The following is a 55651-nucleotide window of genomic DNA, read 5'->3' as shown; positions in this document are numbered from 1 at the left end:
CATTCACCATCAGAGCGCTGATCCTACCGACGTCCCGCGGTCCGCCGGGCTGTCGCCAGCCAGTCCGCCAAGGCTGACCCTGTCCCGTAGATCTCGGTGGGCCCTTGGACGACTCACATGGCTGCGTTCACTCCCGAGAGTGAAGTGCAGAGAAGCTACCTCGGCCTCAGGGTCAACTCCGGCATGCCGCTGGCGGACAAGCTCGCCTGCCTCAAGGTCATGGCCGAGGCCGGGGTGCTGTGGCTGCAGATCACCGGCGGCGAGCCGACCGTGGACAAGGACTTCATCGCCTCCTACCGGGCCGCGTACGCGCTCGGCATGATGATCACTGTCTCCACCAACGCCTCCCTGCTGTGGCGGCAGAACCTGCTCGACCTGTTCGCCGAGTGCCCGCCCTACCGGGTCACCGTGTCGATGTACGGTGCCACCAAGGCCAGCTACGACGAGCTGACGCAGCGCCAGGGCGCCTGGGACCTGTTCGTCCAGGGCATGAACGCCGCCCGCCGCGTCAGGCTGCCACTGCGGATGAGCGTGATCGTCACCGAGGACAACGCCCACGAAGAGCAGGCCATGATCGCGCTGTGCGAGGGCTGGGGGCTGGAGTACAACGTCTTCACCAACATGACCCCCACCATCTACGGCGGCGGCGAGGTGCTGACGGCCCAGTCCAAGGAGCACCTGCGGATGCGCAAGCCGTTCGGCGGCTGCAACGCCGGCCACACCTTCTTCCACACCGACCCGCACGGGCTGGTGTCCATCTGCAAGATCGGCCGCGACGACCAGATCAGCCTCCCCACCGAGGGGATCGGCGGCCTCGCCCGGCTCGGCGCCATCGCCGACCGCCTCATGCTTCGCACCGGTGGCTGCTCCGGCTGCCAGCTGTCCGGCACGTGCACCGTGTGCCGGCCGCTGGCCAAGCACTACCAGGAGGCGAAGGCACCACTCGGTTCCTACTGTCAGCACGGCTTCCAGAAAGCAGGGTGAAATGACCGCTGTCGCTGTCGAACTCAGCACCCGCCGTCCCCTCCCGGACGACGGCCTGCCCTACCTGACCCGGCCGATCCTGGCCCCCAGCGCGCCCGTCACCTCGATCATCCCGGTCGCCGACCTGGACGACGTGATGGACAGCGTGAAGTGCTCGTGCAACGCGGGCGACGACAACCCCCACTGACCGAACCCGGTCACTTCCGCTCAGGCCCCGACGCTTCTGCGTCGGGGCCTGAGCCCTGCCCGCCGGGCGAGTAGGGTGCGGGTATGGAGCTGTCCTGGGACCTGCTGCACCCCGTGATGTCCGTGCCCTACCTGCCGACACTCGGGCCCCTGCACCCCGACGCGCTCAGCGGCGACCTGCTCGACGCTATCGCCCAGGTCGCCGCCACCGGCGGGTTCCTCTCCCACGACAAGGACCGCCGCTGGTCCGACCGCAAGGACGAACGCCTCCTCGTCGGCGACGTCCACCAGGACGCCCGCCGCACCCTGATCCCCACCCTCACCGGCCGCGGCGTCCTGCGAGTCCACCTGTACGGCGCCCCCGAGCACCGCCCCGAGGCCATGGAGACCGCGGCCAAGCTCGCCGCCGTCCACGACGCCGCCTCGGCCCGGGTGATCTCATTCCAGGCCGCCCCGGACCCGGTCGCCGCCTCCACCCGCGTCCAGCTCCGCACCTTCGACCAGCCGGCCCTGCCGGTCGGCGGGATCGAGCACCTGGACACCCTGCCCGAACCCGTACGCGCCACCTTCGGCGCCTTCGCCGAGAAGCTGGCCGGCGAGGGCTTCGCCTTCCTGCACTCCCGGATCGACAGCGTCGGCCCCGTCCTGACCGCCATCCGCGAAGACCGGGTGGTGGGCGCCATCGGCCCCATGGAGACCATGCCCGACCCGATCGGCCGGGCCCGGCTGCTGCCGCAGTACTTCGGCGTCCTGCCCGAGTACCGCGGCCTCGGGCTCGGCCGCCGGCTGTGGCGCGCGGCCATGCACTGGGGCCACGCCAACGGTGCCGACTACCAGCTGCTGCAGACCACCGCCGGCGGCGCCTCGGACCGGCTGTGCCAGGCCGAAGGACTGACCGACCTCGGCTTCGTGTGCACCACCACGGTGTGACCCCCGCCGTTCCCGGTCGGTGTGCCGCATCAGCAGGCGGCTCCTGAACGACCGGCTCCGGACGCCGGCTCAAGCCGGGAATCCCAATCCCACCAAGATCATCGCGTGGCGGCTTTGGGTTCACCTTGGCACCTGACCGGTTCGTCGGTCCATAATCGGCGTGCGAGGTTCGGCCCCGCCCCCGTGCGGGTGGTCTTGCTGTGCGTTGCACCGAGCCGCACGGCTGGGCGAACAGCAACGCGCTCTGCTGGATGGCATGAAGGAGTCGAAGCGGCGGGGCAAACAGGCCTGGGTGACAGTGTGGTACGTCCTGGCAGTACTTGCTGGAGTCGCCCTGGCGGGCGTCGCCATGTGGGAAGTGCCCTGGTGGATCGACGACCATTACCTCAACGACAACTTGAAGCAGCCCGTGGCAACTACCGTAACCGGGGTTCGCACCGCCCTCCTGGCGATCGGAGCCGGCGGCCTGGCCGCAGTCGGCATCCTGTACACCCACCGCACCCTGCAGCACACCCGAGAGAGGGACGACGAGCAAGCGGAGCTGACCCGGGAGGGGCAGTACACCGACCGGTACACCAAGGCTGTCGGTCAGATCGCCTCTGCCAATCCGGTCGAACAACTCGGTGGCATCTACGCGCTGGAACGCATCATGCGTGACTCGGAGAAGGACCACATCACCGTGGTCGAGGTCCTCGCCGCGTTCGTTCGCGAACATGCACCGGCCCCCCTTCAGCCCCCCTCAACCCAGCACCGCTTGCGACTCGCTCGCCGGCGCCTGCGCGTCGGAACACCGGACACGACTGCGCAGCGCGGAAGCCTTACGAAGCGGGATCTCTGGGATCCGCATCATCCGGCCGAACCGGTCCAGGCTGCATTGACCGTGCTCGGCCGTCGGCCAGAGGGCCGCGACGAGCCTTTCCGCATCAACCTGGCTTGGACGGACCTACGCGGAGCAAACCTAGACGGAGCCTGTCTTGAGGGGGCGCACCTGTCCAAGGCTCACCTTGAGAAGGCAACGCTGATCAAGGCGCACCTGAAGGGGGCAAACCTGACCGACGCCCACCTGGAGTGGGCAACCATGGATGCTGCTCACCTGGAGGGCACGGACCTGACCGACGCCCACCTGGAGGATGCGACCATGCGCAGCGCCCATCTGGAGGGGGCGAACCTGACCGACGCCCGCCTTGACGGGGCGGTCATGTACGGTGCCCACCTTGAGGGCGCAAACCTGACCGACGCCTACTTGTGGGCCTATCTGTTCGGCGCCCACCTGGACGGGGCAGACCTGAACGGCACCCACCTTGAGCTAGCGCCAGACCTGACGGCTGACCAACTGGTATCCGCCCGACCCCGGCACTCTACCCATCTGGCCGAAGGAGACCTTGCCGCAAACGACGCGGTCAGGGCACGGATCACCGCCGTGGAAGAGAAAGAGGACCGCCGCGCCCCCGACTTTCGATAAGCTCATAGATAGGGCACGCCAGTCGGGCATCACGCGGTCCAGGACGAGCCGTGAAGGCGATCATCGCCGAGCTGGTCAACCACCAGCCGACCGGCCGGCAGTTCATCGTTGACCTCGCCACACGCACGGAGACACTCGCGCTGGTCGTCGAGCAGTTGCTGAACGACCTCCAGGACCAGAACGAGGTGTCCCTCCGCCGCTACTTCAACAACAGCAGCGTGCTCGAATGGGTGGGCCCGATGCATAGGCGGCGCTTGGAGCAGCACTGACCCTTGCCGTGAAGACTGCCAGGCCCAGCAGTGTCGGCCCTACGTCCCGAGGCGGCAGGTGCTCCGGCTGCGAGCTCTTCATTCAGCTACGGAACGTCATGGGCCCCCAGCGTTGAAGGAGCTATACAGACCAGTCGAACAACGACTGCTACCAGTGTGGACCCCCAGTGCGTACCGGCGGCACGCGAGCAGCGACTCCGCCAGCTGCTCCTCACCCAGGCCCTGACGCGCGGCCGCAAGGTCGCCGCCCCAGGCCGGCAGCGTCGCCAGGTAGGCCCGCCACTCGGCCTGCACGGCCATCAGCGCGCGCTGCGCCTTGAGCAGCCGGTCCGGGTACGGATCACCGGGACGAAGCAGCCGGCTCCGACGTCCGCTCCGCCGGGGGTGACCCAGCGGTCCGATACCGCACTCGTCTCGCCACGATCGGGTGAACAACCCCACCGGCCGACCTCGATACAGAGTTGGCGGGCCATAGCCTGCTCCCCAACCGGTCCACAGCAGTGAGGAGTTCGCGCCCGTGCTCGTGTTCTGCCAGCCCAGGGAGACGGATGTTCGCCCCCCGCTGAGCGACGCCGGAATCGAGCCCTACCGGGCTCCGGACTGGGTCGCCGGCAAGGCCGTCACGGCCCGCTCCGGCTATGTCCTTGCTCCGGGGGACTGTGCCGGAGCGCTGCGCCTGTCCTACCAGGAACTGTCGTGCGCGGAAGAGATCGAAGCCGCATTCCACGACCGGATGCGAGAGGAACTCAACAGGTCCGGGTTGCTGGTGGCCGAACAGATCGACGCCAGCCGCGCCTGCAACGTCGGGGTGCGGGTCAAGGGCGTCCGGGAGCTGACGAGTGCGGACACCGCGCTGCTGCTCGCCGCCCGTACCGGCCACCTTCATCAGCAGGGGACCAGGTGGACCGGCGTTGATCCTGACGCCAAACTGCGCACACGGCTGGTCCCGGACCTGATCCTGACCGGGCTGGTCGAACGAGGACCGGACGGCTTCGCCGAATTGACCGCCGCCGGCGCGGCCGTGCTCATCCCGCCAGCCGATCTGGCGGGATGACAGCTGCTCCGGTGCATCTCCCTTGGTCCAGAGGAGGGGCGAATAGTCTTGCCGGCGAGCCGCCACCAGGGCCCGGGGGTCAGCCGATGGCGGGGTAGACCGAGAGCCTGGTGCCGTCGCCGTCAGGGCTCCCGACACTCATGTAGCTGTTGACGATGAACGGGGCGAGTGTCGGGGGGCTGGGCAGATCCTGGCCGGTGACGGCGTCCAGGGCCACCGGGCCCCTTGAGGTTGTGCCGTAGACGACGCCGTGCCAGGCCGTGGTCAAGCTGGGAGCGATCCGGGTCTTGGCGTCGTCAGGCAGGCGCCACAGGGTCTTCCCGCTGGCCGTGTCGAAGGCGAAGGCGAGATCCTTGTCCCCGCAGACGGTCACCGAGCGCTCGTCGTAGGAGCAGCCGAAAGGCGTGGAGCCGCCGCTGAAGTCGAAGAGCTGCTTGCCGGTCGTGCTGTCGATGATCCAGGCGTAGCTCTTGAAGCCGACGAAGCTGCGCCCCTGGAGGGCTACCCGGTTGGGGCCGGCCGGAGTGAGGGTCGTGTCCAGCAGGTCGTAGGTCTGCTCCGCGGTCCACGCGATGCTTCCGTCTGCGATCTTCAAGGCGGACACCTGGTGCTTGGTGTACTCCGGCGAGACGAAGCCGACGACCTGGTCGCCGGTCAGCTGGACGCCGGTGAAGCCCTTCTGGGTCCAGAGGACCTTCTTTGCGGCGAGGTCCACGGCCCAGACGAGGCCGTGGTCCGTATCCCCCCGGCGATGACCACCGTCGTGCCGTGGACCCCGAGCACCGTGAGGGACTTGATGCCGGCGTAATCCGCTGGGAGGTCGATCGGGACGGTCCAGCCGTCCGAGCCCTTGGATGTGGACAGGGCGACCAGCTCGACGCCGGTGTGGTCTACGGACGTGCCCTGGCCTGGGATGACCATGCGGAGCGCGGTGAGGACCACCCGCTTGTCGCCTGCCTGGGCGAGGACCGGCGGCGAGTGGAGGTTGCCGGGGTGCGTGGCGTTCGCGATGCCGACCGCGTCGTGCCGGTACAGGGCATCGGCCTCAAGACCGACGTTGTCGGCGATGTAGTACGTGGTCCCATCGAGGAGGACGTCGGTGGCACGGGTGTCCTGCGGCAGGGGCTTGGAGGCCTTGCCCTGGGAGAACAGGGTCGGCGGGTCGTACCCCTTGAGGGTCGGCGAGGGCGTCGGGGGCGGCGCCGCGGACGACGCGGCAGCCGCCCCGCCAACCGCCGTACCTCCACCACCTACTGCTGCCCCGCTGGTGCAGCCCGTCACCAGCACGGCGGCAGCAGCCGCAGCGAGATAGGCGGGTATTCTCCGCGTCGTCATGTGTGAACCCCCCTCATCCATCCTGCAGCCATGGTCGCCCGGAGGACAAGTGATCACTCTAGCGGCTGGTTCGGACACAAGGGGTTCCGCCCTGGCATGGCGACGACGCGTCCAGCAAGAGGCCAGCCCGCCGCCCGGACCCCCGAGCGGGCAGGTGTGTCGGCCCCTCGCTGCCCCCGCGGGCGACCACGACCTTGATGTTCGGCACCCGGACCCGGCACCCGGCACCCGGACCCGGCAGCCAGCGGCAGGAGCAAGCGGGAGCCGAACGCGGCCACAAGTCTTCGCCATGCTCGCCCCCGACGAGCAGCGTCTCGCCAGCCCGCAGGCCTGGACCGGTTTGGAAGCCGAGATCGGCACCGGCCTGCCCGAGGACTGCAAGGCGGTCGTCGACGCCTACGCGCCGATGCAGATCAACGGGCGCCTTGGCTTTGTTCACGAGTTTGGGCTCTGGCTCAACTTCTGGATGCTGTTGGTGATCTTCAGCAGCTGTCGGTTTGGGTCCGGTCGATCGTCTGGCGGCAGAGGCGTGTGAAGCGGGTTGCGGGGCTGGTCCGGGTGTTGCCCGGCTGATGCTGGTGGAGGCGGATGAGATTGGTTCCGGCCGCCGTGAGCACGTGTTGGACGTGGGATTTCGCTGTGCCTCGGTAGCGGCAGTGGCGTAGGCCGTGGGCGTGCACGGTCTCGGAGACGGTGGCTTCGCAGCCGGACCTGAGGGAGTATCGCTCGCGCCAGGGCCTGGTCTGCTGGTCGCGTCGTGCCCGGTTCTGGATCTCCTGCAGAGGCTGGGGCAGGAGGAGGATGTGCCGGCCCTTGCCGTCGACGTTGCCGGTGCATTTCAAGCGGTCATCGCAGGCCCGGCAGGTGGCGCGGGGGAAGAGCACCGACATGCGCTCCTGGCCGTCGGAGAGTGTCGGCTTCCATGACGGGCTGGTCGCGCCGTTCGGGCAAGTCAACGTTCTTTCCTGCCAGTTGGGTATGAAGTCTTCCTTGTTGAACCCTGGGTGGGCGCGGGAGGTTGGGGCGAGGCGGACCGGGCCGACCAGGTCGATCCCGTGCTGGGTCTTGGCCCGGTGGATGGTGGCCGGGGTGACGTATCCGCCGTCGACCAGGTGCTCGCCGGGGCGAGACCGCGCGTTGCGAGATCGGCGTGGATCCTCTCCAGGGCGTCGATGTCCTGCTCGGGCGCCGGCGTGGTGGCGACGTGGACGATCACGTTGGGCAGGCCGTCGTCGCAGGTCTCAGTCTGGTGGTCCTTGTAGCCGACCCACTCGGCCTTGCCGGGCTTGTGGCTGAAGCGCGCCTGAGGATCGTGAGGAGAGACGATCTCCACCGACGACCAGGGGACACGTGCCGTCGCCGGATCCGGTCTGCCCTCGGCTGCCGCCCCCGAGGAAGTCGTCCGGCGGGCGGTATGGCGTCGGCTCTGCCTGTCACGGGCCTGCTTCGGCCCACGCCATCGTAGAGTGTCGTGCTCGTCGAACCAGTACTGTTGGACCCAGACCTGTCGCAGCACCTCCACCTGCGGCAGCCGCCGAAGCCTGGCTGGGGTGTCGGGAGCGGTGAGGGCCTGGAACAGCCGCATGCCGTCCTCGCCGACCCTGAGCGCGTACTGCTCTCGCTCCTTGGTCTCCCTGGGCAGCCGGTCGTAGCGCACCGGCCGGCCGTAACGTCGGGCCCACTCGTCGGCGACCAGGGCGGAGACCCATTCCTCGTCGGCGGCGGCCAGCTCCTCCAGGGCCGCGCGCAGGGTTTCCCCGACGAGCTCGATCCGGTCCAGGCGCCGAACTGCCGCCAGGACGTGCGTGGAGTCGGTCCGCTGCCGCCCGCGCCGCTTGACCAGCCCGGCCTCCGCCAGACGATCGACCATCACCGCCAGAAGCCGGTCCGCCCGATCGCCCTCGGCCATCCGGTCACGGAACCCACCGGCCCCGGCGACGATCCGGCCGGTCAGGACGGCGAGGGGCAGCGACGTCCTCGGAGCCGGGAGCCAGGCCGGCTCCGAGGACGTCCACAGCCGGGTCCGCGACGGGCGGCCGGGCCGGCCCCGGAGACCATCGAGCAGGCCCTCGACCACACCCGGCACGACGAGCGCGCCGCCGACCCGTACGCCGACGCCGGAGACGAGGCCGCCTACCGGGCGCACCGGCCCCACCGACACCGCCCGCCGACTCGCCGACCCCGCCGCACAACCCCTCTGCACCGCCCCGGACTGTGCCGGCCCGCACACCCAGAACGGCGCCGACCACCAGGCCCTCCGCGACCTCACCCGCCACCTCGACCCCGCCACGCCGCGCCAGGTCATGAACCGGCTGGAGCGCACCCGCACTGCGGCACCGAGCCCGCCCCGTCCCGCCCGTCCCGTCGTGCGCCCCAGCCGGCTCTGACGGCGCGGCGCCCGTGCTCCGGACGCGCGGTTCACCGTGCTGGTCATCCGCCCGGCCCCCGGCGGCGCTGCGCCCTGCCGGGCTGCCGGTGGTGTCGGTGGTGGGTTCCAGGGTGCGGCGGGTGACGACGTCTGACGAGATGATGCCGCGTCAGTCCGCCCGTACCCACCGTGACCTTCAGGTATCCCTCCGCCTCGACGGGGTGGCCTCCCGAGGCTGCTTTTTGACATCGCGAGGGCGGTCTCCGCCGTCTGGACGTCACCGGGAACGGATAGCCTCCGGCGGGGGCGGGTGGCTGATAGGAGTGGACGTGGACATCGAGGAGATGCTGGGCCGGCTTGGTGCGGTGATCGGGCCGCCGCCGGAGGGGGTGGTCCCGGTGCCGTGGGAGCTCGGGCCCGGGGCGCTCGGTTTCCAGCTGCCCGCGGACTTCCGGGCGTTCGCGGACCGGTACGGGATGGTCAGCATCAGCGACGAGCTGCACATCTACACACCGTCGGCAGCGCCCGGTCCCGAGACCGGGCAGCCGCTCGGCTTCGAGGGATTCCTGTACTACACGACGGAGCCCTACGGGTACTGTGCCTGGCTGGCCGAGGCCTACCGGGACGGGGACTTCGACGAGTGCCCGTATCCGCTGTTCCCGGCCGAGGGCGGCCTGTTGAACTGGGGCAACAACTACAACTCCGACCATTTCTTCTGGCTGATGCGGGGCCCGGACCCGGACCGGTGGCCGGTTGCTGCCAAGTTCCACTCGATGCGGGAGTGGGACCTGTTTGAGGGCGGCTTCCTGGAGTTCCTGCTGGCAGCGGTGACGGAACAGTATCCGTACCACGGGGACGTTGTTCCCGGCGGGATGAAGCAGGTCGGTGACGGCCGTGCCTATCGCCCTTGGGGTGACTGGTCGAAGCACCTCCGAGAGTGAGCCCACCGACATGGTCAACGGCCGGATCGAGGCGCTGCCGGGGCTCTCGGACGGTTGGAGTTTGGGGCGGGGCTGACTTCCTGCTCCGCTCATGATTGATCTCGGGCTTGGTGCGGCAAGGACTCGGTGACTCTCCGGCTGCTACGACCCAGGGCGCCCACGTTCCCCTCTCTGTCGCTGAGCGCGCCGCCTTCGCCGACCACTGAGCGCCCTGACGGTTTCTCAGGCCCGCGGGGGTGCCAACCACCGTTCTGCGCGACCCTGCTTGTCGGAGTCTCCACAGTGGCGGGCGTGCGCCAGCAATCGGGCGCGCAGCGGTTCGGGCAGATCGGCAACGTCCCGCTTCTGGCGCGGGCGAGTCTCCCAACCCACCAGATGCCGCACGGCCCCGGCGTCGTGCCGCTCCTCGGCCCGCGGGTCAGCCAGCCCGGCGAGCAGGTCGGCGATCGGCACCCTGCCGAGCAGTTCGCCAGGCACGCCCTCGTGGACGGGGTAGCCAGAGCAGCGCCCGCTGCCGGAGCCATACCAGTCGAGCAGGGCCAGCACCCGCTCCACCGGGTCGGGGAACGTCAGTTGCAGTCGGTCCGTGAGTTCCGCGAGCAATTCGGGGGAGGGACTGCCGCCGGTGCGGGAGAGGTCGAGGATCCGGTCGGCGAGCCCCTCCAGTCCGGCGGGCATCGCGGCCAGCCAGTTGCGCTTCTCTTCGGCCCCTTCCTCCGCTCGTTGCCGGTCGGCCTCGAACTGTTGCATGGGGCCGGGCATGCCGTGCCTGTCCAGCCAGGCCAGGAGCAGGCGGCCGTCGGCGAGGACGGCGTCGCTCTCCCACTGTCCCCACCTCAGTGTCGCCCCGTGGTGCAGGACGACGACTGCAAGCCGCCCACCGTCCCGGTCGAACACCTCGAAGCGGACGTCCCCGAGGCACATGCAGTGGAACCCGGGCAGCGATTCCACGGTCATGGCCGTCCTGAGCTGTGCCGACTCCGCCGGATCGGAGAGGTCCACCCGGATCTCTCCGTCCGCCCCGGACCCGCTCACCGAGCTCACCTGGACCACGTGTGCCTGCTGCAGCACGCTGTCCAGCGCTGTCGTCCCGTCCATGAACCGATCCCTCCCCGTCCGGGCCGCAGCTGCACAGCCCGCCCGATTCCACCGCGGCTCCCGACCGCCTCGCAACCCAGTTCCCCCGCGCCCGCATTTCAGCTCGCACACCGACAGGCGGATCCTTCCGGAGTGAAGGTGAAGCCGTCCGTGAACAGGGTGCCGCCGTCCCGGAAGCCCCCGACGGTCCCGCACCGGCCCACAACCCCTACTACGGCACCTGGCGCGACGCCATCATGGTCCCGCGCGAACTCGCCGGCCCGCCCGCCACCACGCCCGATGAGTCCTGCTGGCGCCTGACCTGGCTGCGCACCGGGGGCGGGCGGCGCTCGGCGCTGGTCACCGCCCAGCGCCGGCCGGGCCCCGGTCTGCCGTGGATCGTCCACGCCAGGTGGAGCGAGGACAAGGAGGCGGCCTGGGTGATCGCGGACAACGTGGCCCTGCAGCCGCTGCCGCAGAACAAGAACGAGACCGCCCAGCCGTCGCCGGACAAGGCCGGCGCGGACAGCGGAGCGGACGATGCCCGGTGACCACCGCGGCCCCGAACACCGACCCCGGAACCGAACGCCGCCTGCGGCTGGCCCATCTCCTCGACGAGACCTCGCCCGACGCCCGCTCACGCCGCGCAGCCGCCCAGACCCTTCCCGTTCTCGAACCACTCACCCCGCTCCTGCCCACCGGCGGCCTCCCGCGCGGCACCGCCGTGGAGACCGACGACGCCTCGCTGCTCCTGGCTTCCCCGTCAAGTCGGCGTGTCGTGTTTTCGCCTGGCTCGGTGGAGCTAAGTCCTGGTCGAAGGCGTCGGGGACGGGCACGGTGCGCCCGCAGCGCGTCCTGGGGGGCTTCGGTGTCCGCGTCGCGTGCGGGCAGGTCGGTCACAGTCGTCGTCATGACCGGGTGAACCCGGATATCGCCGACCGGGTTACGGCCCACCGTCGGCCCACGGGGGCCGATACCGTCACCCGAACCGCCCCGGGGTGACACACTCTCAGCCATGCGCGATGATCACCCCGGCCACCCGGCCCGCCGCCGACTGGCCCAGCCGTTCTCTCACCAGGCAGCCGCTGTCGGCCAGCCGCTCGGTGAGCGCCTCCTGCCGGTACAGCACCTGGACTCCCCTTTCACCGCCCCGGCACCGGCCGCACCCGACACCCCGCCGCAGCCCGCCCGGCCCGCCGCCCGCCGCGCCCTCGGACCCGGCGGCCTCGCCCACGCCGCAGCCGAGTAGAACCGGCCGACTGCACCGGCCCACGCACCGCACCCTGCAAAGGCCGGTGAGATCCGCCCCGCATAGCCGGTGAGTTTCGCCCGCCGAACTTCCACCGCAGACATCGCACGGGGTTGAGCCGCAAGCGGGGGAGGCCCGGGGTTCGAACGAGACGGTGCCATGATCGCGTGGCTGTCGCCGCGGGTCGAGACGAGGCCGTTGAAGCCCTTGTACATCGACTGATCGATGTCGGGAGGGGTGTCCTGGATCCAGTACTGGTGACCGCGGATGTCGACCTGGACTGTCTGGTGCCCGGTCACACCGCTACCCAGTACTGGTCGCCTTCGAGGATGCGTTCGTTCTGGACGAAGCTGGAGATGTACCCGGCCTGGGAGTTCTCCTCTGCTTCCGGGGCCCAGACGGAGCCGGAGTTCGGCGGTGCGCTGTTGGGGTTGGCCGCGCCTTCCTTCGTCGTGGCGAAGGGGTACTCGTCGCACGTGGTGCCGGCCGGCTGCGGCCCCTTGGGCGGGCATGCGGCACTGCGGTTGGCTCGCTGCGAGTTCGTGTCGCGGGTGAGAGGTTGTCCAGTGCCGAGGAGACCGTAGTGGAGACTTCCGTTGGTCTGCACGTTGCGGATGTTGGCCGCAATCGTGGGCAGGCGAGCCATGGTGTTCAGGGAAGGCTGCCCGTAGTAGGAAACGCAGCCGGCGTAGGAGCCGACCTGATCGTCGCAGCGGAAGGTGGGGCTGTACCAGTCGGGTGAGGTCCAGGTGGTGCCCCCGACGACGCTGACGGTGGCGTGGTAGTCGATCTCGTCGAGGTGCTGGGTTGTCGTGCTATCGGTGAAGGTACTGGTCCAGTTGATCACGTCACCGACCTTGACGGACGTGCCGGTGGGGAACGTGGACGAGGCAGTGCAGGTCCCGTGACAGGTCGGCGCGAAGGTCGCAGTCATCGGCGGCAGGGGGCCGCTGGCGCTGACGAACTCCCACGAGTCGGCCTCGACGAATGTGCGAGAGGTGGCGCTGTACTTGATGTACTGAGAGAGATAGGCCTCAAGCGTCGACGACTTGCCACCGGAGCTCAGCACAGTGAGATGCGTCGGCTGGTCCCTAATGCAGGCCTCCGACCGGGTGGTCTCCCACCTCTTGCCACACCACGAGGGCAGCGTCTGGGGGACGGAGGAAGGCCTTACTGCCGCGCGCGGTGCAAGGACCGTCATTGGCCGGGCCTCGGCCCGCACACCGGCTGTTCGCTCTGACCAGCAAGCGAACGGCACGAAGCGTCCGAAGGATTGAACGACGTGAGCCCAACGTCGACCGCGCTGACGACGGAGGCACCGGTCGCGTGCACAGCTCCACTGGCGGGTCCTAACAAGGCGAGTCCGAGGGTGATCACCGCAGTGCCGACCAAGAAGTTCCGGGTCGCTTTCAACACCTTCTCCAATCGCAATGACTGATTCGTCCGGTGGAACGCTTCCACCAGGTCGTGGTGCAGGTTCCGGGAGGGCACCAGTGAAGGCGAAATACCCCCGGTCACCTCCTACCGGTGCGAACGGTGTGGCTGTCGTGGACGGTTCAACACGTGCCCAGAAATTGGACTTTGACGACATGTCGGGACGCGGCGTGGGGCAGCAGCCAGCTTGCTTTCCCCGACTGCACCAACGACAGCGAGGCTGCCGCCACCCCGACCTCGCTCACACCTTGGAATCCTTTGCTACAGACGTCGCTGCTCGCCGGGGTGACCGCCTTCGCCACACCGAACTCGGTGACCCGACTCAGACGAAGAAGGACACGATGGACACCATCTTCATCGCCGCCGCACCCGGAACCACCTGGCCGCCCTCCCGCGACGACGCCGAGGAGCACCTGCTGACCCGCTTCCCGGATACGCGGACCTGGCGCAAGCACGCACCCGCCACCGGTAGGGACTACCTCGACTTCCAGGTCGAGATCGACGGCGAGATCCGCCTGGGCAGCTACTTCGAGCACCGCAACCTCGTCCTCACCGACGGGACCCCCGATGTCTGGGCCGACACCATCGCCTGGTTCCTGAACCTCCTGCCCGCCGACAGCCGGGTCGTGGCCGTAGTCGAATCCAACCCGGACAGCGTGCGAGCCATCCCCCCAGGCGCTGATGCCGAGCAGATCCGCGAGATCCTCCAGTCACTCGTCGACATTGCCTGACGGGGAGTCCTCCCCCGGACGCCGCCGGCGGCGTCCGGACTGTTCGAAGGCTTGCCGAAGCTGGCCGCCCGGTCCCGATGGATCGCGGGGAAGCTGAGACCGGCCGCGCAGGGTTGCGGCGGCGTGGCCAACGGCCGTGGCGTTCGCGCAGTACCCCGCCCGCAGCCCAGCGCGGGACGCGTGCCACCAGGCCGTGCCCGCGCACACTTGACGTTAGGTCACTCGTGGGTGGAGCGTCATGCAAAGCCACGCAACCGACTTGGCACGGGAGGGCATCATGACGCTACGGTTCGCCGGGGTGGACCCCAACACCGGCAAGGACGAGAGCCCGATGGTCTGGGTGGACGACGCGCGGAAGGAGCTCGTCGTCCAGGGCCTCAAGCCCGACGGCGAGCTCCTGACAGAGATCGGGACGACCGAGTGGGTGCCCGGCCACGCCGTCGGTACGCCCGACCACGAGAACGTGACCCGCATCCCGCTGCGTATGGCGGCGATCATCAGGAAGGCGCTCGACGATGCCGAACGTGACGGCCTTCTCTGAGCTGCTGGCCGGCGCCCGGCACTCCGCGGTGCACCTGGAGATGCGCGACTCCTACGGCATCGCCGGCGAGGCCGCCGAGTTCGAGCAGTTCCGGCGGACCGGCGTGCACCCGGACCTCGACCCCGAGGGTGAGGGCTGGTCCGGCTGGGTGTCGATGGTCCGGGCCGCCGTCGCCCGCGGTGTCGTGGTGCGCCGTGCCCGGATCGTCTCCGAGCCGGTCTCCGCGTATATCCGCTACGAGCACGCCGGCACGGTGGTGAACCTCGCGGCCGGTGAGCAGGTCCGCTGGCTGCCGCGTCGCCGGGCCTCCGACCTCGCGCTGCCCGGGAACGACTTCTGGCTGTTCGACCAGGCGGTCGTGCGTTTCAACCACTTCACCGGCGACGGGGCCTCCGGCGGGCCGGAGATGTGCGAGGACCCCGCCGTGGCCAAGCTCTGCGCGGACGCGTTCGAGGCCGTGTGGGAGCGCGCCGTCCCGCACGAGCAGTTCACCGTCTGACGCCCGGACCGGACGACCAGCCCCCGTGCCCGCCTCCCCGTCCTCCAGCGCCCAGGAAGCCCGCCTGGCCGTTGCCGCGCGGCTGCGCGAGATCATGCAGGACGCCGGCCTCCAGGGCCAGGAGCTGGCCGCCCGGTGCGGCTGGAACGGCGCCAAGACCTCCCGCATCATTAACGCCAAGACCGCGCCGTCGGACGCCGACATCCGCACCTGGTGCCGGGCCTGCGACGCCGACGACCAGGCCGAGGACCTGATCGCCGCCAACCGAGCCGTGGACTCCATGTACATCGAGTGGCGCCGCCTCACCCGCACCGGCCTGCGCCGCCTCCAGGAGTCCGCCACGCCGCTCTACGAGCGCACCCGGCACTTCCGCTCCTACTCCTCCCGCGTCGTGCCCGGCGTCCTGCAGACCGAGGCGTACGCCACCGCCCTGCTCGCCACGGTCGCCGACTTCCGCCGAACACCGGACGACGTCGCCGACGCCGTGAAGGCGCGCCTGGCCCGCTCCCGCGTCATCCGCACCGGCAACCACCGCTTCGCGATCCTGGTCGAGGAGTCCGTCCTCTACTACCGCCTCGGGACCGCCGAGACGATGGCCGAGCAACTGGACCACCTGCTAACCGCCATGGCGCTGCCGGCCGTCTCACTCGGCGTCATCCCGTTCACCGCGCAGCGCACCATGTGGCCGGTGGAGACGTTCAACATCTTCGACGACGCCGAAGCCGGTGTGGAGTTGCTGTCCGCCCAGGTGACCGTCACCACGCCCAGCGAACTCGCGCTCTACGCCCAGGCGTTCGACCGGCTCAAGGACTTCGCCGTCTACGGCGCGCAGGCCCGAGCCCTGATCGCCCGGGCCGCTGACTCCCTGGGCTGAAATTCTGCAAACGCCTGCAAACGCGTTGAGTGAGCATCCCGTTACTCCCTACCGTCGTTGATGCCGCTCGGTGCGAGGACAGACCGATCCCCCTCGGCTCCGTGGACGCCCCGGGCGGCGCCCCACCCTCCGACGCCCTGGAGTGCCGCCCATGCCCTCGAGCAGACCGAAGCTTCGACAACTTGGCGGCGACCTGGTGGTGACGGTCGGTGGCAGGACGGTGGTCCGCATCGCCCACCGCAGCATCGCCTACCGCCGGGCCCGGCTGCTGCGCCGGCTGCACCTGCTGGGGCCGCGGCGGTGAGCAGTTCCGACTTCGTTCCGCTGGAGAGACGCCGACGGGGCCTGATCATCCGCTCGTACCGCATCGCGCCCGACGGCACCCGGTCCGACGACACCGGCGTGGTCACCGTCGACCCCGACGACGTCTCCCCACACTCCCGCCACCCGGCCGCGACCTGGCCGATCTGCCCCTGCCCGATCCACGGAGGCGACCGTGCTCACTCAGGTTGACGGCATCCTCGGCCGGCGCGGCACGAGCTCGCCCATCGTGTGGTCGATGCCCGGCGCGGCACGCGGCCGTGCCGCGATCCTGGTCGGCGAGCACCGTGGGAGCGGCCAGGAGATCGCCCGGAACCCGCACCTCACCGAGGACTGGGCCGGGTTCGCCGTCCGCTCCCCGCATCTACTGGCGGCCGTCCAGGCCGTCCTCGGTCCGGACGTCGCGGTGGAGAACACGTTCCTCGTGGTGAAGTGGCCGGGGAAGGCGTTCGAGGTCCCGTGGCACCAGGACGGCATCGGCGCCCGTCTGGAGCTCCATCCCGAGCGGTCGGTGTCCACGTGGCTGGCCATCACCGACGCCACCGAGGCCAACGGGTGCCTCGAGGTCGCCCCGGGCTCCCAGCGGTTCGGCTACCTGCCGGTGGAGAAGGAGGCCGGCACCGGCGCGGAGCGCGGCCGGGCAGACCAGGCCGCTGGCTTCACCCCCGAGACCACCGTCCCCGTGCCGCTGCGCGCCGGCTGCGCTGTCCTGATGGACAGCCGCCTGGTGCACCGCTCCGGCACCAACACCAGCGACGGCGCCCGCATCGGGCTGAACGTCCGCTACACCGCGCCGGACGGCATCCTGCGGCGCGATCCCACGAGTCCCAGCGTCGTGCCGATCAGCGGCACGGGCTGGTAGTCCGCCAGGACAAGGGAGAGGAGAGCACCACCGTGACCATCCTCGACACGCTCGATGCGACGACCGCGGTGACCCGTGTGCGCGTCCTGACCGGGGAGGACGCCGACGCGGCCCGCCGCGCCGACAAGACCCCGATCGGCAAGTCCGACTGCACCTACTACTGCCCCGACGCGGCGACCGCCGAGCGGTGCATCGAGGCCCTGCGCGAGTCCGACGAGCGGCTGCGAGGCCGCCCGGAGGAGCTGATGCTCTGGGACTGGCAGTGCACCTACTGGGAGCCCGAGCCGGGCAACCCGAACGGCGGCGGCGCTGTCCTGCTCGGCGTCGCCTGGTACGACCTCGGGTTCTTCGCCGACCGGCGTGACGCCTGGTTCGGCGCGATGCACCAGCACATCTACAAGAGGCTGGGCATCCCGCTGGAGGACATCACCGTCACGCACTGGTCCCTGATCGCGTGATCTGAGACCAGGAGCACGAAGGGCCGGACTCCCGCACCACCAGGGAGCCCGGCCCCGCCGCATACCCTCAGCCGCTCACGCTCTCCAGGACCGGTTCGGCGCCGGGCAGCGGCGTGCGGGTCTTCGCCCACCACACCACCACGGCGCACCCGGCGAGGCCCACCACGGCCGTGGCGAGGCCGCCGGCTGTGAACCCCGCCCTCGGGTGGGCCGCAGCCAGCGCGGGAATCCCGGCCATCGCGAGGGTGCCCATGGTCCGGATGACCGTCTGGTCGAGTGTCAGCAGTCGCCTGCGGGCTGCTGGCGGGAACTGCGCGAGGTGCGTGGACAGCGCCACCGCCAGGAACGGCGACACCGCGCCGTACGCGGCCGACACCGCCACCAGCTCGGCGACCGTGCTCACCGACCCGGTCACCGCCATCAGCGTGCCGGACACCGTCCACGCGGCGCAGTAGAACAGCGGGAGAGAGCTCGGGAGGCGGACGTTCCCCGCGACGACGTTGCCGACGATCGACCCGGCTCCGGTGGCGGCCAGCATCACACCGTAGGTGCCCACCCCACCGCCGAGCCGCACCGCCACCAGCGCGGGCATCACGATCGACACCGCACCCGCGAAGATCGCGATCCCGTGGACGGCCAGCACCACCCCGGTCTCCGGATGCGTGCGCACCAGGGCTCGGGCCCGCGTCCGCGGGCTGGCCCCCGAGGGTGCGGTCGCGCCTGCCGGTGCCGATGCCCGGAGGCTGGTACCTGCGCCGAGCACGGCCAGGGCGACGGCGGAGAGCGCGAACGTTCCCGCGTCCAGCCAGAACAGCCCGGCCATCGGCATCACGGCCAGCAGCACACCGGCCGAGGCAGGGCCGGCGACCCGGGCGATCCGGCTGGTCGAGTCCATCAGCCCGTTGACGGCCTGCACCTCCTGGGGCCGGACGAGGTCCGGGACGAGCGCCCCGAGGCTCGGGTCGAACAGCGCCCCGCCGACCCCGAGCAGAGCGGCCGACACCAGCAGCCCCGGCGTGCCCCACACCTCCCATGTCCACGGCAGCGCGGCGACCAGCACCATGCGGACCAGGTCCACCCCGGCGAGCGAGCGCAGCGTGGTGAACCGCTCCATCACCCGTCGGCCGACGGTGCCGAGCACGATGTAGGGCACAGACTCGGCGATCGCCACCAGGCCCATCGCCGTGCCGCCGGATCTCTGCCAGGCGAGCCACATCACCGCCAGCGCGTACAGCCGGTCACCGAACACCGACGCCGTCTGCGCGCCCCACAGGAGAAGAACCGGGCCTCGTCGCAGCAGCCGCACGTATCGCAAGATCTTTCGCCCTCCGGAAAGCACGAAGTCCCGGCAGCAGGCTCGCCACCGGGAACTCCCGTAACCCTAGGGCAAGTTGAAGATCACCTGTCGCAGACTCCCCGATCGTCACAGGCAGCCGGCTGACCGTACCGGACGCGCCACGCCGGACATTGCACCCGCCGGGTGCCCCGGCGACGGCGCGCAGGCCCCTGCTTCACACCGCCTGGCACGGCACCTTCATGGCCCGGGCGCCGCGTGGTGAAGTCCTCGGGCGGCCGGGCCCGTACACACTCCGGCCGCCTGACCCCGCGCTGACAGGCAGGGGATGGCCCGGGTCAGGGGGCTGCCGGTGCCAGCAGGTCCGGGGTGAGGTCGGCGCCGTGGCGGACGATCCGGGGCCGGTGGCGGTAGCGGCCGAATTCGGGGTGATCCTGGTCGGTGAGGATCTCGACGACCACCTGGGGGACGACGGGCAGGTAGGTGACCGGTGGGCTGCCGGGCAGCCCACCGACGGTGCCGGGCAGCTCGGCCAACTGGTCGCCGACCGGTTCCAGCAGGGACGCGAGGTGGCTGCGCAGTGCGGGCTCAAGGGGCAGGCTGACGCCGACCGGGCGCAGCTGTCCGGTGGTGTCGGGCTTGGCGAGGACGGCTGCCTGCTGGTTCGGGTTGGCGGCTGCGGTGATGCCGGTGATGACGGCCTCGGTGGTGTGCCGGCGGCGCCATTTGGTCCAGCCGGAGCCGTAGCGCGGCAGGTAGGGGTTGGTGGGCTTGGCGACGACGCCCTCGATGGCGCCGCCGAGCGCGCCGACCCAGGCCAGCGCTCCGGCGTCGGTGCCGCTTGCCGGGGTGGGCTGGATCCCGGTCGGGGCGCCGTCGAGCAGGTCGAGCAGCCGCCGTCGGCGGTCCAGGTACGGCAGGCTCCGCAGGTCCCGGCCGTCCCGGCCGGTGGCGAGGAGATCGAATGCCACGAAAACGACGGTGAACCCGGAACCGGGCTTCGGGCCCTTGCCGGCCCGGCTTTGCAGGAGGCCGAAGGACACCCGGCCGTCGGTGGTGACCGCCAGGAGTTCGCCGTCGAGAACGGCCTCCGGCACCTGCTCGGCGCTCTGGGCGACATCGGACATCGCGCGGGTGAGGTCGGCTCCGTGCCGACTGAACACCCGAGCAGTGGGACCGGTTCGCAGCAACGCACGCCAGCCGTCCTTCTCCAGACTGAGGCATGTCTCAGAGACACCAGTCGGGTGATCAGCGCTGGGGGGATCGGGGCCACGACGGAAAACCTGGCTGGCTGGTCTCGGTAGGCGCGTTCTCGGTGACGTGCGGATTTCGTCTTTCTGTCGGCATCGCTCATGACACACGGTGACTCAAGGAAGCAGGGGGCCTCAAAAATGACCCGAACGCTTGGCCAGCATCGATTTCCCAGTTGATTGCCGTCGTCAAGAATCAGAACGGTGATTTACTCTAATCAAGCTCCTGTAGCCGGAGACGGACTTGATCGGCTTGAGAATCTCCCAGTTCGTCAAATATGCTGGCTGACTCAATCCAGCTTGCGCGAGCCGCTTCCTCGTCTTCGTTCATATAAAATGCCCGCCCGAGCTCTTCCAAGGTTTCCGCTGGTCCCCACCGGTCCCCTATCTGGCGACGGAGCGAAAGGGCCTGATGGAGATAGGTGAAAGCTAGGTCGATGTTTCCAATCGCAAGGTGGGCGGCACCAAGATTGTTTAGCGTGTGACCCTCGCATTGTCGCTCTCTCGTCTCGCGTTCCAGCGGAATGGCTCGCATGTAGCAATTGATCGCCTTATGAAATCTTCCAACCTCTGAATAGGCAAGCCCAAGATTATTGAGTGTAATTCCTTCGCCGCAGCGATCCCCGGCTGCTCTGCGGAGAGGTATAGCCTTCTTGAAATAGTTGATTGCTTCTCGGAATCGCCGCGCTTGCCAATGAGCCAAGCCGAGGTTGTTAAGGGCTCTAGCAGTCATATAGTCGTCGTGGGTAGTTCGGCAGAGTGGGACCGCCCGCTGGCAGCAGGAGATTGCTTTAGCGGTGTCACGCTTCTGCCAGTATGCGCTGGCAAGGTTGACAAGGGAAAGGGCTTGAGCCTTGCTGTCGCCTAGCTTTATGGCGGCAGCCAAGGCGTGATGATGGCCTTCAATCCAGTCGTCCCAATACTTGCGCAGATCATAGAAAGTGAAAAGGGAACATGCCAGTTGCCAGGTTAGCGCATGCAGATCATAAAATTCTGCGGCGGATACACAAGCGGCCAATGTCCGACGTTCGGTGTCGCACCAGGACATGGCCTGCTGATCGTCCGAGAGTGTCAGTTGATGTCGTGGAATGGGGACCGTCGAGATGTCCACAGGCCGCAGGCCGGGAGCCAGGAGCCTGGCGGCGCGGTGCGCAGTGTGGAGGTACCAGCTCACTACGCGGGCCACGGCGAGCGAGCGTTCGTTCTCGCTGTCTTCATATTGGAGACGGGAGTGGGCGTAGGACCGAATTAGGTCGTGCAGTCCATAGCGCCCGGGGGTTAGCTGATGTAGAAGGTTCACAGTGAAGAGGTATTCGAGGGTTTCTTCAGCTTCGATGATGTCCAGATCGGCCAGGGCGGCAGTCGAATATGCTGTGGCGCCGTCACCCGGATGAAGTGAGAGAAGGCGGAATACTCGCTGGGCGCTTGCAGGTAGCGGCCGATACGAGAGGGAAAAAACCGATGAAACGATTCTGTCGCCCGCTGAAAGCGCTCGCAGTCGGCGATTTTCGTCCCGCAGCTCGTCGGCGTAGGCTGCGAGAGTCCATGCCGGGTGAGATTGGAGATATCCGGCGGCTATGGTGATAGCAATCGCCAGGTGGCCAGTGAGTCCACAGATGCGCTTGGCTGCCCTTGTATCACCCTGAAATCTCTTAGATCCAATTAGGCGCGCAAATAGATCCAATGCATCGGACTCGCTAAAAGCCTTTAGGTTAATGTGCCTTGCACCCTCTAGGCCAGCCAATTTGTTGCGACTGGTAACCAGGACAAGAGAATTTGACGATGAGGGCACGAGTGGCCGGACCTGGTCCTCGCTTATGGCATTGTCAAGCACAATGAGGACTCGTTGACCAGAAAGCAGATCCCGATACCTGGCCATGCGAGCATCGAAGGTACTAGGAATAGCCTCCGGAGCGACGCCGGCGAGATTGAGGAGATCAGATAGCACCTCAGAGGGATCGGTTGGCTCTTGCCCACCTGGGTCAAACCCGTGCAGATCTGCCTCCCACTGAACGTCGGGATAGCGACTTGAGAGTTGATGGGCTGCATGGAAAGCCAGACAAGTTTTGCCGACACCGCCCATTCCGTCGATTACAATTACGGCCGGACCTGGCGCGTCTAGGTCGGCGGAAGGGAGGAATTCGCATATCTCTTCAAGATAATCCTGTCGGCCCGTGAAATCGGCAACATCTGCGCGCAGAGTGTGCATGGCGGCAGTGGATGGGGCGGGCATCGCGACAGCCGTCGGTGAGCGGCTGCTCCGCTTCCGTTGAGCCTCCTCCCACCATTGCTTCCAGCGACGTGTGTTGTACAGCCCCGTGGTTGGCGTCGCTCCGTCCCGAGGAGGGGCCTTGAACATCACCGTCAGAACTGCCCGAAGGACACCGAACGAGCGGGGAACATCGTCGCCACGAGACCAAGCGCTGATGCGCTGCTTACTCACGGTCCGCACGGTCGGCAAGCCTGCCCGGCGCGCCTCAGTCGACAAGATTGCGCTGGCAGCATTCGCAAGATCATCCAGGCGTAACGGCTCAGCCGCGTTCTCGCGCAGCTCCTGAAGCCGCTCAGCGAAGAAGCGCACGGGATCGACAAGATCATCACTGCTTGTCACCGCAGTGCTCCGTCTAGCCTCTCGTCCGGTTTTGTCCGGCGCAGCGAAACCGGATAACTCGATTCTAGGCCGCTGACCTGCTGCTCTGCCTGCCATCGGTGCAGACATACGTGCCCCCGGGCGTCCCCCACTCGACATTTGGCGCAGCAACTACACGAAGCCCGGAAGAACCCGGGCCTACACCTGGAAGGTGCGCCATGTCGAATCTCCCCCTTCACAGTGGGTTGCGTGCTCTGGTAGGCGCCGCGATCCGCGGCATCATCTCGGGTTTTGCGCGAGAGGCCATCATCGACCTCTGGGATTGGCTCAACCTCTGACCGCAGCTGAGTCCTCCCGCCTGGACGCCGAGGGCGGGAGGACTCAATCGCTGGCTCCTCGCCTGACCGTCCGCGGGTGGTATCAGCACCTGCCTGGCGTCCACGACCCTCCGGCGCGAGCGGCTCCTCAGGTCGCCAGCGCCGAGCCCCACTATCGACCCGGACCTCCAGGCCTTCCCCTTGGCGACGAAGGGCAGAAGCGCCCGGGTCTCCGAGAACCACCAGCTGGGGTCGAGAGCGCCGCCCGTCAGGTCATGGGCCGCCCGTCAGGATTCTGAAGATCGGGACGATGACGGCGGAGCGCCTGGCTGCCTGTTTGCGGAAGGCAGCGTTCTCGGTGAGCAGAGTCGTAATCACGGTGGCTGCCGCGTCGACCTGGGCCTGGAGCTTCCTGCACGCTCCGTTGCTCTTGCGGAGCTTGCCGCGCCGCCACGACGGCCGCCCTCGCTGCGTCATGATGCCCGGCAAGACAAGAGCCGTTCGCGGTCAGCATCGGCTCCGGCAAGGACCACCTCACCACCGAGTTGTCCCCGACCGGATGGGGACGACGGTGGCAGACCGCGCGGCCATCTGCTCCCGTAGGGCGGCGTTCTCGGTCAGCAGCGTCGCGATCACGGTGGCCGCCGCGTCGACCCGGCCCTGGAGCTCGCGGCGCTCTTCGTTGCCCTTGCGGAGTCTTCGTCGCAGATCGGTGATCTCCTCGTCGCGGCGGCGCTGGTGGGTAGCCGCAGGGCTGGCGGCGGCACGGGCGTCCCACTCGGCCAGGACAGCGGTCGCTCGGTTCATCGTGGCCCGGCTGACTCCGGCCTCGCGCCACAGGTTGTTCTTCGAGAGCTTGCCGTCCGTGCGCTCGGGCCGGCCCGCGAAGAGGCGCTCCATAGCCTCCCGCAGGGCCTGCTCGGTCCGATCCGCGACGGTCACGGCCTGGTCCTCCTGATCACGAGGTCGACCTCGTGGAGCTGAGCGTCCAGGTGGGCCCGCCGCCCGGCCGCGATCCCGGGGGTCTCCCGGAGCCGGGTGAGGGAGGCGTGCTCGGCCTTCCAGATCGGCAGGTGCTCAGGCGCGATGACGCTGTTGGCACACCGGGAGGGCTGGCAGCGGTCGATCAGTGGGCCGCGGTGGCCGTCGGGGACGACGGCGTCCTCGATGCACTTGGCGCCGGTGGGGTCGTCGTCGTTCATGGTGCAGTGGTTGAGCTTGCCGAAGCGCACGGAGATCCGGGTGCGCGCGAGGAGGTCGTGCTCGACGCGGACGTCGCCGCGCTGGGCCTGGCCGGTGGAGCGGAGCTGTTCGGCCTGGTGGCGTACGGCGGCGAAGGCTTCGCGCATGCGGTCGGCGCCTGGACCGAAGCCGATGGTCTCGCCCCGGGTGTCGGCGTCGAAGAGGTCTTGGAGGCGCCGGAGGCGACGTTCGACGATGGCGTGGGCGAGGTGGCGGGCCCACTTGGGGTCGTGGTCCATGTAGCCCTGGGTGGTGCGGTTGGCCAGGGCGCGGGCGGCGACGTGCTTGAGCTGCATGCCGACGGCGATCTCGGATCCAGGGTGGTCGCGGGTGAGCAGGGCCATGGTCCGTCGGAACATGTGCGGGGTGACGTGCTCGTCCGGGAGCTCGGGTAGGCCGGTGACGTGCCGGAGTTCGTTGACGTGCAGGCGGAACCGCAGGGGGACGTGACCGCTGATGAAGCCTTCGTTCTCGTGGCGGGGCGAGCCGAAGGCGAGATGCTCATGCTGGGACAGTTGAGAGGCGACGTCGATGGCCTGGGCGACCGGCTCGGTGATCCACCAGTGCTTGACCGGCAGGTCCGGGTCGAGTTTCTCCTTGACCGACTTCACCGCCGGGCTGCCGAAGTGCTCGACCACCGAGCCCTTGGTGATCTCCCGGATCTCGCAGTCGCGCATCATCGACAGCGCGGCGACGAACAGGTAGCACGCGTCGCGCAGGGCGATCGCCTCCCACCGTAGGCTGCGCGGCGTGAGCCCTTGGTGCCAGGGGCCGGTGCCGCCGTGCGGGCGGTGAACGATGGTCATCTCGTTCAGGAGACCGAACTGGGTTCGGCCGGCGGCGACGAGCCGCTCGACCGCTGCTCTGCGGTCCCGTCCCGGAGCATTGCCGGGCGAGAAAGCGTGCGCCCGGCGCACGGAGATGCCGGCCATGTAGCCGAGCAGGCTCCAGTAGATGGAGCCGTCAGGATGCAGTGGGACCCTGCTGGCGGGATCGGCCAGCCAGGCGTGGATGAGCCGGTCGGCCTCCTCCATGGGTACGGGGCGGGCCTGGTCCCGCAGGCGCCGCCAGAGCACGGAGGCCCGCAGGATGTCCGGTGCGAACACTTCGATGTAGGTCCAGGCCGCCTTCACCAGCGGGAACCAGGTCTGTGGGCTGATCACCGGGGTGCGCAAGGGGACGACGACGGGGACCTTCGCCACGGCGTTGGGGCTCTTGCCCGGCCAGGGATCGCGCGGGAGCCCTCCGCAGGCCAGCGTGCCGCGCAGCCGGTGCAGGGCCTTGATCACGTGGATGTGGCCGAGCACGCTCAGGGAGTCGCCGCTGTCGCAGCGGTGGTCGACGTAGTCCTGGAAGTCCTGGTCGGCCCACTGGGCGGGCTGCTGCGGGAGACCGCGCTCGGCGGCGAACACCGCGAGGGCCCGCAGGTGGCCGATGCGCCCGACGACGGTCAGCGGTGAGTGGGGGGTGGGCTTGAGGTGGATGCCGCGTTCCAGCAGCTTCGGGTGCCGGGGGTTGAACCAGATCATGGCCAGCTCGCGGGCCAGGAGGTTCCACTCGCCGTCCAGGCCCCGCAGCAGCACCCGCATCGCGGCCCCGGGACGGTTCCGGGCCTTGCGCAGGACGCCGTTGAAGTCCCAGCAGGCGCGGTCGCCGAAGCGCGGCGAGACGGCGCCGGGCAGCAGGGGGTTCGACTGGATGACCGGCTCGTCGTCCCGGAAGATCGACGGTCCCTCGGGCAGGGGCAGGATCGTGGTCATGCGTCGAACTCCACGTGGGCGGCGAGAGGGAGCTGGAGGACCAGGTCCTGTTCGGCGATCTGCTGACGGGCGAGCGCGATCTCCGCGTCGGTGCGGGCCCCGATCGCCTCGGCGACGTTGACCCGGCTCTGGCCCCACAGTGCGTGGAAGTGCGGCGGGGACAGCCGCAGCCGCAGGCGTTCCAGGTGGTCGGCGAACAGCAGCAGCTGGGGCAGGTTGGAGGGCAGAACGAAGGAGTTGCGGCACTCCAGGCAGCGCGTCGGCGCGACCGGGCAGAGCTGGCCGGCGCGGCCGTAGGGGGAGTCGAGCGGGTTCTTGCAACTGGAGACGCCCATGTCGAGCTGGCCGGCCCGTAGCTCCTTGACCTGCTCGGTCGTCAGACCGAGTGCCTCGGCGGCCCCGTCCTGGCCGAGGGACTTCTCCGCCTTCGGCGAGAGTACGACCGGTCCGTCCAGGGCCTGGCGCAGCCAGTGCTTCTGGGCGGAGGTGATGACGTTACCGGCGATCACGCGCAGGGTGGTGCCGTGCGCGTAGTGCCGGCGGAAGGTCTCCACCGAGTGGTCGTCGGCGATGTCGCTGACCCGGCCCTTGAACGCGATGGCCTTCTCGACCTTCGTCGACTTCCGCAGGCGCCGGATGTCCGGCGTGCCGTCGACCGTGATGCCGTGCCGGTCGAGCCAGTCGCAGAACGAGGCGCCGCGCCGACGGTTCATGCGGGAGACGAACAGTGTCCGACCGCGTGTGGAGGCCCGCAGGAACAGCGGGACCGGGGCGATCGCGGCCCGCTCGGCGAGCGGGCGGTTCAGCTCCAGCATCAGCAGGGCGATCTGCCCGGCGTCCATCCGCACCGTGCCGGGGTGCAGCACCGGCTCCGGAGGGGTGGGCGTCGTGCTGAAGGCCTGGCGCGTGCGGGCGTGGGCCCGGTTCTTGCCGAAGTCGATCAGGACACTGCGGGGACCGAACTCGACGTCGTCCTCGGTCAGGTTGATGACCTCGTCGGGGGCGCGGCCGGTGGCGGCCATGAGCGCGATCCGGAACGGCTGGAGGTCGGGCGGGGTGAGGAACAGCTGACGGATCAGGTAACGGCAGACGCTCGTGATGCCCGCGCATGCGGGGAAGCCCGCCTCCTGGACTGGGTCGCGCAGCGAGGCCGGCATCTTCTGCCAGCGCGGCAGACGCGCGCTGATCTGCTCGAACGACCAGGCGTCGTTGACGATGGCCCACAACAGGTTCGGGATGCTCGTCCAGCCGCCGTCGGCCGGATCGGTGCCGGTGGCCGCGAGCGCCCGCCCGGCCCTGATCCGGGCGGCGATCGCCAGGCAGTCCGCCCAGGCCGCGTTCACCATCTTCTTCTTGTCGGCGCGGGTGAACTCGTCCAGTTCCTGGTCCTGGCCCCGGCGGATCCCGAGGTCGCCGGCGACCCAGCCGTGCAGCCTGGGTGCGACCGGACGGCCCGGGTGCTGCATGCGGCGGCCGACCAGGATCCGGACCCGCCCGGCCAGCCAGGCCGGGATCCGTGAGCCGGTCGTGTGCCGGGCGGGCAGCAGGCGGATCCACTCGGTCACCGCGTGGTGCAGGTCCGGGTCCCCGTGGGCCAGCGAGGCGGCGTGGGCGTTCGGCAGCGTCTCGTCGACGTGCCGGCAGAAGTCCACGATCGCCTGCCGGTAGTGCCGGCAGGTACCGACGCTGTGCCCGGCAGCGGTCGCCAGCTCCACCCACTCATCCGCCAGCTCGGCGGCAAGCCCCGAGCAGCGGAACCAGCCCGGATCGACGGTCGCCGAGGCCCGCTGCTTGTTCGACTCCGGTGCCACGACCACCCTGGGGCCGATTCGGGCCGGCTCGGGCGGCCGGCTCCTGGGAACCGCGTCGATCTCGGTGTATTCACCCCTGCGCGGCATGCGCGTGCTCCTCCAGGCCAAGGACGTGACGGGCGATCGTGATGTAGGAGGCGCCGCCGGCTGCAGTCCACTCGCGGAAGGCGTCATCGACCTCCCGCATCGGGTCCTTCAGGTAGCGGACGTACCGGTAGGTGGTGGCCGGCGTCGCGTGGCCGAGTCGGTGCTGAACGATCAGCAGCGGGTTGCCGGTCATGTGGTCCAGGAGCGTGGCCATCGGCAGTTGCTGGTCGACGGTGTCGTTCAGGGCCTGCCGGGTGAGGAAGATCAGCAGCCGCAGCGCGAAGGTGTGCCGCCAGTCGTGGAAGACCCAGCAGCGGCGCGGCATCACCGGCGCCCGCTCGTGCCCGGCCCAGGCCTTCATCCGCTCCCATGCCTGCCAGCGGACCCGGTCCCACCCGGAGGAGGTGAGCATCAGCCCGCCCCGTCCGACGAACAGCGCCAGCGGGTCCAGGCCGCCGCCGGTCTCCAGGACCGCGATCCGCCGCAGGTCTGGCGGCATGTCCTTGATCGCGCGGACGACGGTGACGCCGTCGAGTACCCCACGGGCCCGGGTGCCATCCGCCTCCAGGCGCTCTACGACGAACAGGTCCCGGCAGCGGCGACGCAGACTCCGCTGGGCGACGGCCACGATCTCCGGCCGCTCGATCAATAGGTAGGGGTCGAGGAGCTCCATCGCCCCCGCCGGAACGTACACCGAGCGTGGACGCCGGCCCTTCGCGCACCGCGCCAGGTCGACGTAACAGGTCGCCGGACGGCGGCCCGCTCCCAGGCTGAGTTCGGGGAGCAGCAGCGTCGACCACTCCTGGATCCGCATGCCGGTCATCAGGGCCAGCTCGCAGGCCGCGCGGTTGCGGTGCGGACGGCAGCCCCGGAAGGAGGCGTCCAGCCCGGCGTCCGGCGTCAGGCCCCCGAACCCCACATCCCGACAGAAAAGGTATTGCTCCAGCTCCATGTGCCGGACCCGGACGTCCTGCGAGATCCCGCTGTCCAACGACATGCTGCCCCGCACCGGCCGCCAGGGTTTCGAGGCTACGTAGCCGATGTCGACGAGGTAGTCGTAGAGCCGTCCGATCGCCGCAGAGTCCCGGTCCCAGGTCGAGTCCCCGACGGTGTGCCGGCCGCCCTCGCGGCGCCAGGACTCGAAGTCCTTGATGTCGTACTCGGTGGCCGACCGCAGGTCCTCATGCCGCTTGAGCAGGAAGTTGATCAGCAGGAGGACGGTGTGCGCGTAGGCCTTCATGGACTTCGGGTCCATGCGCTCCAGCGCGAGCGTCCGAAACCAGGACGACACCGGCTCCACCGGGCGCATCGCTCCGTCCAGCAGGATCGGCGTCCCCGTATCGACTCGGCGGCGGTCGAACAGCTCCCGCACGCCCTCGTGCCCAAGCCCCGCGACGTCCCCTACTTTCAGGGCCGTCCGCTGGTCGGTGAAGAAGAGGTGCAACCGGCCTCCGAGTGTTCACCCCCCACCCAGATGACCAGCAGTTTTATTGACTAACAGGGAGTCAGCAAGGACCCTGCTTGAGACACATTTTCGTGTCTGGAGAACCGTCCCACTTCGGCTCCAGGCTCAGGCCTGTGCCGGACGGGAAGGCGGCGACCGGGCGGGCGAGCGCGACGTCTACCGGCAGCGCGAAGGGCAGCACCTCGGCCTACCCCTGGTCGTCCACGTGGGTGCCCGGGGCCATGGCGAGGAAGTAGGCGAGTGCCTCCGGGGCGGCGTCGATCATGTCCTGCTGCTCCTCGGCGGTGGGCCGCGGCCGGTCGAAGCATGGGAGGGAGCAGGCGCGCCAGGGGTTCCATGTCGTGGTGCGCCCGCAGGCGTCGCAGGTCATCGCTGCGGTTCCGGTCATCGTCCACCTCCGCCTGGTCGCCCTCTCCCTTCCACGGTAGGCCGAGCGAGGTCCCGGCGGAGCTGACGTTTGATCACTCACAGCCGATATCGAACAATTGTTCCCATGAGTGTCGATGTGCCGTTCTCCCGCCCCGCGTACCCCGCCCCGGTACCCGGCGACGCCGAGCGCGCGCCCCGTGAGCTGATGACGCTGCCCGGCACCTGCCGGGACGTACGGCGCTGGCGCCTGGTCGAGATCCGCCACGGCGGCCAATGGCGCCCGGGACTGCTGACCGTGTGGCGCCGCCCGCCCGGCAGCACCATGTGGGTCGTCCACGTCCGCTGGGCCGACGACGCGACGGCCGACGGCACCGACGCGTGGGGCTGGTTCCTGTTCGACCGGGACCACATCCGCCCCCTCCCCGAACCATCCGGCGCCGCACCCGCCCACGAGCCCTACTACGGCACCTGGCACGACGCCGTCGCCGTCCCGCGCGAACTCGCCGGACCACCCACCGCCGCACCCGAGGAATCCTGCTGGCGCCTGGCCTGGCTGAGCACCGGCGGCGGGTGGCGCTCGGCGCTGGTCACCGTCCGGCGCCGGCCCGGACCCGGCCTGCGTGGATCGTCCACGCCAGGTGGGCGAGGACAAGGACGCCGCCTGGGTGATCGCCGACGCCACCGTCGTGCGCCCGCTGCCCCAGAGCGAGGATGCGGCCGCCACCCAGTCGTCCCCGGCCGGCGACGGTGCGGCTCGCGACGAGGCGACCCACCCGTGACCACCGCGGCCCGGCCGGAGGGGGAGCGCCGTTTGCGCTTGGCCGAGCTGGCGCGAAGGCGCTGGCGGCGGGGACGCGCAGGGTGTCGCCCTGGCCGCGTCGTGCATTGCCAGCTCACAGGGAAGCCCCGCTCCCACCAAGCGTGATCCGTGATGCGTACCCAATCCCAGAACATGTGAGCAGCCTTCGCGTTTCCTGGTCCTCAAGCCCCGGCTGATGGCGGAGGCCCCCATCGGTGAGGAACCTTCGTGCCGGAAGGCCGGTCACTGGTTCCATTCCATCCGCACCGCTTGTTCGGTGAAGGTGCCGACCGCGATCTTGAGGGCGACCCGTCGGGGTTCGGGCAGCGGTCCCAGGACGCACACGGGTACCCATTCACCTTGCCCGGGGTCCACCGGATCGACACTCCTGTGCCAGCCAGCGGGGTGGTACAAGGGCGGCAGTGAGCCCTCGGATGTCGGCTTGTGCAGCCGCAGGTGCAGGGCGAGGAGTCTGTGTCGGTAGGCCTTCCTCTCCGTGTGGTGGACGCTGAGCTGCGCGATTGCGGCCCATGGAACCCGCTGGTCCCCGTATGAGTCACTGGTGGTGATGCCCTGTTCGTCGACACGCAGCGCCCTGGAGTCCAACCATCCCGCCAGCTGGCGGCGCCTTTTCCATTCCTGGTAGCTCAGGGCGGAGACACTGGAGATCGCCAGCCCCATCGCCAGGGCGATCTGCGCCCCGCTCAGGTTGCCGCTCCAGTCGTCCGCCACGGCGCCCAAACACGTGATGGTCGCGAACCCATATCCGATGACCGCCTCGTCCCGGGGGCCTTTGTACACACTGAACTGTCGAGGGTCCTCCCCGGCGCTCCACGACTGTTCGAAGGCCTCCCCGAGGCGGAGTACAGGCTTGGTGATGGACTCCCCGGGCGGGGCCTTTCTCCGACCGCTCGGGGGGGTGCGAGGCTCAGCCTTGCCCGATGTCTTGGGGGTGCGCGGGGCCCGCAAGAGGGCGCGTGCCTCTGCCACGGTCGGCCGTGCGTCGGGGTCTTTGGAGAGCAACGCCTGGATGAGCGGGGCGAGTCGTCCGGCTCGGCGTAGCGGCGGCGGATCCTCCTGAACGACAGCCGCCAGGGTGGCGGCAGGCGACTCTCGCAGGAAGGGGGAGACGCCCTCGACGGCTCGGTAGAGGGTGACCCCGAGTGAGAACAGGTCGCTGGCCGGGGTTCCCCTGACACCGTTGAGGCGCTCGGGGGCGATGTACTCGAGGGAGCCGATGACGGAGCCGTCGGTGGTGAGCTGGGTGTCGATCTGGTGCGTGGCGATGCCGAAGTCGGTCAGCAGGACCCGACCGTCGGCGGCGAGCAGGATATTCGCGGGTTTGACGTCCCGGTGGACCACATCGGCGCTGTGTGACACGTCAAGGGCTTTGAGGAGGGTGGCGGCGATCTCGGCGGTCCTGGTGACCGAGATCGGGCCCTTGGTGTTCAGCCGCTCCTCCAGAGAGGATCCGTCGATCAGCTCCATGACGATCCAGGGCCGGCCGTCGGCGGTGACGACGTCGTAGACGGGCACGATGCCCGCATGATGACGCAACCGGGCGGCATTGCGCGCCTCCCGTTCGGCATAGCTGAGGCGTCGGGCCTGCTCCTCGGGGTCGGCGGTGGGGGGAAGGATGACCTCCTTGACGACCACGTCGGCGCGGAGCTTCTCGTCGTGGGCTCTCCAGACCCTTCCGAATCCGCCTGCGGCGATCGGCTGGATGAGCCGGTAGCGGTCGGCGATCGTCCGCTGGGTCTCGTCCACGTCTCAGCCCTGACTCAGGCGTCGGCGACGGTCCGGCCGGAAGGTCTTCCCCCGCCGCCGACCTGGGGACGACGACACGGGGGTGGTGACGCGCCGCCCGCGATCGGCGAGGATCGGCGGCTCTCGCGTAACGACGACCTGGAACACACGGCCGTCGAGGATCTGCCGAGTTTCTGGGAGCAACAAGATTTCATACATGAAGGCAGTTTGACGAAATATCAGGTCACGCATAAGGGCCCGACCAACGAGTTGCCTCCAAGTCCGGCCCACGACTGAGCGGGCCGACCTGGCGTACGTCCCGGCCTATGGCGTGCCGTAGGCGCCATGCGCAGGGAGGTCAGCGTGCCGCCTACGTGACACAGCACCCGCCCCAGACCCACCCAGGCGTCCTCCTCGCCCGGGGCGTCCAGCGCGGCCGCCACCACGTTGACCACCGCCTACTCCCCGGCGGCGATCTCCAGAGCCCGCCCGCACACCCACCGCTCCACATCGACCCCTCCGACCGTCCGCAGATCGTCCCACGCCCCGTCACCTGGTGGTCGCCGGCCTGGGCCGTCTCTCGCCGAGCGCGGACGGGAAGCCACCGATCTGCTGCGCCTGGCGCTTCGCCAGCAGACCGTCTGACCGCTCGTCCCACCCGCCGTCTTGCCCGACCCCGTCTTACCGGGACCAGGCATCCCGCCCTGTCCCGTGTCCAGGGCGGGAGCGCGGCCCGATACCACCTGGCTCTGTCGCCGGCCCGCGAAATTTGCGCGTCGCCGGGATGCCGATGCCGATCGAACTGCGCCGCCAGGCCGACCCCATGAGCCTGGAATGCCCGGCCTGCGACACCAAACGCCTGCATGGCGGGCTCGCCCCGATCATCCTGCCCAAGCCCACCGTCCGCGAGCGCCGACTGGCCAAGGCCGGGAAACTCGACGACCCCTGGTGGCACATCCGACTGGCCCACGCCGACAAGTACCCCAACCGCTGACGCAACGCCAGTGATCTGTGACAGCGCAGTTGGGACGATCGTCGCCGAAGTTGGGACAACGCTAGTTTGTGACACCGAAGTTGAGACTGATCGGTCTCGTCGGCCGTCTGAGACTCCCGCCGACGGGCGTGCGATAGGTTGCCCGTCATGACTGAGCTTGGACCCGTGGCTTGGCCGCCTGAGCCGATCAGGACCGAGAGGCTCGTGCTCCGTGAGCCCGAGACCCGGGACCGTGCGACGTTCATCGAGCTGCTCGCCTCGCCAGAGGTGCACACCTACCTCGGCGGCCCCCGACCGCGTGACGAGCTTGAGCGCGAGATGTCCGAGGTACCCGAGCGGTGGCCCGGGAGCTTCGTCGTTGATCTCGACGGGTCGATGATCGGCCAGATCCTGCTCAGGAGAGCAACGGGGCAGCGCCGCCCGGCTGCCGCGGGGAAGGCCGATCTCGGCTACCTGTTCCTGCCGCGGGCGTGGGGATTCGGGTACGCCGCCGAGGCGTGCGCGGCGGTGCTCGGCTGGCTCGCCGGCGTGCTTCCCGGCGAGCCGGTGGTGCTCACCACCCAGACCGCCAACGTCGGCTCAATGCGTCTCGCGGCAAAGCTGGGGTTCACTGAGGTAGAGCGGTTCGAGGCCTGGGGCGCCGAGCAGTGGCTCGGCAGGTGGTCCCCGGTCACGCCGCCCGGTTGAACTTGTGCTCGACAGCGCGGACTCCAGGATTTCGACGGGGACGACGTTCGAGTGGGCGAGGATGTAGTCGAAGCTGGGCCGGGCCTCGGTCACCAGTTCCCCGATGGGGCCGGTGTGTCCGGTCTCGGCCGTCACCTCGTGGAGTTCGCCCAGGCCAAGAAGCGGTCGGCGCTCGATTGTGGAGACCGCAGGTGCGGGCTGATCCGGGCGGGGCCTGGTGCTGCGGACGAACACCCTGCTGGGCCGGGCGGGGTGGATGGTCAGGACCCGGTGCCCGTCGAGGGCGAGTGCGGCGGCGAGGCGGATCTGCTGCTCGGCACTCCCCGGAACTCCGCGCGGTCATGTAGTCCTGTTCCCGGCTGGCCCACCTGCGGGCTTTCCCTGCTGACGCGGTGTCGGCGTAGCCCGGACTGCATCAGCAGCCGGGCGGCGGCACTGTGGAACCAGGCGGCCGGCCGAACCCCCGAGCGGTCCGGCCGCCTGCAGCGCAGAGTCCGCGACGCGCCGTTGGTTCGAGTGCGGTGGAGAAGGGGAAGATGGTCGGCGGCCGGGGGAGGCCGACGGTGGGGAGAGGGGGAGCGGTGACGTTCACCGCGATGCACGCGGGGCGGGGACGGCTCGACGCCACCCAGGACGACCTGGGGTGCGGCTGGGCATGGACGGAGGTCCACCGTGTGCGGCCGCGGGTGCCGCTCGCGTGTCCGGAGTGCGGACATGGGATGCACGGCAAGGTGTCGTCGGCAGGGATGCGCTTCTTCGCCCATGACCGAGGAGCCCCGACGTGTGCGCTGGCCCAGGAGAGCATGGAGCACCACCTGACCAAGTTGCAGCTCGCGCACGCCGCCCGGGCCGCTGGCTGGTACGCCGAACTGGAGGTCCGCGCGCCGGACGGGACGTGGCGGGCCGACGTGATGGCCTCCTCCCCGGACGGCGCCCGCCGTATGGCCTGGGAGGCGCAGCTCTCCCCGATCACCCGCGACGAGCTCCACGAGCGCACCGGTCGCTACGCCGCCGACGGCATCTCCGTGTGCTGGGTGACCTTGTCCGCCCGGCGGTGGGTGGGGGCGGAGCCGTCGGTGGTCGCGTCCGCGCCCCGGCCAGGCGGCACGGAGCGGTGGAGCGTGGGCACCGGCCTGTGCAGGTTCGCCGTTGTGCCGTGCCGCAAGAAGTGCCGCTGTCCGCACGGCCACAGCCGGTGGGAGAGCGTCAACGCGCCCCTGGAAGACTTTGTCGCCTGGGCGCTCGGCGCCCGCGTCGTCCCGCACCAGGTGCCGGCCGGGGACAACGATCACCGGGTGCTGTGGACCGCGCCCACGTACATCCAGCAGGCAGCGGCGTTCGCCGCGACCGACCGCGAGCATCGGGCGAAGCGGACCAGCGAGGAACGGCGACGTCGGCAGGAGCGGCACGCCGCGTCGGCGCTGGGCCAGGACTGGCGGGCCGTCATGCCGATCGGACGCCGTTTCCGGCTGGAGGCCGCGGCGGCCCGGTGGGCCCAGACCGACAGCGGCCGGCCCGCGCGCCTGGGCCACGACAAGATCACGGAACCCCGGTGGGCAGGCGGCCTGCCGGTGTACGTCTCCGGCCAGCCGTACGCCATACTGCGCCCGGCCGTCGACCGAGCGGTCTGGACGGATCTGGCCGGGCTGGTGGTGCTGACAGCCGGAGACATCGAGCGACGGGCGGTCGTCGACCACGCGCCCGCCCTCACCCGGGTCATCGACCTGTCGACGTGGCCCGCCAGCCGGGCCGACACCTGAGACGGACCGGCCCTCAGCTGTCTGGTGGGATTCTGGTGGTTACCGCGGTGCCCGGCACGGTCTGCACCGCGCAGCATCGGGAAGGCCGCAGGCCCAGGCGGGGCGGGTTCGTCGGGAATCCCGTGACTGCACCATGACTGCGCCGGTCCTGCATACCGAGCATGCGAGTCAGGTTGTGGGCGTTGCGCCCCGGAAGGCCGGGAGTTCACCTGCTGCGGTGGTCGTTGGGGGCGAGTCTGGGGCCAAAGCGGGGGGCTCGCGCGCCGGCGAGGAAGGCGAGCTTGCAGACGCGGTGGCGCTGGCCGGCGTAGGGGGCGAGGTGTTCGAGCATCTGCTCGTCGGTGCTGCGGGCCCGTCCGCTGAAGAAGTGGCCGATGTGGTTGGCGAGGTGGTAGTCGCCGACGGAGACGGCGTCGGGGTCGCCGTTGGCGCGCTGGAGGGTTTCGGCGGCGGTCCAGATCCCGATGCCGGGCACGGTCATCAGCCGGGCGTGGGCCTGCGCGCTCGCCATGGACGAGGCCTCTTCCAGCCGCGGGGCGAGGCGTACGGCACGCTGGACGGTGTCGGTGCGCTTGCTGTCGACGCCGGCCCGGTGCCACTCCCAGGAGGGGATGAGGGCCCACTGCCGGCCGACGGGTGCGCCTGGAGCTGAGGGCGCGTCGTCTCGTGTGTGGGAACGACCAGTGCAGGCGACGGACGTTCGTCGAGCAGATCCAGGATCTGACGTCCCGGCACGCGCGCCGTACGACCGCCCTCACCACCCAGCTCACAGACATCGCGCTGTTCCTGGGCGGACGGGCCGGAGCCCGGCTTGCAGGCCGTCTTGCCGTGACCACTGGGCGGGACACCCTGCTCCGTCTCATCCGTGCGCTACCCGTCCCGTCGTCGGGACTCGTCCCGCGTCTGGGCGTGGACGAGTTCGCCGTTCGCCGTGGTCGCACCTACGCGACAGTCCTCGTGGACATGGACACCCACCGGCCGGTCGACGTGCTCGCCGACCGGACCGCGAACACCTTCGCCGCCTGGCTGCGCAACCATCCCGAGGTGCGGACGATCTGCCGCGACCGCGCCGGCTCATTCCGCGACGGCGCCAGCGCAGGTGCACCACAGGCCCAGCAGGTGGCTGACGCCTGGCACCTGCTGCACAACCTCGCCGAGGCAGTCGAGCGCGTCGTCGGCCGCCACCGCGCCGACCTGCGCGAACCCCTCACCGTGAGAGAAGACCAGGATGACGCGCTCCGTTCCGCAGCCGCCAGCTCGAACGAGCTGGACGTCCACGGCGGGCCACGTCCGTTGGTCGCCCGAACTCACGAGCGCCACCAGCAGATCCACGAACGCATCGAACGCGGCGACAGCCTGCGTGCCATCGCCCGCGAACTCCACCTCAGTCGCGGCACCGTCCTACGCTTCGCCAGAGCCGCCAATGTCGAGCAGCTCCTCATCGCCGCGACCCACCGCCCCAGCGTGATCGACGACTACCGGCGCTACTTGCACCACCGGTGGATGGAGGGCTGCACCAACGCCGCAGCGCTCACCAGGGAGATCCAGCAACTGGGCTACCGCGGTGACGTCAACACTGTTCAGCGCCATCTGCGGCCCTACCGAACCGGAGCGGTCCCCCTGGAGGCCCCCCTGCCCCACCTGACCGTCCGCCGCGTCACCGACTGGATCATGCGCCGGCCCGAACGGCTCGACGACACCGAACGCAAGTGCCTTGAGGAGCTGTGCGAACGCAGCCCCGCACTGGCCACGACCACCGAGTACGCCCGGCGCCTGGCCACCATGGTGCGCGAACGCCGCAGCGAGCACCTGGCCCTCGACGTCTGGCTCGCCGACGTCCGCCTCGACGGCCAACCAGAGTTCCGCACCCTGGCGGGCGGGATCCGCCGTGACCGCGCAGCCGTTCTAGCGGCCCTGACCACGACGCTCACCTCGGAAGCGGTCGAGGGCAACGTGACCAGGATCAAGCTGCTGAAGAGGCAGATGTACGGACGGGCCAACTTCGACCTCCTGCGACGCCGCATCCTCCTGTCACCGTGATCGACCAGCACAGACCCCTCAATCAGCGACAGAGCCAACTTCCGTGACGTGGTGACAGTCAGTCACCCCGAGAGGGGCGGTGGTGTGCGGCGATCGGCCTGGTCTCCGCCGGTCCGGATGTGGAAGACTCACCAGGTCGCTTCAACAGGCGCCGCCGGGGCGCCCGAGGACGCCGTCGCCTTTGAGGCGGCAGTCGCGGAGGATCTTCCAGGTCTTCATGCGGGCGAAGACATGTTCGACGCGGGCACGGACCTGCTTGTGGGACTTGTTGTGTTCCTCTTTTCAGTCCGGGAGTTCGGCCTGGCCGCGCTGCCGGCGGTGAGGGATGACGAGTCCGGTGCCCGGGTAGCCGCCGTCGGCGATCGTGAGGGTCTTGCCGACTGCGGTCTTGGCTCCGGACTCCTCCCATGCCTTGCAGTCGTTGCGGTTCCCGGCGAGCGGTCGGCCGACCACGACGACCAGGCGGGTGTCGGCGTCGATGACGACCTGGTGGTTGGTGGAGTACCGATACTGTAACCCGCCCCGCAGGCCCCGGAGGGCAGCCACACGGCGATGGCCCGCAGGACCGAGATGAAGCTCAGCACAAGGAACTTGGCAGGGCGACAGTCCCCCGTACTCGATGACCGGGTGCCCAAGCTGTAGCCATGAGGACGCGGCGGCACCGTCGAGCGGCGAGTGCGTGGGCTCGGTGGGACCAGGCGGTTGCCTCATCCGTGCAGCGAACCGCAACCGATGACGGCATGGCCGCGTCCACCAGGATACGAACGGTCGCCCGACCGCCGTACCACCGGGGGACTCACTCACATGCCGATCAACGACGCCCTGCCCGAACCGCCACGCGGCTCCATGCCGCCCTGCCCGAGCTGCGCCCTGACCGACCAGGTCCGCGCCGTGCCGGCCGTCCACCTGGCCGAACGACGCAACGTCACCGTCCGCTCCTCCGACCGTGACGGGCGCACCTCGACCCGGACCCAGGAAGAGGTGTCCGCTCTCGGCCGGGCCCTGGCACCCGCACCGCCCGCCACCAGCACAGCGTTCAAGATCCTCGCGTTCCTGAGCTTTCCGGCCCTCGTCGGGGCGGTCGCCACCTTCATCGGGGGGATGCATCAGCGCGACGTGGACGCCCATTCCGGGCCCGACCTCTCACCACCGGCATGGGCGACCCAGCACCCGGGGTTGTACGACCTCTCCGACTACCCCAAAGGACCCTCCCCGCTCACGTCCACGGCCACCCCAGCCGCCGACGCGAACGGCACCCCGACCGTCCTCCTGGTGTCGTACCTGCTCATCGGCCTCGTGATCGCACTGGTGGCAGGAGCGACCGCGCTGTTCATCGCCAGACGACGCCGCCTCGCCGGGCGTCCGCAAGCCGAACGGCTCTGGAACCAGGCCTGGTACTGCGCCCGCTGCGGCACCGCGCACTTCCCACCCGCCGCCGGAATGGGCGCGGAAGCGTTCACGCTCACGGACTTCCGCAGCACGGTCTGGACAGTGGGCGGCTACGGCGCCCTCGCCGACCGGTACCGCCCGTAGACACACCACCCACCCCCTCCTCTGCCAGCCGGCTGACACGGAACCCGCCGAATCAGCGGACGCGAGGGCCTGCACCGCGGGCGTGTTGCGGTGGCTCGTCGGGACTTCCGCCACACAGGGAACTCGTGGGGGCTGGTGCTACGCCTGCGGCGCCTCGCCGGGGTGCGTGGCGCGAGGAGGTCCTGCTGCTCCTGGCCGAGCTCCGTCCACCCGGCCCGCTGCGCCCGCGCCCAGCGGGAGCGCGCCTCGCCCCGGAAGACGACGTCGGGCAACTGCGTCCGGTCGGCGTGGCCGTGGGCCTCCAGCCACCACAGCCCGGCCACGGCGCAGGTGCGGCGCTTCCGCGTGGCCTGGTGGCCGTGGGGGTCGCCGGCCACGGGCAGGAGTGGTGCTCCCACGCGCCGTCGGGCATCTGCGCGGGGTAGCGGTTCACCTGTACGGGCGCCCGCCAAAAGGGTGACGCAGTGTCAGATGCGTCGCATAGAGTCATGCCGCTTGTGCAATGAGTGATTCGAGGAAGGGTGCGGCGATGACGAAGCGCGAAGGCTTGAAGGAGTTGTGCGAGCGGCTGCCAGCCCTGGCCAAGGAGCACGGGCTGCGGCTGGTCCCTGCCCTACCGGATGACCACAAGGGGAGCGCCGCGGTGGACGACACCGTGATGACGCCGGAGCAGCTGTGCGACGTCGCCCGCGCCGCCGGCGCCCGGATCCTGTTCCACCGCACGGTCCCGTTCGACTCCGAAGTCGCACTGGAGTACTACCCCGCCAACCTCTCACCCATGGGAGCGGCGGGAGGACCGAGCCGACGAGCGATAGCCTCCGGGTGTCTGACCGACCAGCACGGTGAAGGCGTCGATGAAGCTGCTGGGGTTCGACCAGCCCAGCCGGATCGCCGTGTCGGTGACCGAGGCGCCGTCGCTGAGCTCGATCAGCGCCCGTTGGATGCGCAGCAGGGTACGCCACTGGTGGAAGCTCATCGACAGCTCGCTGCCGAACAGTCGGCTCAGGGTGCGTTCGCTGGCGCCGGTGCGGTGGCCCAGCTCGGCCAGGGTCGCCGGGCTTGCTGGGTCCACGTGAAGCAGGTCGGTGACCGCCTTGAGACGCCGGTCGCTCGGCTCCGGGAGGCGCAGCGGCTCTTGTGCGGCGCGGGCGAGCTCGGCGAGTACGACGTCGATCAGCAGCCGCGCACGGGGGCTGTCCAGCGGCTCGCCCTCGCTCATCAGCGCCAGATAAGCCTCGCGCAGCAACGCGCTCGCCACGAAAACCGACGGCTCGGCCGGCAGCTGTCCGGTCAGCGTCACGGGCAGCGACAGCACCCGGATGTCCGTCTCGCCGTACGCCTTGCTGCTGTGCACCGCGAAGGGCGGCACCCACATGATCCGACTGGCCGGCGCCACCCAGGTGCCCACCTGGGTCGCTGTGACCAGGGCCCCGCGTGCGGCGTAGCGGAGCTGGCCATAGTCGTGGAAGTGCGCGGCCACGTCGGCGCCATGGGCCAGCGGCGCCGACAACGGCCCATCGTCGGTGCAGAAGCTCGGCTCGCCGCTGGGGTCGGACACGCGATTGAGGCTACCCGACACTGGCGGGTTATCGGAAGAACCTGGCGGGATACCGGTGGTGCGCCTGGCGCCGCAGACGCATCGTGGAGACATGTCACAACAGATCAAGCTCGAGGACGCCGCGCCCGCGTCGTCCTCTCCCCACCGCCGAGGTCAACACCGGACTCGTGCTCACCTCGCTCACGCCCTGAGTGAAGGGTGGCAGCGATGAGCACACAGACGACCGGCACGATCGCAGTCTTCGGCGCGACGGGGCAACAGGGCGGGGCGGTGGTCGACGCGCTGCTGGACCACAAGGCCCCGGTGCGAGCCCTGGTCCGTAACCCGCAATCCGACCGGGCTCAGGCGCTGGCCGCCCGCGGCGTCGAGCTGGCGGCCATCCGGACCGACGACCCGGCGTCGTTGGCCGCCGCGCTGACGGCGGTCGAGGCGTTCTACTTCATGACCCCGGAGGCGAACAACCTCGAAGAGGTCGAGACGGAGATCCGCATCGGCACCGCGCTCGTCGACGCGGCGGTCGCGGCACGCGTCCCGCACGTCGTGTTCAACTCGGTCTTCGGCGCGGACCGGGAGCGGGGTGTGCCGCACCATGACTCGAAGCACTCGATCGAGGAGCACCTGAGGAAATCCGGCCTCAGGGCCGCGATGGTTCGCCCGACCCCCTTCATGGAGGAGATGGCACCGAGCCTGGAGCACGGAGAGGTCGTGCTGAGGCTGCCGCTGCCGGAGGACGTCGCCCTGAAGATGATCTCGGTCAGGGACGTCGGCCGGGTCGCCGCCGCGCTCCTGCTCGACACCGCGGAGGCGCCCGGCGGAGCCGTCGAGCTCGTCGGCGACGAGCTGACGGGCCCTCAGATCGCCGCGGCGTTCGGCGCGCGCGCCGGGCTCCCGGCACGTTACGAGGCCCTCCCGTTGAGCGTGCTTCCCAGCGACCTCGACAGGGCGATGTTCCGCCAGTTCGCGAAGGCGGCGGAACACCCGTCGGATCTTGCGGTGGTGCGGGCGATCGAGCCGGCCACCCTGGACCTGGCCGAGTGGATCCGATCCACCGGCTGGACCGTGCCCGCCGGTCCAGGCCAAGGTTGATCTTTCACTAGAACGTTGATCTTTCACCTAGAGCGACGAGCACTGGAGCAGGACATGAAGGCGATCACCTACACCGAGTTCGGCGGCCCGGAAGTCCTCCGCCTCGCAGAGGTCGACGAGCCGCACGCCGGACCCGGACAGGTGCGGCTGAAGGTCGTGGCGGCAGCGGTCAACCCGCTCGACTACAAGATCCGCAACGGGTGGAGGCCGCAGATGGCGCCGCCGTTCCCGGTGATCCCCGGCGTGGAGGCGGCCGGCGTCGTCGACGAGGTCGGCGAAGGCGTGACCGGCGTCGCGGTGGGTGACGAGGTCCTGGGCTGGACCGTCACCGGCGCGTACGCCGAGCACGCGCTGGCCGTCGACTTCGGCCCGAAGCCCGCGGACCTCGACTGGGACCTCGCCGCGGCACTGCCCGTCGCCGTCGAGACCTCGGTCCGCGTGCTCGACGCCCTCGGCGTCGGGGAAGGCGACACGCTTCTGCTGCACGGAGCGGCAGGTGTGGCCGGCGCCGTCGGTGTTCAGCTCGCGGTCGCCCGCGGCGCCACGGTCATCGGCACCGCCTCCCCCGGCAACCACGACTACCTGCGCTCGCTGGGCGCGATCCCGGTCGCCTACGGAACCGGCCTCGCCGACCGGGTCCGCGAGGCCGCACCGCAGGGCATCGACGCCGTGTACGACGCCGCGGGGGCGGGCGACCTGGAGGTGTCGATCGACCTGCTCAGCGGCACCGACCGGATCATCACCATCGCCGATCCGAAGGCCGCCGAGCTGGGCGTCACCTTCTCCGGCCCCGCCCCGTTCGGTTCCCGCCTCGGCGAGTACGCCCGCCTCGCAGCCGACGGCAAGCTCACGGTGCGCATCGCGCAGAGCCTTCCGCTGGAGGACGCCGCGAAGGCGCAGGAGCTGAGCGCGAGCGGTCACGCCGCCGGGAAGCTCGTCCTGCGGCCGTAGCTCAGTCCCCGGCCAGCTGGGGAGGCACGACGGCAGCGCCCCGGCCGGTCGTCACGGTCCCGGCAAACCCGGCCAGCTCGTCCGCCTCCACCGGTCCTGCCTGCCGCAGGTGGCCGAGACCGCGGGCGAGCAGCAATTCTGCCTGCTGCTCGCACCACGTCCGCACGTTCCCGGCGCCGGCCGCCGCGGCCGAGCGGCTGGCCGGGCACCAAGCTCCGGCGTGAGGTGGCGGTGGTGCGCCCTCGGGTCGGTTGGTTGGTGCGGCCTGCGGCGCCTACTGCGGGCCCTGCGGGCGGCCCGGCCTGCCGACCCCCTACCGATGCTGGGCTGGGCCGGGCTTTTCCGTATCCGCATGTCGAACAGGCTGAACTGTAGACGAACCCCGTGACACGGAGGGTCCGGCGGTCAGCCGTCGGATGGGCGTCCCGGGCCGGGGTGCCCCGCCCGGGACGCCCTTGCATGACGTGCTCGGGAAGCGGCCGGCTACGTGGAGGCACGGCTGTGATGGGATGTCATTGAAGCCGGTGGTGTAAACGGAGGGGCGGGGGACTGGTGCGGAAGGCGGTCGTGAGTGAGGCGCGGGTGCGGGGGCTGGTCCTCGGGTCGGCCTTGGGGGACGCGGCGGGGGTCGTCCGGGGCCGGTGGCCGGCCGAGGGGCCGCTGCGGATCGGTGTCAGTAGCCAGTTGGCGGCGTTCACCATCGAGGGGGCGATCCGTGCCTCGGTGCGGCTGGACCACAAGGGGATCTGCCACGCGCCGTCGGTGGTGTGGCACGCGTACTGCCGCTGGGCCTTCCTGCAGGGCATCGAGCCGGAGCGGGTCTCCGAGCGCTGGACGGGCTACAGCGACGCCCGGTGGCCGAACGGCTGGCTCGCGCAGGTGCCCGCTCTGCGCGAGCGCCGCGGCTCGGCGCCGGCCACCGTCGCGGCCTTGACCGGACTGAAGCAGGGCACCCCGACGCAGCCGGTCAACGGCAGCCGAGGGGCCCACGCACTCACCCGGAGCCTGGCCCTCGGACTACTGCACCTCCTCTCCGGACCCAACACCTGCGCGACGCTGGTCCGCGCGACGGCCGCGCTCACCCACGGCGCTCCGGACGCCCAGGACGCGGCTGTCGGCGCGGCCCGGCTCGTGTCCCACTGCCTCACCGAGAACGATCCCTTCCGGGCGTGGACGGCATCCCGTCCGGGCGACGACCACCCGACCGACGCGCTGGTCCGGTCCCTGCCCATGCCGCACTCGGCAAACCCGGACACGGTCCTGGACCTGCTGAAGACACCCGGCGGCGTCCCGGACCCCGGGCAGCTCGCCTGGATCGCCCCGGACGCGACCGCCTCCTCGGCGCTGCTCGGCGCCCTCCTCGTGGTCTCCCGTTTCCCCGACCGCGACACCGTGGGCGCGGCCCTGCAGTTCGCGGCCGGCGCACCGGACGGCAACTCGGTGGCGGCCACTGCCGGTGCACTGCTCGGAGCCGCGCACGGCGCCGACGCCCTGCCCGTCGACCTGCTGAGTCGACTCGAACTCGCCTGGGTGCTCGACACCCTGGCTCGTGACCTGCTCCAGCAGTACGTCGACTCACCCGGCGGTGGCGAGTACGTGCCGGCCCGCGACCCGCATTGGTGGGACCGTTACCCCGGCGGGTGACACCAGCCCGCTCAGCGGGAAGACCACGTCCTCGGGCACGCCGCCGTGGTTGTCGTCCTCGTCCAGGTCTCGGCCGCGGGCGAGGACGGCGTCCGCGTACACGGCCGGGCGCTGGCTGCCGGTGCGGGCCTCCGGCTCCGACACCGCCGCCCGTGCCGCCGACGCCACCACGATATCCGGGGGGGTGGTGTCACCGGGCCCGGAGGCTCAAGCATTCTGGCGCCCGCGGGGTCAGTGGCACTCGCGCGTCAGCCCTCATGCCTGGTTCCTGCCGTGGGAGGGGTGAAGCACCGCCGCGGCGATCTCCCGTACGCGATCCCGGGTGATTCCCGTGCGCTGTTCGACGGCGAGGGGGTGGTCGGTGGGTTCGAGTTCGACGAGGGGGCGCTCGCCGACCGGCCGGGTGTGGACGTGGGTCTTCAGGTTGAGGGTCGTGGGCGAGTAGGCCGGGAGGTCAGTGGTGAGCCAGCCGAAGTAGGGATTCTCCGCTTCTCGGCCGGTGGTGTCCCACAAGTCCACCGCGCGGGAGAAGTTCTCGCGGCTGAGCGAGACCCAGACAGCCCAGGAAAACACCTCGTCGCTGCCGATGACCGGTATCTCGACCAGACCCTTGACGAAGTAGTGCTGTGCCCGGATCACGCACTGGTCCGACGAGAGTAGGCAGTCGTCCGCATCTGCGAAGGCCGGATCCCATGCGGCCGGGGCCTCGGCCGTGTAGTTCATGGGCAGCTCAGGGTGGTGCGCTCCACAGCACGAGCAGAGGAATCCGAGATCACTGGTCATGACGTGGAGCCTAGTGATCGCCTTCGCCGCCCTTGACCGGCACCCACCGGTACCACCAACGAGCAAGCAGACCACAGCCCAGGTGGGCCAATCCCGACGCTCACAGGCCAGCTCGGCCGCTCAGTCTCAGTGGTGCTGACCAGTGCCGATGGCCGCCGGGTGAACGGACCGCGACGCCGGCGACGCCGTGGTGGTTCGTTCACCCTGAACGGACCTTCAGCCGCGCGTGCCAATGCCGGAGCTGCTGGCGCGCCTGGCGAGGGCCGTCGGTGTCATCCCGGCCGATCTGTGCACTGTCGGGCATGAGCGTCTGGTCCACCTGCGGGTGTTCGCCAGCCGCAGCCGCGCCCGGATGGCCCGGCGCCTTGGCATCGCCGAGGAGACCTACCGGCAGCTGGAGACCACAGGGCGCCGCGGCACCCGCGCCCACGACGACCGCGCCCGCGACGAGTGGATCGCCTGGGACGACCGGGCCGCCCCGGCCTTCGGCACCACCCCCGAAAGGCTGCCGGCCGCCCTTCGCCGCACCGAGGAGTACTGGCCCGTACTGCGCGAGCAGCGGTGGCAGCGGATTCGCGAGGCCGACCCGCGGTGGGCCGCGACGGTCGGGCAGACCACCAGGCGACCTGCCCGCCACCCAAGAGGCTGACGACCGGCCGCACCGCGCTCCGGCCGCCGTCCCGGACCGTCGGCAGCGCCGCCGGGCCCCTGCTGCGCCCAGGGGTCTCGCGGCCCGTTGAGCGGGTGCTTCCAGCCTGGGTGTTCGTGCGGTGCGTGCCGCGGGCAATGGGATGCGGCACGCACCGCCGTGCCGATCGTGTCAGGGCCCGTGGCGGTCCGTCTCACGAGGGGCCTCCCATGCACGGCTGCCGCGTGCCTGGAGGATGTGGGCGGTCCGTGGGAGAGCTTCACCGCCCGGAAACGGGCGATGGTCGAGCACCTGCGCCCCCGGACCGCCCGCCGGGACCCGTGGGGCGACACGGTCGAGGACGAGGACCCCGCACTCGCCGAACTCCTGCGCCGCGGGGCGTGAGTCGGCTGCCGGAGCCGGCCGCCGACACGACGGCCCCACACCGCCTCGGGGCCTGACGGACCGGCGGATGTGCTGGCACTCGCCCCGCCGGAGGTGCTGATCGCCCGGGAGGCGGCCGGGGCTGACCGCCGGGCATGGGAACAGTGCGCGCGGCCGGTGCCCGCCGGCCGCCTATTCGCCCGGGCGGCCGGCGACGCCGGGATCGGCAGGGCGCAGGCGTTGGCGGCCCTGGGTCTGGCCGCCGGTGTGCGGGCCGACGTGGACGCGGCGAGGCGCGGCTGATCGACGCGGCCCGCACGGCCGGTGCCTCATGGAGCGAAGTCGCAGGGATCCTCGGCATGACCAAGCAGCCGGCCGCCGCGAAGCCGCCCGACTGCTCCCGGCCGGGACGAAGCTGTCAAAGCTGCGCACCGAGCGCGACGGCCGATGACCCGGGCTTCGCACCAGCCGCAGCCTGAACTGCCCGAAGAAGTAGTGGCGTTGAGGCTGTGCCCGTCGGCTGTCTCTGCGCCTACTGTGGATCACGTCGGGCGGCCCTACCCTCGTTACCTTCTTCGTGGCCCTGAAATGGGGCTCCTGGCCTCCGGGTCCGGCATGACTGTTGCCCCCTGTCGATTGCATGACCTGGGGGGTGGTGTGGGGTGGTGTCACCGGGCCCGGAGCACCGTGTGACCGCTGATGAGAGGCCTGACCGGCACCCGGCCGAGCGCAATGCCCGGCCGCTGACGGGTGCCGGGTCTGCGTAACGTGGATGCGCGCGAACGGTGCCGACGGGCGAGGCCGGGACGATGAACACCTTCGGGGGGTTCGGTGTTCGACACGAGTGACATCGCGGTCTTCCTCGGCCTGGACGTCGGCAAGGGCGACCACCACGGCCACGGCCTGACCACAGCGGGACAGACCGTGTTCGACAAGCGGCTGCCCAACAGCGAACCGAAACTGCGGGCCGTCTTCGACAAGCTCACCGCCAAGTTCGGCCGCGTCCTGGTGATCGTCGACCAGCCGGCCTCGATCGGCGCCCTGCCGCTCGCCGTGGCCCGTGACGCCGGCTGCGAGGTCGCCTACCTGCCCGGCCTGGCCATGCGGCGCATCGCCGACCTCTACCCCGGCGAGGCCAAGACCGACGCCCGCGACGCCCACGTGATCGCGGACGCCGCCCGCACCATGCCCCACACCCTGCGCGCCCTCGAACTCGCCGACGAGACCGCGGCCCAGCTCACCGTCCTGACCGGCTTCGACCAGGACCTCGCCGCCGAGGCCACCCGCACCAGCAACCGCCTGCGCGGCCTGCTCACCCAGTTCCACCCCTCACTCGAACGCGTCCTCGGCCCGCGCCTGGACCACCCCGCCGTCACCCACCTGCTCGAACAGCACGGCTCCCCGGCCGCCCTGCGCAAAAGCCGGTCGACGAAGACTCGTGACCCTGATACGGCCCAAGACCTCGCGCATGGCCGACCGCCTGGTCGACGAGATCTTCGACGCGCTCGACGAGCAGACCGTCGTCGTCCCCGGCACCGCCACCCTGGACGTCGTGGTGCCCTCCCTGGCCCGCTCGCTCGCCGCCGTCCAAGAGCAACGACGCGCCGTCGAAGCCCAGATCGGCGAACTGCTGGAGGCCCACCCTCTTTCGAAGGTCCTGACCTCGATGCCCGGAGTCGGCGTCAGGACCGCCGCCACCCTGCTGGTCACCATCGGCGCCGGCAGCAGCTTCCCCACCGCCGCCCACCTGGCCTCCTACGCCGGCCTCGCACCGGCGACGAAGTCCTCCGGGTCCTCCATCCATGGTGAACACGCCCCGAGGACCGGCAACCGGCTCCTGAAACGGGCCATGTTCCTCTCCGCGTTCGCGGCCCTCCACGACCCCGACTCCCGGGCCTACTACGACCGGCAACGCGCCCGCGGCAAAACCCACACCCAGGCCCTTCTCCGCCTCGCCCGCCAACGCATCAGCGTCCTGTTCGCCATGCTCCGAGACGGCACCTTCTACGAGACCCGCACCCCCAAAGCCCTGCCCGCATGACCCGATCGACCTTGACGAAGGACATAGAGGCACCCCCGGGGCGGCCCGGCCCCCACGGTGCCCCGGCCTTTCCCCTTCGGCCGGGGAACCAACTGCTGGTGACGCTGGCTTTCCTGCCTATGAACCGGGAGAGATGTTGTCGGCGGTGATGCTCAGTGTTGGGACACCTCCCTCTCGCAGAGGATTCCCCAGTTCCATAGCGGAGCCATCGCTCTTCGGTCTCACAAGCGTGGCATAGGTTTTCGCTCCTGCCGCGATCGAGCCTTCGAGCTCTCCGCGAGCCCCCGCATTAATCGGAATCCAGAGATCGTCGCTCCCGCTGGTGACGTTAACTTCGAGAGAAAACGTACAGTCCAGTTTTGCGGCAAAAAACACGTCGAAGGTGCGCGCATCCTTCCGATTCAAGACAACTGGGCGATCGGAAAAGTCTTTGCCGAACATGATTTCGGTAGGCTTTTCAGACGCTACGTTCCCAGGCTTTGGGTACCCGTTCCAGACGCTTGCCGCGCGTGTGTCGTACTGGCTTACCTCGAAGCCGATGACTGTGCGCTTGATGTCTTCCCCGGATCCTCCCGCCGGTGGCGGGTAGACGAGCGTGCCAGCATAGGCGGGCGGATGGTTTAGTGCGTCCTCTACGCTGGCTGCGACCTCGTGGGGGCAGTCGCGATCTTTCAGCTTGAAGTTCTGAATGATCGTAGTTTCGTCTCGCAGTGCCCTGATGGTAAATCTAATGGAGTAAAGGCTGATAGGGCGAGCCTTGTATTGCTCTAGCCATTCGCCGAATGAGTTGGTTCGTTTGGATAGGTCGCCTAGCTCGTGGGTCGGGCCGGGGAGTGCGTAATTTACCGCGATGTAGTCGGGTGATCCCATGGTGATTGATACTGGCGGACCGGCGGCGGTGTCCTTTTCCTCTTTGTCTTTCTGCTTATCCCGCTCCTCGCCTGCGCTCGCAGCATCAGCGCTCCTCTTGTTGGAGTCGTTGCCCTGAGTTGTTTGCCAGGCTTGAATTGATCCGAAGATCAATGTGGGAACAAGGGCTGAAATCAGCGGAGCCATGATCGTGCTGTTCTTCCACCACCGTGGGCCGGGTGGGGCTGGCGTGGCTTGCCCGGCCGTCCCTCCAGCGCCAGTGCCGGTCGGCGCGGCTTGTCCTGCTGCTCCCTGCCCGCCGGTGCCGGGCGTGGCGCCCGGTGAGGGCGGGGGATTGCTCCCGGGCGGGTTGGGTGATGGCTGCTGAGAAGTCATGGAAGCCCCCGAGTTGCAGTCGCGTGAGAGACGGTATCTAACACAGCTTCCTGCTGGGGCTCAACTTGCATCACTGATCAATGACTTGATCAATCTGAATGGCGTTCAGTTTTTCGGCATCGAGGCCTCGGCGCGACGCTAGTGCCTCCGAGCACGCCTGGACGTCGTCGCCACCGCCGGCCTCCTCGCCCGCGCCGGGCTCGGGTACCTGGAGGCGTTCTCCACCGAGGTCGAGCACCCGATCCCGCACCGCCGCTCCCTGTTCACCGACCTCGTGCTGCGCGACCCCGGTTCGGACGTGCCGGTGCTCCTGGTCGAGGTCGACCGAGAGAACGAAGGCGTCGGCACACTCGTGGAGAAGCTCACCTCCTACCGCACCTGGTGCGAGCTCCCGGCGAAGGGCACGGCGAAGGCCGAGTTCGAGGCCTCGCTGCGCCGCCGGGGCGCCCGTACGCACGGCCTGCGGCTGTGGCCCACTGTCTACCCGCCGACCGGCCGCGAGGGCCTGCCGCCGGTCGCCCTGGTCCTTCAGGCTGGCCGCAAGCGCGACCGCCCCGGCGCCAAGCGGCTCACCCCGCAGCAGAAGGCCCCTTCCACGCATGCACCACCCGCTGTTGTCTCGCGGTGATGCGTGTATCGCACGCCCCGCTCTGGTGTCAGCGGAATGCCGATTGCGCTGTCACCGACGCGCAGAGTCCGGCTTCCTGGATCCAGGACGCCTGTGCGCAGGGGCACGGGTTCTCGCGGCGCCCAGGGAGTGGAGGTGGTGCTCGTGCCGGTGGAGGACGGGCCGGCCAGCGCGGGGCCGGTGGTTCCGGTGGCGCTGGCGCGGCAGCAGGCGGTGGACCGGCTGCTGGCCCTGGACGCGCGCGGTGAGCTGGCGACCGGCCATGTGCGGCTGGTCGCGGACGCGGTGGGGGTCTCGCTACGCACGGTATGGCGCTGGCTGGCCGCGGCCCCGGCCGGGAGGGGCAGCGCGCCGCGGGAACCAGTCGGCCCGGGCCGCGAGCCCATTGCTGCCATAGGGCTGCGCGGCCAAAATGGCTGCATGGTCGTAGAGGTGACAACACCGGGCTCCGAGCACCACGCAGGCACTGCCGGGCCCGGCCGGGTGGAGCCGAGGCCGGGGCGCCTGGCCCGTGACGGTTTGATCGAGAAGCTCAATCAGGCGGTTCGTCGACCCGAGGCCCACGGCGGAGTGCCCGTCCTACCGTTGTTGCTTGACTTGATAGCAGAAGCCGGTCAGCAGACCGAGGACACGCTGTGGATCCCGGATACGAATGAACGCCTCAGCACTGCACCCTTCGTGCGGGAGCACTCCACAGACCCGGCCATCCATGTGACCGCATCCCAGTACGGCGAAGACGCATACCGACGCGGCTGGCTCCACCTGGACCGGACCCTCTCCACTGCGGACCACGCCGCGCTCCTCGACCGCGCAGCCGCCTGGGCGGGCACGGATCGCACCCTGCACGATGTTCTGGACGAGTTCGGCCCGGCATCGGTCACCTTCGGCAACCCGGCACCCCACCTCCCCAAGACTCCCAGCTACGCGAGCAGCGACCGTGGAGCCCCGTTCGTCGCCTTCCACTTCGCCCCCGCACCAGGCGAGTCAGCAGCTGTGCCAGAGCCCGTGAAATCTGCCGGCGCTGCACTGCTTGCTGTCCGCGGCGTGCCGGGAGCACTCTTCGGTCTGAAGCTCACCCCACGCGGTCGTGCTGTCTGCTGGCCAGAGCAGATCCTGCCAGGAACGTGCCCCTGAACTGGAGTACTACCCGGCCGCCCTGGAGGCCTTCCAGAGCAAGGTTGGCGGCCTGGCACGGTCGGACGCCCGCGCTGTGCTCGCTGCGGCACCGACCCCGGCCAGGGCGGCGAAGCTCTCCCTGCCCCAGTTGCGATCCGCACTCAAGCGCGCCGGCCGCCAGCGCAGCATCGACGCCGAGGCCGAACGGCTCCGCGACATCTTCCGGGCCGATCACGCCCGCCACCCCAACGCGGTCGAGGACGCCTTCGGTCACCAGCTTCTCGCCCTGCTGAAGCAGTTCGACGGCGCCTGTCAGGCCGGTGACGACCTCGCCGAAGTGGTTGAAGCCGCCTTCCGCGAACACCCCGACGCCGAGAAATACCTCAGCTTCCCCGGCCTCGGCGTCCAGCTTGCCGCCCGCCTCCTGGCCGAGATTGGCGACGACCGGACCCGGTTCGCCAACGCCCGCGGCCTGAAGGCCTACGCCGGCTCTGCCCCCATCACCCGAGCCTCCGGCAAGAAGAGCTAAGTCGGCAGACGCATGGTCAAGAACAATCGGCTCATGCACGCCGGATTCCTCTGGGCCTTCTCCTCCCTTCAAGCCTCGCCCGGCGCAGACGCCCACTACCGACGCAGACGCGACCGCGGAGATTGGCACGCCGGCGCCCAGCGCAACCTCCTCAACCGCCTCCTCGGACAGCTCTTCCACTGCCTCCAGAACCGTGTGCTGTTCGACGAGAACCATGCCTTCACCTCCTCCGTCACGTCGTCGATCCCGACTGCTGCTTGACTCCATAGCTCCCTGAGATGTCTCTGTCTGTCCCTCTCCCCGTTCCTGGTGGCTGGTTGGTGCGGTTGGTGGGTGACGGTCCGGGCAGCAGGGGTTCTCACCCTGCGGGGCCGTTGGGAGTGTGAGCGTCCGGCGACAGCCGGCCGCCCACCGGAGCGGCCGCCGCCCCGGCAGACAGCCCCCGTCACGCCCAGGCTTACCCGCTACGCGGCGGTCTCGGTCGGGTTGCCGGTGTGCTGGATGTCCGCGTACTCGTTGAAGTGCCCAGCCAAGTACAGATGAACGTGCTCAGCGAGATGGCCGCCAGGTGCCGCCAGTCGTGAGGATCCCCAGGGCATGACGGATGACAGCTCGATGCGGGTTCCGGTCAGCTCTCCTGATGTTGGGCCGCTGTCTCCGGCCGGTGCCATTCGTTTACCGGAGGCACTCCGTTTGGCCAGGCGAAGCGCAACTCGCCGTCCATCGCGGCAAGCAGCCACTGGGCCAGGGTGACGCCCTGGGGCCAGCAATCGCCGTCTGCGTTGGACCACATCGCGCCATCCGGATCGCGGAAATCGATCATCGACCACATCGTGCAGCCCCAGTCGTAGAGCGGCACCACTCCGGCAGGCACTCCGCCGGTGGGGTCCGGTCCGTGCTCATAGGCTTCTGCGATGTGCTCGTGCCACTGCCCCACGTCGACTGGCAGGACCCCGTCGGCGGGGCCGAAGCCGCCGTTGGACACCTCTGTGTAGAGCCGCCGCAGGAGCGTGGGGAAGGCGAACCCGATGACGTGTTCCGCCTTGGCAACGGCCCCTGGCGGGGCGGGCGGGGGCGCCTGCCGCTTCCGGGCAATCTTCCGGCAAGCCTCAATGATCTCGTCATCGGTCACCGGTTGATCGTAGAAGCCGGCTCGGACAGCTGAGGTCGTCACTCCGGGACGAGGCTCTCGGGCGGTCAGGCTGCCTCGCTGTCGCGCTCGATGGCGGCGAGGTGGTTCTTCAGCCGGTAGCTGGGGCCATTGATGGAGATCACGTCGCAGTGGTGAAGGAGCCGGTCGAGGATGGCGGTGGCGAGGACCTCGTCGCCGAAGACCTGGCCCCACTCATCTGGGGCTGGCACTTGTTCCCTGCAGGGAGTCTGCCCTGCCACCTGGCCGTATCCCTCTCCTGCTGTCCTCGTTGAATCTCATGGCGGCATGCGGCTTTTCCAGGTGCTGCCTTGATGGTTCAGGAGCGAGGAAGGTGTGCCGGTGGGCGAGGCGAGACTGCAGGTCATCGCGGGCGGCGCCGTCTCGCAGGGACCATTGACCACGGACCCCTGGCGCTTCCAGACCATCTGCGTCGACGCGTTCGTCGCCTCGTGGCGGGCCCGAGGGTTCAGCTCGGTGACCATCGACAACGACATCGGTCTGTTGGAACGGACCCTCACGGCGCTTGGCCGCCCCGCGTGGGAGGTCACGCCCGAGGACATCGACCGCGTTGTCGGCGATCTCGCGGTCCAAGGCCGCAAGACGTCGACCCGGCGCGAGTACGTGCAGATCTTCAAGGGCTTCCACCGGTTCCTTCAGGCCCGGAAGGCAGCCGAGATCGAGGCCGCCTTTGGTGTCCGACTGGTCTGCCCGGTTGATGAGTTCAACGCCTCCCGGCATGTGGGCGACGACTCGCCGGCCCTGCTGCCGCCCCCGACACCCGAGCGGGTGAACGAGTTCTTCGACTTCATGAAGCAGCGCATCGCCACCGCCCGGAAGTACGGACCCGCAGCCCGGGACTATGCGATGTTCCGGACGCTGTATCACGCCGGGCTCCGCTCAGAGGAGGCCTCGCTGCTGGACCTGCCGGACCTGCACTTCACCCGCGGCCCGTTCGGCAAGCTCCATGTCCGCTTCGGCAAGGGAGCCCACACCTCCGGCCCGCGGCCGCGGTGGGTGCCCATGCTCGACGGCCTGGACCTGGTGCTGAGGTGGTTCCTGGAGGACGTGCGGCCCAAGTTCCCCGACTCGCCTGTCCTGTTCGCCGACGAATCCGGTGGCAATCTGCACCGCGGGACCATCCGCAACCGGCTGCGGTATCTGATGGAACTCGAAGGACGCCCGGCCGCCGAGCGGTTCAGCCCCCATGCCCTGCGGCGGGCGTGCGCGACCCACAACTACGAACGCGGCGTCGACCTCGTGGCCATCCAGCAGCTACTCGGTCACTGGACGGTCAGCTCGACCATGCGATACGTCCGGCCCTCCGCAACGTTCATCGAGGACGCCTATCAGCGGGCCGTCGCCAGCACATTGGCCGAGCTGACCGGGAAGGACTCCACGGCATGAAGATCCAATGGCGGCTGAGGATGGCCGCAGCCCGGCGCGAGGTATGGACGGGCACCGAACTACGACGGCTGCTGGCCGAGAAGGCTGGCCTGGAGCTGTCCTCGGCCTCGGTGTCGGCGTTGTTCACCAAGGAGCCCTCGCAGGTGAAGATGACCACGCTGGCAGCACTGTGCACCGCGCTGGAGTGCACCCCCAACGACCTGATCGAGGTCGACACCACCCCGGTCGAGCGGCCGATCGCTCCGCCTCGACCGGTCGCCGACCTGCCTCAGGCCGCCTCCGCTCGGGGCCGGTCGATGCCGCCCCTGTGACGGCAGGTATTGATGGGCAAGAAGCAACGCGACTGCGTCACCTGCGGCGCCCCGGTCGGATACCTCGACCGCGAGCACTGCTGCCGCTGCTGGCGAAAAATGACGGAAGAGGCTGCCAAGGCGACTTGTCCGTCCTGCGGTCTCGCCCGGGTGCTGCAGCAGGACACCGGCCGGTGCATCCTGTGCTCGCGCGTCTGCGGGCAGTGCGGGCATCCGGTCCGGTCCGCGGACAGCCCGCTGTGCCGCGACTGCCGCAACAGGTCGCGGCGCCTGGCAGCCAAGCAGCCGTGTCCACGCTGCGGCAAGCCCGGTCTTCTGCGTGAGGCGACCGGCTGGTGCGGGCCGTGCTCCCATCCGGGATCGCCGAAGAAACCGCCGCAGGTCTGCCGCGAGTGCGGGCAACTGCGGCAGCATGAGGGACTGGGACTGTGCTCGGCCTGCTGGCAGAAGCACCCCGGCCGGCCGTTCATCCGCGCGGAACATCTCCGTGAACACCTCCCCGAACCGCCATCCTGGCTGAGCGACTTCGTCGCCCACATCGCCGCGCGGCACTGCGTCTCGCGGGCCTGCGGCTTCGTCACCGACCTGGGACGGCTCCTGCAGGACAAGCACTCCAACTCGCCCCAGGCCCTGCTGGAACGATCACGAAGGCCAGGAAGGTCGATGGGTTCCTTCGCCCGCGCGCTGGAGGACTTCTTCACCCGCAACGGCCTGGCACTGCCCACTGACCAGGCAGACAAGCTGGCCGCCGGCCGCCGGCGGCGGCCCCACCAGGGCCGGGGGGCCCAGCAGGGCCCCGCGCGGGGGGCCGGCGACCACGACCCGCGGGCGGGCCACCGCCCGGGCCCGCGGGGAGGCGACCACCGCCGCC

At 69.7% G+C, this 55651-nt stretch carries 57 protein-coding genes and 4 pseudogenes (1 of these 61 cut by a window edge); 36 read left to right on the top strand and 25 right to left on the bottom strand.

From position 1 onward, the window contains the following. On the bottom strand, window positions 1–10 hold the 5' end (the start) of the coding sequence (locus tag ACFV04_RS03205; RefSeq protein WP_380526489.1) for a barstar family protein. 821 nt of this gene lie to the left of the window's left edge; the window shows 10 of its 831 coding nt (coding positions 1–10); it begins with the start codon at window positions 8–10; its stop codon lies off the left edge, out of view. Between the two features lie 107 nt (window positions 11–117). Here ACFV04_RS03205 and ACFV04_RS03200 point away from each other — a divergent pair, with 107 nt between their 5' ends. The 6 genes from ACFV04_RS03200 to ACFV04_RS03175 all read left to right on the top strand — a co-directional run bounded on the left by ACFV04_RS03200 (window position 118) and on the right by ACFV04_RS03175 (window position 4885). Further along, window positions 118–984: a radical SAM protein gene (locus ACFV04_RS03200; protein WP_380526487.1), complete on the top strand. Its 867-nt coding sequence runs from the start codon at window positions 118–120 to the stop codon at window positions 982–984. A gap of 1 nt (window position 985) precedes the next feature. Beyond that, window positions 986–1171 (top strand): hypothetical protein, encoded by a 186-nt coding sequence (locus ACFV04_RS03195; RefSeq protein WP_380526485.1) that lies wholly within the window; start codon window positions 986–988, stop codon window positions 1169–1171. A gap of 83 nt (window positions 1172–1254) precedes the next feature. Further along, window positions 1255–2100, top strand: coding sequence for a GNAT family N-acetyltransferase (locus tag ACFV04_RS03190; RefSeq protein WP_380526484.1), 846 nt, complete (start codon window positions 1255–1257; stop codon window positions 2098–2100). Window positions 2101–2356: 256 nt separating this feature from the next. Further along, the gene (locus tag ACFV04_RS03185; protein WP_380526482.1) at window positions 2357–3562 is read left to right on the top strand and encodes a pentapeptide repeat-containing protein; all 1206 of its coding nucleotides are present in this window, start codon (window positions 2357–2359) and stop codon (window positions 3560–3562) included. Window positions 3563–3612: 50 nt separating this feature from the next. Then, window positions 3613–3831 carry a hypothetical protein gene (locus tag ACFV04_RS03180; RefSeq protein WP_380526481.1) on the top strand — a complete coding sequence of 73 codons (219 nt, stop codon included), beginning with the start codon at window positions 3613–3615 and terminating at the stop codon, window positions 3829–3831. A 517-nt stretch (window positions 3832–4348) separates the two neighbouring features. Next, the gene (locus tag ACFV04_RS03175; RefSeq protein WP_380346153.1) at window positions 4349–4885 is read left to right on the top strand and encodes a hypothetical protein; all 537 of its coding nucleotides are present in this window, start codon (window positions 4349–4351) and stop codon (window positions 4883–4885) included. A 79-nt stretch (window positions 4886–4964) separates the two neighbouring features. Here ACFV04_RS03175 and ACFV04_RS03170 read toward each other — a convergent pair whose 3' ends face one another. Beyond that, complete coding sequence (locus ACFV04_RS03170; protein ID WP_380526480.1) at window positions 4965–5600, bottom strand: PQQ-binding-like beta-propeller repeat protein; 636 nt, start codon at window positions 5598–5600, stop codon at window positions 4965–4967. After that, the gene (locus ACFV04_RS03165; protein ID WP_380526478.1) at window positions 5540–6220 is read right to left on the bottom strand and encodes a hypothetical protein; all 681 of its coding nucleotides are present in this window, start codon (window positions 6218–6220) and stop codon (window positions 5540–5542) included. The genes ACFV04_RS03170 and ACFV04_RS03165 overlap by 61 nt, the downstream gene beginning before the upstream one ends. Before the next feature lie 289 nt (window positions 6221–6509). Here ACFV04_RS03165 and ACFV04_RS03160 point away from each other — a divergent pair, with 289 nt between their 5' ends. Beyond that, a complete protein-coding gene (locus ACFV04_RS03160) occupies window positions 6510–6755 on the top strand; it encodes a hypothetical protein (protein WP_380346155.1) in 246 nt (81 codons plus the stop codon). On the opposite strand, the gene ACFV04_RS03155 is transcribed toward ACFV04_RS03160, so the two are convergent. Both ACFV04_RS03155 and ACFV04_RS03150 read right to left on the bottom strand, forming a co-directional pair. Further along, window positions 6703–7176: a transposase gene (locus ACFV04_RS03155; RefSeq protein ID WP_380526477.1), complete on the bottom strand. Its 474-nt coding sequence runs from the start codon at window positions 7174–7176 to the stop codon at window positions 6703–6705. The genes ACFV04_RS03160 and ACFV04_RS03155 overlap by 53 nt on opposite strands. Further along, the gene (locus ACFV04_RS03150) at window positions 7173–8129 is read right to left on the bottom strand and encodes a hypothetical protein (protein ID WP_380346159.1); all 957 of its coding nucleotides are present in this window, start codon (window positions 8127–8129) and stop codon (window positions 7173–7175) included. The genes ACFV04_RS03155 and ACFV04_RS03150 overlap by 4 nt, the downstream gene beginning before the upstream one ends. Before the next feature lie 788 nt (window positions 8130–8917). On the opposite strand from ACFV04_RS03150, the gene ACFV04_RS03145 reads away from it, so the two are divergent. Continuing rightward, on the top strand, window positions 8918–9529 hold the full coding sequence (locus ACFV04_RS03145; protein WP_380526475.1) for a hypothetical protein: 612 nt from the start codon (window positions 8918–8920) through the stop codon (window positions 9527–9529). Window positions 9530–9751: 222 nt separating this feature from the next. Here the strand turns inward: ACFV04_RS03145 and ACFV04_RS03140 are convergent, their stop codons facing one another. Next, the gene (locus ACFV04_RS03140; protein WP_380526473.1) at window positions 9752–10627 is read right to left on the bottom strand and encodes a hypothetical protein; all 876 of its coding nucleotides are present in this window, start codon (window positions 10625–10627) and stop codon (window positions 9752–9754) included. A 236-nt stretch (window positions 10628–10863) separates the two neighbouring features. On the opposite strand from ACFV04_RS03140, the gene ACFV04_RS03135 reads away from it, so the two are divergent. Then, the gene (locus tag ACFV04_RS03135; protein WP_380526471.1) at window positions 10864–11157 is read left to right on the top strand and encodes a hypothetical protein; all 294 of its coding nucleotides are present in this window, start codon (window positions 10864–10866) and stop codon (window positions 11155–11157) included. A gap of 993 nt (window positions 11158–12150) precedes the next feature. Here the strand turns inward: ACFV04_RS03135 and ACFV04_RS03130 are convergent. Continuing rightward, window positions 12151–12924, bottom strand: a complete 774-nt coding sequence (locus ACFV04_RS03130; protein WP_380526469.1) for a NucA/NucB deoxyribonuclease domain-containing protein — start codon at window positions 12922–12924, stop codon at window positions 12151–12153. Window positions 12925–13630: 706 nt separating this feature from the next. Between ACFV04_RS03130 and ACFV04_RS03125 the strand changes: the two genes are divergently transcribed. The 7 genes from ACFV04_RS03125 to ACFV04_RS03095 all read left to right on the top strand — a co-directional run bounded on the left by ACFV04_RS03125 (window position 13631) and on the right by ACFV04_RS03095 (window position 17575). After that, window positions 13631–14020, top strand: coding sequence for a hypothetical protein (locus ACFV04_RS03125; protein ID WP_380526467.1), 390 nt, complete (start codon window positions 13631–13633; stop codon window positions 14018–14020). Window positions 14021–14297: 277 nt separating this feature from the next. Beyond that, window positions 14298–14561, top strand: a complete 264-nt coding sequence (locus ACFV04_RS03120) for a hypothetical protein (RefSeq protein WP_380526465.1) — start codon at window positions 14298–14300, stop codon at window positions 14559–14561. After that, window positions 14536–15060 carry a DUF6879 family protein gene (locus ACFV04_RS03115; protein ID WP_380526464.1) on the top strand — a complete coding sequence of 175 codons (525 nt, stop codon included), beginning with the start codon at window positions 14536–14538 and terminating at the stop codon, window positions 15058–15060. Before ACFV04_RS03120 ends, ACFV04_RS03115 begins: the two co-directional genes overlap by 26 nt. 25 nt (window positions 15061–15085) lie before the next feature. After that, window positions 15086–15934: a helix-turn-helix domain-containing protein gene (locus tag ACFV04_RS03110; protein WP_380526462.1), complete on the top strand. Its 849-nt coding sequence runs from the start codon at window positions 15086–15088 to the stop codon at window positions 15932–15934. Window positions 15935–16085: 151 nt separating this feature from the next. Further along, window positions 16086–16238, top strand: coding sequence for a hypothetical protein (locus tag ACFV04_RS03105; protein ID WP_380526460.1), 153 nt, complete (start codon window positions 16086–16088; stop codon window positions 16236–16238). A gap of 192 nt (window positions 16239–16430) precedes the next feature. Then, on the top strand, window positions 16431–17117 hold the full coding sequence (locus tag ACFV04_RS03100; protein ID WP_380526458.1) for a phytanoyl-CoA dioxygenase family protein: 687 nt from the start codon (window positions 16431–16433) through the stop codon (window positions 17115–17117). Between the two features lie 32 nt (window positions 17118–17149). Then, window positions 17150–17575: a hypothetical protein gene (locus ACFV04_RS03095; RefSeq protein WP_380526456.1), complete on the top strand. Its 426-nt coding sequence runs from the start codon at window positions 17150–17152 to the stop codon at window positions 17573–17575. Window positions 17576–17642: 67 nt separating this feature from the next. On the opposite strand, the gene ACFV04_RS03090 is transcribed toward ACFV04_RS03095, so the two are convergent. From ACFV04_RS03090 to ACFV04_RS03055, 8 genes are all read right to left on the bottom strand, one after another. Continuing rightward, window positions 17643–18881 (bottom strand): MFS transporter, encoded by a 1239-nt coding sequence (locus tag ACFV04_RS03090; RefSeq protein ID WP_380526455.1) that lies wholly within the window; start codon window positions 18879–18881, stop codon window positions 17643–17645. Window positions 18882–19207: 326 nt separating this feature from the next. Then, window positions 19208–20230 carry a hypothetical protein gene (locus ACFV04_RS03085; protein WP_380526453.1) on the bottom strand — a complete coding sequence of 341 codons (1023 nt, stop codon included), beginning with the start codon at window positions 20228–20230 and terminating at the stop codon, window positions 19208–19210. A 103-nt stretch (window positions 20231–20333) separates the two neighbouring features. Beyond that, window positions 20334–22730 (bottom strand): ATP-binding protein, encoded by a 2397-nt coding sequence (locus ACFV04_RS03080; RefSeq protein WP_380526451.1) that lies wholly within the window; start codon window positions 22728–22730, stop codon window positions 20334–20336. A gap of 830 nt (window positions 22731–23560) precedes the next feature. After that, on the bottom strand, window positions 23561–23968 hold the full coding sequence (locus ACFV04_RS03075; protein WP_380526450.1) for a hypothetical protein: 408 nt from the start codon (window positions 23966–23968) through the stop codon (window positions 23561–23563). Beyond that, complete coding sequence (locus tag ACFV04_RS03070; RefSeq protein WP_380526448.1) at window positions 23965–26028, bottom strand: hypothetical protein; 2064 nt, start codon at window positions 26026–26028, stop codon at window positions 23965–23967. The genes ACFV04_RS03075 and ACFV04_RS03070 overlap by 4 nt, the downstream gene beginning before the upstream one ends. Next, the gene (locus tag ACFV04_RS03065) at window positions 26025–27926 is read right to left on the bottom strand and encodes a hypothetical protein (RefSeq protein ID WP_380526446.1); all 1902 of its coding nucleotides are present in this window, start codon (window positions 27924–27926) and stop codon (window positions 26025–26027) included. Before ACFV04_RS03065 ends, ACFV04_RS03070 begins: the two co-directional genes overlap by 4 nt. Then, window positions 27910–29370 (bottom strand): tyrosine-type recombinase/integrase, encoded by a 1461-nt coding sequence (locus ACFV04_RS03060; RefSeq protein WP_380526444.1) that lies wholly within the window; start codon window positions 29368–29370, stop codon window positions 27910–27912. Before ACFV04_RS03060 ends, ACFV04_RS03065 begins: the two co-directional genes overlap by 17 nt. Window positions 29371–29578: 208 nt before the next feature. Beyond that, entirely contained in the window at window positions 29579–29779 is a 201-nt protein-coding gene (locus tag ACFV04_RS03055; protein ID WP_380526442.1) for a hypothetical protein, read from the bottom strand. A 601-nt stretch (window positions 29780–30380) separates the two neighbouring features. Here ACFV04_RS03055 and ACFV04_RS03050 point away from each other — a divergent pair. Then, window positions 30381–30539, top strand: coding sequence for a hypothetical protein (locus ACFV04_RS03050; protein ID WP_380526441.1), 159 nt, complete (start codon window positions 30381–30383; stop codon window positions 30537–30539). Between the two features lie 263 nt (window positions 30540–30802). Here the strand turns inward: ACFV04_RS03050 and ACFV04_RS03045 are convergent, their stop codons facing one another. Beyond that, window positions 30803–32326: a serine/threonine-protein kinase gene (locus ACFV04_RS03045; protein WP_380526439.1), complete on the bottom strand. Its 1524-nt coding sequence runs from the start codon at window positions 32324–32326 to the stop codon at window positions 30803–30805. Between the two features lie 769 nt (window positions 32327–33095). Here ACFV04_RS03045 and ACFV04_RS03040 point away from each other — a divergent pair. From ACFV04_RS03040 to ACFV04_RS03030, 3 genes are all read left to right on the top strand, one after another. After that, window positions 33096–33299: a hypothetical protein gene (locus ACFV04_RS03040; RefSeq protein ID WP_380526437.1), complete on the top strand. Its 204-nt coding sequence runs from the start codon at window positions 33096–33098 to the stop codon at window positions 33297–33299. 147 nt (window positions 33300–33446) lie between these two features. Further along, a complete protein-coding gene (locus ACFV04_RS03035) occupies window positions 33447–33986 on the top strand; it encodes a GNAT family N-acetyltransferase (RefSeq protein WP_380526435.1) in 540 nt (179 codons plus the stop codon). Between the two features lie 536 nt (window positions 33987–34522). Continuing rightward, entirely contained in the window at window positions 34523–35746 is a 1224-nt protein-coding gene (locus ACFV04_RS03030) for a competence protein CoiA (RefSeq protein WP_380526563.1), read from the top strand. Between the two features lie 205 nt (window positions 35747–35951). Here the strand turns inward: ACFV04_RS03030 and ACFV04_RS03025 are convergent, their stop codons facing one another. Beyond that, window positions 35952–36257 (bottom strand): hypothetical protein, encoded by a 306-nt coding sequence (locus ACFV04_RS03025; protein WP_380526433.1) that lies wholly within the window; start codon window positions 36255–36257, stop codon window positions 35952–35954. 125 nt (window positions 36258–36382) lie between these two features. On the opposite strand from ACFV04_RS03025, the gene ACFV04_RS03020 reads away from it, so the two are divergent. Then, on the top strand, window positions 36383–37786 hold the full coding sequence (locus ACFV04_RS03020; RefSeq protein ID WP_380526431.1) for an ISL3 family transposase: 1404 nt from the start codon (window positions 36383–36385) through the stop codon (window positions 37784–37786). A gap of 141 nt (window positions 37787–37927) precedes the next feature. On the opposite strand, the pseudogene ACFV04_RS03015 reads toward ACFV04_RS03020, so the two are convergent. Further along, window positions 37928–38296: pseudogene (locus tag ACFV04_RS03015) on the bottom strand (transposase family protein); the annotation flags it as partial. A 294-nt stretch (window positions 38297–38590) separates the two neighbouring features. On the opposite strand from ACFV04_RS03015, the gene ACFV04_RS03010 reads away from it, so the two are divergent. Further along, complete coding sequence (locus tag ACFV04_RS03010) at window positions 38591–39319, top strand: hypothetical protein (RefSeq protein WP_380526429.1); 729 nt, start codon at window positions 38591–38593, stop codon at window positions 39317–39319. A 772-nt stretch (window positions 39320–40091) separates the two neighbouring features. On the opposite strand, the gene ACFV04_RS03005 is transcribed toward ACFV04_RS03010, so the two are convergent. After that, window positions 40092–40877 (bottom strand): AraC family transcriptional regulator, encoded by a 786-nt coding sequence (locus ACFV04_RS03005; RefSeq protein ID WP_380526427.1) that lies wholly within the window; start codon window positions 40875–40877, stop codon window positions 40092–40094. Window positions 40878–41084: 207 nt separating this feature from the next. Between ACFV04_RS03005 and ACFV04_RS03000 the strand changes: the two genes are divergently transcribed. The 3 genes from ACFV04_RS03000 to ACFV04_RS02990 all read left to right on the top strand — a co-directional run bounded on the left by ACFV04_RS03000 (window position 41085) and on the right by ACFV04_RS02990 (window position 44558). Further along, entirely contained in the window at window positions 41085–41963 is an 879-nt protein-coding gene (locus tag ACFV04_RS03000; protein WP_380526426.1) for an NmrA/HSCARG family protein, read from the top strand. Window positions 41964–42017: 54 nt separating this feature from the next. Further along, complete coding sequence (locus ACFV04_RS02995; protein WP_380526561.1) at window positions 42018–42914, top strand: NADP-dependent oxidoreductase; 897 nt, start codon at window positions 42018–42020, stop codon at window positions 42912–42914. A 567-nt stretch (window positions 42915–43481) separates the two neighbouring features. Then, window positions 43482–44558 (top strand): ADP-ribosylglycohydrolase family protein, encoded by a 1077-nt coding sequence (locus tag ACFV04_RS02990; RefSeq protein WP_380526424.1) that lies wholly within the window; start codon window positions 43482–43484, stop codon window positions 44556–44558. Here ACFV04_RS02990 and ACFV04_RS02985 read toward each other — a convergent pair. Then, complete coding sequence (locus ACFV04_RS02985; protein ID WP_380526422.1) at window positions 44490–44726, bottom strand: hypothetical protein; 237 nt, start codon at window positions 44724–44726, stop codon at window positions 44490–44492. The two genes, ACFV04_RS02990 and ACFV04_RS02985, sit on opposite strands and share 69 nt — an antisense overlap. Before the next feature lie 87 nt (window positions 44727–44813). Then, the gene (locus ACFV04_RS02980; protein ID WP_380526559.1) at window positions 44814–45281 is read right to left on the bottom strand and encodes a DUF2199 domain-containing protein; all 468 of its coding nucleotides are present in this window, start codon (window positions 45279–45281) and stop codon (window positions 44814–44816) included. Between the two features lie 286 nt (window positions 45282–45567). Between ACFV04_RS02980 and ACFV04_RS02975 the strand changes: the two genes are divergently transcribed. From ACFV04_RS02975 to ACFV04_RS02960, 4 genes and pseudogenes are all read left to right on the top strand, one after another. Beyond that, window positions 45568–45990, top strand: a complete 423-nt coding sequence (locus tag ACFV04_RS02975) for a hypothetical protein (protein WP_380526420.1) — start codon at window positions 45568–45570, stop codon at window positions 45988–45990. A gap of 237 nt (window positions 45991–46227) precedes the next feature. Further along, window positions 46228–46374, top strand: a complete 147-nt coding sequence (locus tag ACFV04_RS02970; RefSeq protein WP_380526418.1) for a hypothetical protein — start codon at window positions 46228–46230, stop codon at window positions 46372–46374. Window positions 46375–46443: 69 nt separating this feature from the next. After that, complete coding sequence (locus ACFV04_RS02965) at window positions 46444–46656, top strand: hypothetical protein (protein WP_380526416.1); 213 nt, start codon at window positions 46444–46446, stop codon at window positions 46654–46656. A gap of 528 nt (window positions 46657–47184) precedes the next feature. Beyond that, a pseudogene (locus tag ACFV04_RS02960) lies at window positions 47185–48394 on the top strand (IS110 family transposase). Window positions 48395–48511: 117 nt separating this feature from the next. Here ACFV04_RS02960 and ACFV04_RS02955 read toward each other — a convergent pair. Both ACFV04_RS02955 and ACFV04_RS02950 read right to left on the bottom strand, forming a co-directional pair. Further along, window positions 48512–49450 carry a hypothetical protein gene (locus tag ACFV04_RS02955; protein WP_380526415.1) on the bottom strand — a complete coding sequence of 313 codons (939 nt, stop codon included), beginning with the start codon at window positions 49448–49450 and terminating at the stop codon, window positions 48512–48514. Window positions 49451–49709: 259 nt separating this feature from the next. After that, a complete protein-coding gene (locus tag ACFV04_RS02950) occupies window positions 49710–49889 on the bottom strand; it encodes a hypothetical protein (protein ID WP_380526413.1) in 180 nt (59 codons plus the stop codon). A gap of 24 nt (window positions 49890–49913) precedes the next feature. Here ACFV04_RS02950 and ACFV04_RS02945 point away from each other — a divergent pair, with 24 nt between their 5' ends. The 4 genes from ACFV04_RS02945 to ACFV04_RS02930 all read left to right on the top strand — a co-directional run bounded on the left by ACFV04_RS02945 (window position 49914) and on the right by ACFV04_RS02930 (window position 52173). Then, a complete protein-coding gene (locus tag ACFV04_RS02945; RefSeq protein WP_380526411.1) occupies window positions 49914–50267 on the top strand; it encodes a hypothetical protein in 354 nt (117 codons plus the stop codon). Between the two features lie 135 nt (window positions 50268–50402). Further along, window positions 50403–51401 (top strand): hypothetical protein, encoded by a 999-nt coding sequence (locus ACFV04_RS02940; RefSeq protein ID WP_380526409.1) that lies wholly within the window; start codon window positions 50403–50405, stop codon window positions 51399–51401. After that, complete coding sequence (locus ACFV04_RS02935) at window positions 51355–51912, top strand: transposase (protein WP_380526407.1); 558 nt, start codon at window positions 51355–51357, stop codon at window positions 51910–51912. The genes ACFV04_RS02940 and ACFV04_RS02935 overlap by 47 nt, the downstream gene beginning before the upstream one ends. Before the next feature lie 33 nt (window positions 51913–51945). Then, on the top strand, window positions 51946–52173 hold the full coding sequence (locus tag ACFV04_RS02930) for a hypothetical protein (RefSeq protein ID WP_380526405.1): 228 nt from the start codon (window positions 51946–51948) through the stop codon (window positions 52171–52173). Window positions 52174–52540: 367 nt separating this feature from the next. On the opposite strand, the gene ACFV04_RS02925 is transcribed toward ACFV04_RS02930, so the two are convergent. After that, entirely contained in the window at window positions 52541–53044 is a 504-nt protein-coding gene (locus ACFV04_RS02925; protein WP_380526403.1) for a hypothetical protein, read from the bottom strand. A 65-nt stretch (window positions 53045–53109) separates the two neighbouring features. After that, a pseudogene (locus tag ACFV04_RS02920) lies at window positions 53110–53259 on the bottom strand (ATP-binding protein); the annotation flags it as partial. 145 nt (window positions 53260–53404) lie between these two features. Between ACFV04_RS02920 and ACFV04_RS02915 the strand changes: the two are divergent. The 3 genes and pseudogenes from ACFV04_RS02915 to ACFV04_RS02905 form a co-directional block, all read left to right on the top strand. Then, window positions 53405–54469 (top strand): tyrosine-type recombinase/integrase, encoded by a 1065-nt coding sequence (locus ACFV04_RS02915; RefSeq protein ID WP_380526401.1) that lies wholly within the window; start codon window positions 53405–53407, stop codon window positions 54467–54469. Next, a complete protein-coding gene (locus tag ACFV04_RS02910; protein WP_380526399.1) occupies window positions 54466–54780 on the top strand; it encodes a helix-turn-helix domain-containing protein in 315 nt (104 codons plus the stop codon). Before ACFV04_RS02915 ends, ACFV04_RS02910 begins: the two co-directional genes overlap by 4 nt. 663 nt (window positions 54781–55443) lie before the next feature. Continuing rightward, window positions 55444–55651, top strand: a pseudogene (locus ACFV04_RS02905) (hypothetical protein); the annotation flags it as partial.

The organism is Kitasatospora sp. NPDC059599 (genome assembly GCF_042735125.1).
Taxonomy (GTDB): Bacteria; Actinomycetota; Actinomycetes; order Streptomycetales; family Streptomycetaceae; genus Kitasatospora.
Note: the sequence above shows the minus strand (reverse complement) of the source record. Positions and strands in the feature narration are given on the sequence as shown.

Excerpts from the sequence above, each read along its gene's own strand:
- ACFV04_RS03035 (WP_380526435.1), top strand. The coding sequence starts at position 33,447 with ATGACTGAGCTTGGACCCGTGGCTTGGCCGCCTGAGCCGATCAGGACC.
- ACFV04_RS03165 (WP_380526478.1), bottom strand. The coding sequence starts at position 6,220 with ATGACGACGCGGAGAATACCCGCCTATCTCGCTGCGGCTGCTGCCGCC.
- ACFV04_RS03200 (WP_380526487.1), top strand. The coding sequence starts at position 118 with ATGGCTGCGTTCACTCCCGAGAGTGAAGTGCAGAGAAGCTACCTCGGC.
- ACFV04_RS02955 (WP_380526415.1), bottom strand. The coding sequence starts at position 49,450 with ATGGCTCCGCTGATTTCAGCCCTTGTTCCCACATTGATCTTCGGATCA.
- ACFV04_RS03135 (WP_380526471.1), top strand. The coding sequence starts at position 10,864 with ATGGTCCCGCGCGAACTCGCCGGCCCGCCCGCCACCACGCCCGATGAG.
- ACFV04_RS03065 (WP_380526446.1), bottom strand. The coding sequence starts at position 27,926 with ATGCCGCGCAGGGGTGAATACACCGAGATCGACGCGGTTCCCAGGAGC.
- ACFV04_RS03195 (WP_380526485.1), top strand. The coding sequence starts at position 986 with ATGACCGCTGTCGCTGTCGAACTCAGCACCCGCCGTCCCCTCCCGGAC.
- ACFV04_RS03115 (WP_380526464.1), top strand. The coding sequence starts at position 14,536 with ATGCCGAACGTGACGGCCTTCTCTGAGCTGCTGGCCGGCGCCCGGCAC.
- ACFV04_RS03140 (WP_380526473.1), bottom strand. The coding sequence starts at position 10,627 with ATGGACGGGACGACAGCGCTGGACAGCGTGCTGCAGCAGGCACACGTG.
- ACFV04_RS03120 (WP_380526465.1), top strand. The coding sequence starts at position 14,298 with ATGACGCTACGGTTCGCCGGGGTGGACCCCAACACCGGCAAGGACGAG.
- ACFV04_RS02980 (WP_380526559.1), bottom strand. The coding sequence starts at position 45,281 with ATGAACTACACGGCCGAGGCCCCGGCCGCATGGGATCCGGCCTTCGCA.
- ACFV04_RS03025 (WP_380526433.1), bottom strand. The coding sequence starts at position 36,257 with ATGGCGAGCGCGCAGGCCCACGCCCGGCTGATGACCGTGCCCGGCATC.
- ACFV04_RS03160 (WP_380346155.1), top strand. The coding sequence starts at position 6,510 with ATGCTCGCCCCCGACGAGCAGCGTCTCGCCAGCCCGCAGGCCTGGACC.
- ACFV04_RS02910 (WP_380526399.1), top strand. The coding sequence starts at position 54,466 with ATGAAGATCCAATGGCGGCTGAGGATGGCCGCAGCCCGGCGCGAGGTA.
- ACFV04_RS03070 (WP_380526448.1), bottom strand. The coding sequence starts at position 26,028 with ATGACCACGATCCTGCCCCTGCCCGAGGGACCGTCGATCTTCCGGGAC.
- ACFV04_RS03040 (WP_380526437.1), top strand. The coding sequence starts at position 33,096 with ATGCCGATCGAACTGCGCCGCCAGGCCGACCCCATGAGCCTGGAATGC.
- ACFV04_RS03125 (WP_380526467.1), top strand. The coding sequence starts at position 13,631 with ATGGACACCATCTTCATCGCCGCCGCACCCGGAACCACCTGGCCGCCC.
- ACFV04_RS03190 (WP_380526484.1), top strand. The coding sequence starts at position 1,255 with ATGGAGCTGTCCTGGGACCTGCTGCACCCCGTGATGTCCGTGCCCTAC.
- ACFV04_RS03055 (WP_380526442.1), bottom strand. The coding sequence starts at position 29,779 with ATGACCGGAACCGCAGCGATGACCTGCGACGCCTGCGGGCGCACCACG.
- ACFV04_RS03105 (WP_380526460.1), top strand. The coding sequence starts at position 16,086 with ATGCCCTCGAGCAGACCGAAGCTTCGACAACTTGGCGGCGACCTGGTG.
- ACFV04_RS03185 (WP_380526482.1), top strand. The coding sequence starts at position 2,357 with ATGAAGGAGTCGAAGCGGCGGGGCAAACAGGCCTGGGTGACAGTGTGG.
- ACFV04_RS02995 (WP_380526561.1), top strand. The coding sequence starts at position 42,018 with ATGAAGGCGATCACCTACACCGAGTTCGGCGGCCCGGAAGTCCTCCGC.
- ACFV04_RS03030 (WP_380526563.1), top strand. The coding sequence starts at position 34,523 with ATGGTCGGCGGCCGGGGGAGGCCGACGGTGGGGAGAGGGGGAGCGGTG.
- ACFV04_RS03000 (WP_380526426.1), top strand. The coding sequence starts at position 41,085 with ATGAGCACACAGACGACCGGCACGATCGCAGTCTTCGGCGCGACGGGG.
- ACFV04_RS03010 (WP_380526429.1), top strand. The coding sequence starts at position 38,591 with ATGCCGATCAACGACGCCCTGCCCGAACCGCCACGCGGCTCCATGCCG.
- ACFV04_RS02930 (WP_380526405.1), top strand. The coding sequence starts at position 51,946 with ATGCACGCCGGATTCCTCTGGGCCTTCTCCTCCCTTCAAGCCTCGCCC.
- ACFV04_RS03150 (WP_380346159.1), bottom strand. The coding sequence starts at position 8,129 with ATGGCCGAGGGCGATCGGGCGGACCGGCTTCTGGCGGTGATGGTCGAT.